At 63.9% G+C, this 53798-nt stretch carries 67 protein-coding genes, 1 tRNA gene and 1 other RNA gene (1 of these 69 running past the window's edge); 20 read left to right on the forward strand and 49 right to left on the reverse strand.

Translation table 11 applies throughout. The annotated features are described in order from the left end of the window. Positions 1–481: 481 nt before the first annotated feature. The 4 genes from QRN07_RS00015 (at position 482) to QRN07_RS00030 (ending at position 2489) form a co-directional block, all read left to right on the forward strand. Positions 482–901 (forward strand): DUF3052 domain-containing protein, encoded by a 420-nt coding sequence (locus tag QRN07_RS00015; protein WP_050684777.1) that lies wholly within the window; start codon positions 482–484, stop codon positions 899–901. After that, a complete protein-coding gene (locus QRN07_RS00020; protein WP_285240031.1) occupies positions 898–1389 on the forward strand; it encodes a peroxiredoxin in 492 nt (163 codons plus the stop codon). Before QRN07_RS00015 ends, QRN07_RS00020 begins: the two co-directional genes overlap by 4 nt. Before the next feature lies 1 nt (position 1390). Further along, positions 1391–2311, forward strand: coding sequence for an NAD-dependent protein deacetylase (locus tag QRN07_RS00025; protein WP_285240032.1), 921 nt, complete (start codon positions 1391–1393; stop codon positions 2309–2311). Between the two features lie 102 nt (positions 2312–2413). Beyond that, positions 2414–2489 (forward strand) — tRNA-Val (locus QRN07_RS00030). Positions 2490–2569: 80 nt separating this feature from the next. Here the strand turns inward: QRN07_RS00030 and QRN07_RS00035 are convergent. Further along, positions 2570–3919: an alginate O-acetyltransferase AlgX-related protein gene (locus QRN07_RS00035; protein ID WP_285240033.1), complete on the reverse strand. Its 1350-nt coding sequence runs from the start codon at positions 3917–3919 to the stop codon at positions 2570–2572. Positions 3920–4024: 105 nt separating this feature from the next. Between QRN07_RS00035 and QRN07_RS00040 the strand changes: the two genes are divergently transcribed. From QRN07_RS00040 to QRN07_RS00050, 3 genes are all read left to right on the forward strand, one after another. After that, entirely contained in the window at positions 4025–4315 is a 291-nt protein-coding gene (locus QRN07_RS00040; RefSeq protein WP_050684773.1) for a hypothetical protein, read from the forward strand. Positions 4316–4602: 287 nt separating this feature from the next. Next, complete coding sequence (locus QRN07_RS00045; protein ID WP_056597514.1) at positions 4603–5400, forward strand: IclR family transcriptional regulator; 798 nt, start codon at positions 4603–4605, stop codon at positions 5398–5400. A 133-nt stretch (positions 5401–5533) separates the two neighbouring features. Next, entirely contained in the window at positions 5534–6883 is a 1350-nt protein-coding gene (locus QRN07_RS00050) for an MFS transporter (protein WP_285240034.1), read from the forward strand. 70 nt (positions 6884–6953) lie between these two features. Here QRN07_RS00050 and QRN07_RS00055 read toward each other — a convergent pair whose 3' ends face one another. After that, the gene (locus QRN07_RS00055; protein ID WP_350224275.1) at positions 6954–8018 is read right to left on the reverse strand and encodes a D-2-hydroxyacid dehydrogenase; all 1065 of its coding nucleotides are present in this window, start codon (positions 8016–8018) and stop codon (positions 6954–6956) included. A gap of 67 nt (positions 8019–8085) precedes the next feature. Between QRN07_RS00055 and QRN07_RS00060 the strand changes: the two genes are divergently transcribed. From QRN07_RS00060 to QRN07_RS00070, 3 genes are read left to right on the forward strand one after another with little or no spacing between them, the layout of a single operon-like run. Next, positions 8086–9015 (forward strand): NAD(P)-dependent oxidoreductase, encoded by a 930-nt coding sequence (locus QRN07_RS00060; RefSeq protein ID WP_285240036.1) that lies wholly within the window; start codon positions 8086–8088, stop codon positions 9013–9015. Next, positions 9012–9782, forward strand: coding sequence for an SDR family oxidoreductase (locus QRN07_RS00065; RefSeq protein WP_285240037.1), 771 nt, complete (start codon positions 9012–9014; stop codon positions 9780–9782). The genes QRN07_RS00060 and QRN07_RS00065 overlap by 4 nt, the downstream gene beginning before the upstream one ends. After that, the gene (locus QRN07_RS00070; protein WP_285240038.1) at positions 9782–10834 is read left to right on the forward strand and encodes an L-idonate 5-dehydrogenase; all 1053 of its coding nucleotides are present in this window, start codon (positions 9782–9784) and stop codon (positions 10832–10834) included. The genes QRN07_RS00065 and QRN07_RS00070 overlap by 1 nt, the downstream gene beginning before the upstream one ends. Before the next feature lie 16 nt (positions 10835–10850). Here the strand turns inward: QRN07_RS00070 and QRN07_RS00075 are convergent, their stop codons facing one another. Then, complete coding sequence (locus tag QRN07_RS00075) at positions 10851–11576, reverse strand: FadR/GntR family transcriptional regulator (protein ID WP_050684766.1); 726 nt, start codon at positions 11574–11576, stop codon at positions 10851–10853. Positions 11577–11779: 203 nt separating this feature from the next. On the opposite strand from QRN07_RS00075, the gene gnd reads away from it, so the two are divergent. After that, positions 11780–13216 carry an NADP-dependent phosphogluconate dehydrogenase gene (gnd, locus tag QRN07_RS00080; RefSeq protein WP_050684765.1) on the forward strand — a complete coding sequence of 479 codons (1437 nt, stop codon included), beginning with the start codon at positions 11780–11782 and terminating at the stop codon, positions 13214–13216. Between the two features lie 84 nt (positions 13217–13300). Here the strand turns inward: gnd and epsC are convergent, their stop codons facing one another. The 3 genes from epsC to msrA all read right to left on the reverse strand — a co-directional run bounded on the left by epsC (position 13301) and on the right by msrA (position 15451). Next, positions 13301–13885, reverse strand: a complete 585-nt coding sequence (gene epsC / locus QRN07_RS00085; RefSeq protein ID WP_050684764.1) for a serine O-acetyltransferase EpsC — start codon at positions 13883–13885, stop codon at positions 13301–13303. A 40-nt stretch (positions 13886–13925) separates the two neighbouring features. Beyond that, positions 13926–14861, reverse strand: coding sequence for a cysteine synthase A (gene cysK / locus QRN07_RS00090; RefSeq protein WP_050684763.1), 936 nt, complete (start codon positions 14859–14861; stop codon positions 13926–13928). A gap of 65 nt (positions 14862–14926) precedes the next feature. Beyond that, the gene (msrA, locus tag QRN07_RS00095; RefSeq protein WP_050684762.1) at positions 14927–15451 is read right to left on the reverse strand and encodes a peptide-methionine (S)-S-oxide reductase MsrA; all 525 of its coding nucleotides are present in this window, start codon (positions 15449–15451) and stop codon (positions 14927–14929) included. Positions 15452–15552: 101 nt separating this feature from the next. Here msrA and QRN07_RS00100 point away from each other — a divergent pair, with 101 nt between their 5' ends. Then, the gene (locus QRN07_RS00100; protein WP_285240039.1) at positions 15553–16473 is read left to right on the forward strand and encodes a Nif3-like dinuclear metal center hexameric protein; all 921 of its coding nucleotides are present in this window, start codon (positions 15553–15555) and stop codon (positions 16471–16473) included. Between the two features lie 120 nt (positions 16474–16593). Further along, positions 16594–17349: a zinc ribbon domain-containing protein gene (locus QRN07_RS00105; protein ID WP_056597660.1), complete on the forward strand. Its 756-nt coding sequence runs from the start codon at positions 16594–16596 to the stop codon at positions 17347–17349. A gap of 58 nt (positions 17350–17407) precedes the next feature. Here the strand turns inward: QRN07_RS00105 and QRN07_RS00110 are convergent, their stop codons facing one another. Continuing rightward, positions 17408–18172 (reverse strand): YaaA family protein, encoded by a 765-nt coding sequence (locus tag QRN07_RS00110; RefSeq protein ID WP_285240040.1) that lies wholly within the window; start codon positions 18170–18172, stop codon positions 17408–17410. 74 nt (positions 18173–18246) lie between these two features. On the opposite strand from QRN07_RS00110, the gene rnpB reads away from it, so the two are divergent. Beyond that, positions 18247–18636: RNase P RNA component class A (gene rnpB, locus QRN07_RS00115), an RNA gene on the forward strand. A 159-nt stretch (positions 18637–18795) separates the two neighbouring features. Here the strand turns inward: rnpB and QRN07_RS00120 are convergent. Continuing rightward, the gene (locus QRN07_RS00120) at positions 18796–18951 is read right to left on the reverse strand and encodes a hypothetical protein (protein ID WP_285240041.1); all 156 of its coding nucleotides are present in this window, start codon (positions 18949–18951) and stop codon (positions 18796–18798) included. Between the two features lie 26 nt (positions 18952–18977). After that, entirely contained in the window at positions 18978–19289 is a 312-nt protein-coding gene (locus QRN07_RS00125) for a hypothetical protein (RefSeq protein WP_285240042.1), read from the reverse strand. Between the two features lie 101 nt (positions 19290–19390). On the opposite strand from QRN07_RS00125, the gene QRN07_RS00130 reads away from it, so the two are divergent. The 4 genes from QRN07_RS00130 to QRN07_RS00145 are packed head-to-tail and all read left to right on the forward strand — an operon-like array spanning position 19391 to position 21761. Beyond that, on the forward strand, positions 19391–19978 hold the full coding sequence (locus tag QRN07_RS00130) for a hypothetical protein (protein ID WP_285240043.1): 588 nt from the start codon (positions 19391–19393) through the stop codon (positions 19976–19978). Between the two features lie 57 nt (positions 19979–20035). Continuing rightward, on the forward strand, positions 20036–20419 hold the full coding sequence (locus QRN07_RS00135) for a thiol-disulfide oxidoreductase DCC family protein (RefSeq protein ID WP_285240044.1): 384 nt from the start codon (positions 20036–20038) through the stop codon (positions 20417–20419). After that, the gene (locus QRN07_RS00140) at positions 20401–20865 is read left to right on the forward strand and encodes a hypothetical protein (RefSeq protein ID WP_285240045.1); all 465 of its coding nucleotides are present in this window, start codon (positions 20401–20403) and stop codon (positions 20863–20865) included. The genes QRN07_RS00135 and QRN07_RS00140 overlap by 19 nt, the downstream gene beginning before the upstream one ends. Next, entirely contained in the window at positions 20862–21761 is a 900-nt protein-coding gene (locus QRN07_RS00145) for a hypothetical protein (protein WP_285240046.1), read from the forward strand. The genes QRN07_RS00140 and QRN07_RS00145 overlap by 4 nt, the downstream gene beginning before the upstream one ends. A 53-nt stretch (positions 21762–21814) precedes the next feature. Here the strand turns inward: QRN07_RS00145 and QRN07_RS00150 are convergent, their stop codons facing one another. The 8 genes from QRN07_RS00150 to QRN07_RS00185 all read right to left on the reverse strand — a co-directional run bounded on the left by QRN07_RS00150 (position 21815) and on the right by QRN07_RS00185 (position 29365). Continuing rightward, positions 21815–24823 (reverse strand): right-handed parallel beta-helix repeat-containing protein, encoded by a 3009-nt coding sequence (locus tag QRN07_RS00150; protein WP_285240047.1) that lies wholly within the window; start codon positions 24821–24823, stop codon positions 21815–21817. 103 nt (positions 24824–24926) lie between these two features. Next, complete coding sequence (locus QRN07_RS00155; RefSeq protein WP_285240048.1) at positions 24927–25184, reverse strand: hypothetical protein; 258 nt, start codon at positions 25182–25184, stop codon at positions 24927–24929. Next, positions 25177–26004: a CHAP domain-containing protein gene (locus QRN07_RS00160; protein ID WP_285240049.1), complete on the reverse strand. Its 828-nt coding sequence runs from the start codon at positions 26002–26004 to the stop codon at positions 25177–25179. Before QRN07_RS00160 ends, QRN07_RS00155 begins: the two co-directional genes overlap by 8 nt. Before the next feature lie 16 nt (positions 26005–26020). After that, positions 26021–26317, reverse strand: a complete 297-nt coding sequence (locus QRN07_RS00165) for a hypothetical protein (RefSeq protein WP_285240050.1) — start codon at positions 26315–26317, stop codon at positions 26021–26023. Continuing rightward, on the reverse strand, positions 26314–26742 hold the full coding sequence (locus QRN07_RS00170) for a hypothetical protein (protein WP_285240051.1): 429 nt from the start codon (positions 26740–26742) through the stop codon (positions 26314–26316). The genes QRN07_RS00165 and QRN07_RS00170 overlap by 4 nt, the downstream gene beginning before the upstream one ends. Further along, positions 26742–27344 (reverse strand): hypothetical protein, encoded by a 603-nt coding sequence (locus QRN07_RS00175; protein ID WP_285240052.1) that lies wholly within the window; start codon positions 27342–27344, stop codon positions 26742–26744. Before QRN07_RS00175 ends, QRN07_RS00170 begins: the two co-directional genes overlap by 1 nt. Positions 27345–27358: 14 nt before the next feature. After that, positions 27359–27559: a hypothetical protein gene (locus QRN07_RS00180; protein WP_285240053.1), complete on the reverse strand. Its 201-nt coding sequence runs from the start codon at positions 27557–27559 to the stop codon at positions 27359–27361. Between the two features lie 9 nt (positions 27560–27568). Then, positions 27569–29365 (reverse strand): sialate O-acetylesterase, encoded by a 1797-nt coding sequence (locus tag QRN07_RS00185; protein WP_285240054.1) that lies wholly within the window; start codon positions 29363–29365, stop codon positions 27569–27571. Positions 29366–29475: 110 nt separating this feature from the next. Between QRN07_RS00185 and QRN07_RS00190 the strand changes: the two genes are divergently transcribed. Next, positions 29476–29934 (forward strand): hypothetical protein, encoded by a 459-nt coding sequence (locus tag QRN07_RS00190; protein ID WP_285240055.1) that lies wholly within the window; start codon positions 29476–29478, stop codon positions 29932–29934. Here QRN07_RS00190 and QRN07_RS00195 read toward each other — a convergent pair. From QRN07_RS00195 to terL, 19 genes are all read right to left on the reverse strand, one after another. Further along, a complete protein-coding gene (locus tag QRN07_RS00195) occupies positions 29931–30746 on the reverse strand; it encodes a hypothetical protein (protein ID WP_285240056.1) in 816 nt (271 codons plus the stop codon). The genes QRN07_RS00190 and QRN07_RS00195 overlap by 4 nt on opposite strands. A 3-nt stretch (positions 30747–30749) precedes the next feature. Continuing rightward, on the reverse strand, positions 30750–31814 hold the full coding sequence (locus QRN07_RS00200) for a hypothetical protein (RefSeq protein ID WP_285240057.1): 1065 nt from the start codon (positions 31812–31814) through the stop codon (positions 30750–30752). Positions 31815–31845: 31 nt separating this feature from the next. Continuing rightward, on the reverse strand, positions 31846–32595 hold the full coding sequence (locus QRN07_RS00205) for a hypothetical protein (protein WP_285240058.1): 750 nt from the start codon (positions 32593–32595) through the stop codon (positions 31846–31848). After that, positions 32585–35863 (reverse strand): phage tail tape measure protein, encoded by a 3279-nt coding sequence (locus tag QRN07_RS00210; protein ID WP_285240059.1) that lies wholly within the window; start codon positions 35861–35863, stop codon positions 32585–32587. Before QRN07_RS00210 ends, QRN07_RS00205 begins: the two co-directional genes overlap by 11 nt. Before the next feature lie 24 nt (positions 35864–35887). Then, the gene (locus QRN07_RS00215; protein WP_285240060.1) at positions 35888–36091 is read right to left on the reverse strand and encodes a hypothetical protein; all 204 of its coding nucleotides are present in this window, start codon (positions 36089–36091) and stop codon (positions 35888–35890) included. Between the two features lie 155 nt (positions 36092–36246). Further along, complete coding sequence (locus tag QRN07_RS00220) at positions 36247–36837, reverse strand: hypothetical protein (RefSeq protein ID WP_285240061.1); 591 nt, start codon at positions 36835–36837, stop codon at positions 36247–36249. A 100-nt stretch (positions 36838–36937) separates the two neighbouring features. After that, positions 36938–37450: a phage tail tube protein gene (locus tag QRN07_RS00225; protein WP_285240062.1), complete on the reverse strand. Its 513-nt coding sequence runs from the start codon at positions 37448–37450 to the stop codon at positions 36938–36940. A 1-nt stretch (position 37451) separates the two neighbouring features. Continuing rightward, positions 37452–37652 carry a hypothetical protein gene (locus QRN07_RS00230; RefSeq protein WP_285240063.1) on the reverse strand — a complete coding sequence of 67 codons (201 nt, stop codon included), beginning with the start codon at positions 37650–37652 and terminating at the stop codon, positions 37452–37454. A 10-nt stretch (positions 37653–37662) separates the two neighbouring features. After that, positions 37663–38079, reverse strand: a complete 417-nt coding sequence (locus QRN07_RS00235) for a hypothetical protein (protein ID WP_285240064.1) — start codon at positions 38077–38079, stop codon at positions 37663–37665. After that, positions 38072–38437, reverse strand: a complete 366-nt coding sequence (locus QRN07_RS00240; RefSeq protein WP_285240065.1) for an HK97-gp10 family putative phage morphogenesis protein — start codon at positions 38435–38437, stop codon at positions 38072–38074. The genes QRN07_RS00235 and QRN07_RS00240 overlap by 8 nt, the downstream gene beginning before the upstream one ends. Before the next feature lie 9 nt (positions 38438–38446). Further along, positions 38447–38875 carry a DUF6093 family protein gene (locus QRN07_RS00245; protein ID WP_285240066.1) on the reverse strand — a complete coding sequence of 143 codons (429 nt, stop codon included), beginning with the start codon at positions 38873–38875 and terminating at the stop codon, positions 38447–38449. Further along, positions 38875–39279 (reverse strand): hypothetical protein, encoded by a 405-nt coding sequence (locus tag QRN07_RS00250; RefSeq protein WP_285240067.1) that lies wholly within the window; start codon positions 39277–39279, stop codon positions 38875–38877. The genes QRN07_RS00245 and QRN07_RS00250 overlap by 1 nt, the downstream gene beginning before the upstream one ends. A gap of 80 nt (positions 39280–39359) precedes the next feature. Next, the gene (locus QRN07_RS00255) at positions 39360–40427 is read right to left on the reverse strand and encodes a phage major capsid protein (protein WP_285240068.1); all 1068 of its coding nucleotides are present in this window, start codon (positions 40425–40427) and stop codon (positions 39360–39362) included. A gap of 11 nt (positions 40428–40438) precedes the next feature. Continuing rightward, complete coding sequence (locus QRN07_RS00260; RefSeq protein WP_285240069.1) at positions 40439–40789, reverse strand: DUF2190 family protein; 351 nt, start codon at positions 40787–40789, stop codon at positions 40439–40441. A gap of 2 nt (positions 40790–40791) precedes the next feature. After that, positions 40792–41985 carry a hypothetical protein gene (locus QRN07_RS00265; RefSeq protein ID WP_285240070.1) on the reverse strand — a complete coding sequence of 398 codons (1194 nt, stop codon included), beginning with the start codon at positions 41983–41985 and terminating at the stop codon, positions 40792–40794. Between the two features lie 8 nt (positions 41986–41993). Next, positions 41994–42233: a hypothetical protein gene (locus tag QRN07_RS00270; RefSeq protein WP_285240071.1), complete on the reverse strand. Its 240-nt coding sequence runs from the start codon at positions 42231–42233 to the stop codon at positions 41994–41996. Between the two features lie 152 nt (positions 42234–42385). Then, positions 42386–43444 carry a phage minor head protein gene (locus tag QRN07_RS00275; RefSeq protein WP_285240072.1) on the reverse strand — a complete coding sequence of 353 codons (1059 nt, stop codon included), beginning with the start codon at positions 43442–43444 and terminating at the stop codon, positions 42386–42388. 12 nt (positions 43445–43456) lie between these two features. Then, positions 43457–45010 carry a hypothetical protein gene (locus QRN07_RS00280; RefSeq protein ID WP_285240073.1) on the reverse strand — a complete coding sequence of 518 codons (1554 nt, stop codon included), beginning with the start codon at positions 45008–45010 and terminating at the stop codon, positions 43457–43459. Positions 45011–45023: 13 nt separating this feature from the next. Further along, on the reverse strand, positions 45024–46541 hold the full coding sequence (gene terL, locus QRN07_RS00285) for a phage terminase large subunit (protein WP_285240074.1): 1518 nt from the start codon (positions 46539–46541) through the stop codon (positions 45024–45026). Between the two features lie 104 nt (positions 46542–46645). On the opposite strand from terL, the gene QRN07_RS00290 reads away from it, so the two are divergent. Next, entirely contained in the window at positions 46646–46813 is a 168-nt protein-coding gene (locus tag QRN07_RS00290; RefSeq protein WP_285240075.1) for a hypothetical protein, read from the forward strand. A gap of 497 nt (positions 46814–47310) precedes the next feature. Here the strand turns inward: QRN07_RS00290 and QRN07_RS00295 are convergent, their stop codons facing one another. The 13 genes from QRN07_RS00295 to QRN07_RS00355 form a co-directional block, all read right to left on the reverse strand. Next, entirely contained in the window at positions 47311–48135 is an 825-nt protein-coding gene (locus tag QRN07_RS00295; protein WP_285240076.1) for a hypothetical protein, read from the reverse strand. A 51-nt stretch (positions 48136–48186) separates the two neighbouring features. Beyond that, the gene (locus QRN07_RS00300) at positions 48187–48837 is read right to left on the reverse strand and encodes a hypothetical protein (protein WP_285240077.1); all 651 of its coding nucleotides are present in this window, start codon (positions 48835–48837) and stop codon (positions 48187–48189) included. A 32-nt stretch (positions 48838–48869) separates the two neighbouring features. Beyond that, a complete protein-coding gene (locus QRN07_RS00305; RefSeq protein WP_285240078.1) occupies positions 48870–49394 on the reverse strand; it encodes a hypothetical protein in 525 nt (174 codons plus the stop codon). After that, a complete protein-coding gene (locus QRN07_RS00310; RefSeq protein ID WP_285240079.1) occupies positions 49394–50203 on the reverse strand; it encodes a DUF6414 family protein in 810 nt (269 codons plus the stop codon). The genes QRN07_RS00305 and QRN07_RS00310 overlap by 1 nt, the downstream gene beginning before the upstream one ends. 408 nt (positions 50204–50611) lie before the next feature. Then, complete coding sequence (locus QRN07_RS00315; RefSeq protein WP_285240080.1) at positions 50612–50953, reverse strand: hypothetical protein; 342 nt, start codon at positions 50951–50953, stop codon at positions 50612–50614. Further along, on the reverse strand, positions 50950–51477 hold the full coding sequence (locus QRN07_RS00320; protein ID WP_285240081.1) for a hypothetical protein: 528 nt from the start codon (positions 51475–51477) through the stop codon (positions 50950–50952). Before QRN07_RS00320 ends, QRN07_RS00315 begins: the two co-directional genes overlap by 4 nt. Further along, positions 51474–51716, reverse strand: a complete 243-nt coding sequence (locus QRN07_RS00325; protein ID WP_285240082.1) for a hypothetical protein — start codon at positions 51714–51716, stop codon at positions 51474–51476. Before QRN07_RS00325 ends, QRN07_RS00320 begins: the two co-directional genes overlap by 4 nt. Beyond that, positions 51713–51940: a hypothetical protein gene (locus tag QRN07_RS00330; protein ID WP_285240083.1), complete on the reverse strand. Its 228-nt coding sequence runs from the start codon at positions 51938–51940 to the stop codon at positions 51713–51715. Before QRN07_RS00330 ends, QRN07_RS00325 begins: the two co-directional genes overlap by 4 nt. Beyond that, positions 51937–52272, reverse strand: coding sequence for a hypothetical protein (locus tag QRN07_RS00335; protein WP_285240084.1), 336 nt, complete (start codon positions 52270–52272; stop codon positions 51937–51939). Before QRN07_RS00335 ends, QRN07_RS00330 begins: the two co-directional genes overlap by 4 nt. Further along, entirely contained in the window at positions 52269–52406 is a 138-nt protein-coding gene (locus QRN07_RS00340) for a hypothetical protein (protein ID WP_285240085.1), read from the reverse strand. The genes QRN07_RS00335 and QRN07_RS00340 overlap by 4 nt, the downstream gene beginning before the upstream one ends. Continuing rightward, positions 52403–52702, reverse strand: a complete 300-nt coding sequence (locus QRN07_RS00345) for a hypothetical protein (protein ID WP_285240086.1) — start codon at positions 52700–52702, stop codon at positions 52403–52405. Before QRN07_RS00345 ends, QRN07_RS00340 begins: the two co-directional genes overlap by 4 nt. 111 nt (positions 52703–52813) lie before the next feature. Then, positions 52814–53305, reverse strand: coding sequence for a hypothetical protein (locus tag QRN07_RS00350; protein ID WP_285240087.1), 492 nt, complete (start codon positions 53303–53305; stop codon positions 52814–52816). 356 nt (positions 53306–53661) lie between these two features. Next, positions 53662–53798, reverse strand: partial view of a hypothetical protein gene (locus QRN07_RS00355; RefSeq protein WP_285240088.1) — the 3' end only. Its footprint extends 274 nt past the window's final position; 137 of the gene's 411 nt are visible here — the last part of the coding sequence; its start codon lies beyond the right edge, outside the window; the stop codon is at positions 53662–53664.

Here is a 53798-nt window from a genome sequence, read left to right on the forward strand (position 1 = left end):
CAGCTGGTTAGTCAACCCGCTGAGGATATGGGAGGTATCTTCTCCTGCAGCCACGTCCAACCTCTCTTTGCGCGCATGAACGGCGCACTCAGGCCAGGCAGGGTGACTGCCCGGCGTACATACGCCGTGTGCGACGTATTCGGTTACAACAGCCCGGTCATGTGTGCCGGGCAGGGTCCTAGAGCTCCTATCCCTGCTGCGGAGTTACACGGTTGTTGTCCGGCAGGCATAGATGTCACCAGCCACTCTAGCCCTGACCGTAACCCGATGCGTAGCCGCGCCCTGGGCACCCCGGTTGTATTTCGCCGTCATACTGGTTGTGTGACTAAAAGCCGCTGCGAAGCGGGGTGAAGGTCCCCGATGTGACGCAGAATATGTGCCGCGACGGGGCCGGCAGCTTGAAGAGCAGGCACAAAGGGTGTTGGCTTGGAGTAATGGAAATCACTATGCAGACTGCATACATGAGGCATTGGAGGTACACGTGAGCGAGGCCGACGCCGCCACTTCGGTAAATGTGGCGGAAAAATTGGGTTTCAAGACTGGGGATCTGATTCAGGAGTTCGGTTACGACGACGACGTCGATTTCGACTTACGTGACGATATCGAGGACCTCACGGGGTCTGAGCTGCTGGATGAAGACGATCACGAAGTTGCTGACGCCGTCATCTTTTGGTGGCGTGCAGGCGATGGCGATCTTGTCGACAGCCTGATGGACTCGTTGACCACGCTGAGCGAAACCGGAGTTGTCTGGGTCCTGACGCCAAAGTCGGGCCGGGACGGGTACGCCTCACCGGCAGATATCCAGGAAGCCGCCCCCACTGCAGGTCTGCACGTCACCACGTCAGCCGGCGTTTCCAAGGACTGGAGCGCCACCCGGCTGGTGAGCAGGAAAAACAAGTGAGCATTGCGCTGGCCCCCACCGCTGAAGTTCCTGCGGTGGGCAGCACAGCGCCGCCCTTTGAGCTGGTCAACCAGTTCGGCGAGCCCGTCCTGTTGCAGGATTACCGGGGCCGGACTGTGGTGCTGGTGTTTTATCCTTTCGCGTTCTCGGGCATCTGCACCGGGGAGCTTGGTGACCTCCGGGACAATGCAGCCGCCTTCGAGGCGGCCGGGGCCGCCGTGCTGGCGGTCTCCGCGGACAGCAAGTTCAGCCTGCGCGCTTACGCCGAGCAGGAGGGTTTCGGCTTTGACCTGCTCTCGGATTTCTGGCCGCACGGCGCAGTCGCCAGCGCTTACGGCGTTTTCGACCCTGCCAGCGGCATGGCCCGCCGGGGAACGTTCATCATCGACCCCGGCGGAACCATCCGGTACTCGGTGCTGAATCCCAGGGGCGTGGCGCGGGACGTGGGCGCCTACCTCGCGGCCCTGGCCACGCTGGCCGGGTCCTGACATGGCAGAACCACGGCCCCGGATCGGACTGACCGGGTTTGCCAGCAGGCAGCCCGTCCCCAATGCCGGCCCGTCGGCGTCGGATCTTCCGGGCCTTGAGACTGCCTCCGGTTTACTGGCGGGACTGCGGCTTGCCGTTCTCACCGGCGCCGGCCTCAGCACTGACTCGGGCATCCCGGATTATCGGGGCCCGGACTCGGCACCACGCAAGCCCATGACGTACCAGGAATTCACCAGGGATGCGGCAAACCGCCGGCGCTACTGGGCCCGGAACCATATCGGCTGGTCACACCTGCGCCATGCCGACCCCAACGAGGGGCACTTCGCCCTGGCCAGGATGGAGCAGCGGGGACTCCTCACCGGCCTTATCACCCAGAACGTGGACCGGCTGCATGAAGATGCCGGCAGCACCAACGTCGTGGACCTGCATGGCCGGTACGACCGTGTGGTCTGCCTCGACTGCCACCGGAACTACTCCCGCCAGCTCCTGGCCGGGATGCTGACGGAGTTGAACCCGGACTTCCTGGCCCAGGCACTCGCCGCCGATGTGGTGGAAATCGCGCCTGACGCCGACGCAACAGTCGAGGACGACGCGCTCATCAGCACCTTTGTGGTGGCCGTATGCCCTGCTTGCGGGGGAGTGCTGAAACCCGACTTTGTGTACTTCGGCGAAAACGTGCCGAAAGACAGGGTGGAGCGTTCCTACGCCATGGTGGACGACGCCGAAGCCCTGGTGGTGGCGGGCTCGTCGTTAACTGTCATGAGCGGCCTGCGCTTCGTCCGGCACGCTGCTAAAGACGGCAAGCCCGTCGTCATCATCAACAGGGGCGCCACGCGCGGCGACGACAAAGCCACCCTCAAGCTCGAGTCGGGAGTCAGCGAATCGCTGACCTGGCTGGAGAGCGAACTTCCCACCCCCTGACCCCGCGGACCGCGGGACCCCTTCCGATTCGCGTTGCTGCCGGGGGTGGGGTAGAGTCGATGTTTGTTGGTCAGGGCGGCGCCGCCGCCCGGAGCATCGTTTGGGTCTTTAGCTCAGCTGGTAGAGCGCCACGTTTACACCGTGGATGTCATCGGTTCGATCCCGGTAGGACCCACCAAAGAAAACCCCGTAGTTGCAGCCTGATTGGCTGTAAATGCGGGGTTTTCCCGTTTTCCCGGTGTGCGGCCGGGGACGCCCCTAGGCTGTGTTCGCCGCCGGGGGACGTACCAGGAACCGTTCGATGGTCTGGAAGATGACGTAGTCGGGTCGTACGTCGCGGATGTAGTCAAGGTCCAGCGCGTTCTCCCACTTCATGTGGTATTCCCTGAACAGCCGCGAGAACCACCAGCCCAGGCGGGTGGGGCTTTCCACTCCGCCGAAGAAGGAATTGCCAAAAACGACCACTTTCTTATCCGATACCGGGGCACTGTTCTGCCAGATGTTATGGGACCCCACAAAGTGGCCCGGTGAATACGAATAGACGTTGGTGATCTCCTGCTCGCCCAAAGCGTCGGGCGCAGGACGGTATTGCTTGTCCCACAGCGGGACGTCGAAGAACTTGGCTGACAGGTCCCCGTCCCGGTACGTGGTTTCGGTCAGGCCGACCCCGTCAAGCCAGCGGGGGTCGCAGCCCGGGAGCCGCTCCAGCATTGCCCGTGTCATGGCCAGGAAACCGGCGGGGGAGCAATGCGTATCGTTCCGCTGCCAGGCCCCTATTTCGTTGTCCCAACCATCAAACATGCCGAGGAAATTCAGGTAGCCCGGCTTTCCTGCCATGAGTTCATCCACCCGGTTGTACAGCGGCGTGGGCCCGCTGATGGGGAGGGGCGCCAGGTGGCGGAGGGCGGTCAGTTTCTCGGGAATCATGACCTGCAGGAAAGGGATTCCCAGTTCCGCCAGGGCTTTTGCGTTGGAGTCAAGGGCCGCTTCCCACCGCTGGGCCTTCTCCTCCATGGCTGCCTTCGCCGCATCGGTGGCGGGTTCGCGGTACTGGTCGCGGAGGGCGTTGCTTCCGCCCGTCAGGAAGAGGTGCCCGTCGCGGCCCAGCTGGGCTGTGTCGTTGCCGGAGCGCATGCCCACCGGGAAGCCCAGGTAGGACAGGTCGCCGGACTTGCCCGCAGCGGCGCTTTCCCGGGCATACTTGGCCAGGCCGGACTCCTTGACCTGCAAGGCGTCCAGGATCACTTCACGGGTCCCGCTGGAATTGGCCGAAGCGGTGGTGACGAAGTCGGCCATCATCTGATGGTAAGCGCGACCACCCAGCTGGACCGGGCTGCGGACGCCGTCAACGACGGCCGCCACATGGTGCGACTTCGCCAGCAGGTGATGGCTTTCGGCCGGCTCATCCAGGCTCAGCGTGAACACCCGGTTCGGCACACCCAGGGAGGCCACAACATCGGCTCTTTCGTGGCCAAACACTGCGGCGCCGGAGACCTCTCCGTTGCGGTCAAAATGCAGGGCGGGTGGTTGCCCGCTGGGGTCCACCTGGATCCACCCGGTCAGCGTGAGCTTATCCGGGGAGATGGAATCGAAGTAGCCTTGGAGCATTTTCCCTCTTTACTTTCCCTGCAGCGGACCGGTCGATTCTTCCACACCGGCCGTGCCCGGCGCCTGCCGGGCCATGATGTCGGTGCCCTGCCCTAAGTTGCAGGAATGGAACACGTGATAGTGCACACGGGCAAGGATGGACGGCCCACGGCGGTGCTCAGCGGCGGCAGGGAATGGACGGTGGGTGCCGAACCTGTCAGATGGTTTGAGCGGGTGAACTGGTGGGAGCTCAACCGCAGGATGCCCAAGGGCGGCAGCCGGATCGATGTGGAGGTCCTGCAGGTCCAGGTCAGGCTGGGCCGCAATGCAGGTTCGGCGTTGACCACCATGCTGCTGCAGCGGGACGGACTCGGCGGTGGGTGGCGGCTGCGGGAGTCGGTGGCGGACGCCGCCTGAGCGGCTGAAAGCGGTCCTGGTGACGGGCCGCACCCGGGTCCGGGCATTGGAAAACCCTCCACCGCGACTATTGGGGGATGCCGCGGTGGAGGGCCTGTGATGAATATACCGTGAACTTCAGGAAACACGAAGTTGACACGGTGTCCGACACGCAGGTGTCCCGTGGAAGCGTCTGGTCAGCCGGCAACCCACGGCCACGGCAAACCGTCCAGCCATTATGATGGTTACTGTTCAGCGGAATGAACAGTAGGACACGGTAGCTTCCGACGCCCCATCAAAGGAGAATCATGGCCGATTCCCGCACCGCCCGCCCGTCAGACGGACTTGGGAGCTCTTCCCCGGCGCCGGCAGTAACCCGGGCGGCGGCCGTCCTGGATGCCCTGGCCGCCTCAGCCACGGGGCGGTTGACCCTGAGTGACCTGGCCCGCGAGCTCGGGATCCCCAAGTCGTCCACGTCCAACCTGTTGCTGGCGCTTGAGGAGGCCCGGTTGATCAGCAGGCAGGGGGCGGAGTTCACTTTGGGGCGCAAGCTGGTGGAACTCGGCGCCGCTTACCTGAGCCGGCTGGATGAAGTCCAGGAGTTCTACCGCTATTGCGAGCAGGCCGCCACGCTGTCAGGTGAGACCGTGCGGATCGCCATGCTGGACGGTACAAACGTGATCTACCTGGCCCGTTATGAAGGCCACCCTGCCGTGCGGCTGACGTCTAACATCGGCGACCGGATGCCGGTGTCGCTGTGCGCCGTGGGGAAGGCCCTGATTGCCCGGCTCCACGACCATGACATCGATGACCTCTTCGCCGACGATGCGGACCTTCCCGTCCTCACGCCGAAATCCCTCCGGACCGGCGCCGAGCTGAAGGCCCAGTTGCTGGAAATCCGGGAACAGGGCTACGCCTTTGAAGATGAGGAATCCACCACGGGCGTGGTGTGCCTGGCCGTCGCCGTTCCCACGCGCGGCGCCCACGGGCCGAGCCTTGGCCTGTCTGTGACTGCTCTTAAGGCCACCTATACACCCGAGCAGGGCGCCCGGATGGTGAAGGAGCTCCGCGAGCTGGCCCACTCGCTGGGCAATCCCATGGGATAGAGGTGTATTTCCCATACACACCTTGCTCATTGTTCAGCTTGATGTACTCTGTTCAATATAGTGATCAGCACAACAGGTGTGATCACTGACCCACCAGGCCAACGGAGGCCTGGAGTGTTGTGAGGGAGTTCTTGTGACAACTCGTACTAATGCACCACAGGCCGGCAGGGACGACGCCGTCGTTGACCCTGACCAGCTGCGCCGGGCAACATTGGCCAGCTCCGTGGGCTCCGCCCTGGAGTACTACGACTTCTACATCTACGGGCTGGCGTCGGCGCTGATCTTCGGCCCGTTGTTCTTCTCCCCGCTGGGGGAGAGCGGAGCCGTCATCGCCTCCTTCGCGACGTACGGTGTGGGCTTCGCGGCCCGGCCCTTCGGCGGCGTGGTCTTCGGCCATATCGGAGACAGGTTCGGCAGGAAGATGGTCCTGATTCTGACCATCGGCCTGATGGGTATGGCCAGCTTCGCCATCGGCCTGCTGCCGACGTTCGAACAGGCAGGGATGCTGGGCGCGGTCCTCCTTGTGGTGCTGCGTATCGTCCAGGGCCTTGGCGCCGGCGCCGAGCAGGCTGGCGCCACCACCTTGATCTCCGAAGTCGCGCCGCGCCGCCGTCGTGGATTCTTCGCTTCCCTGCCCTTCGTGGGTATCCAGATGGGCACGCTGCTGGGCGCCGGCACCTTTGCGCTGATGGCCCTTGCCGACAAGGAAGTGCTGCAGGGGTGGCTGTGGCGGGTGCCGTTCCTGGCCAGTTTCCTCCTCATTGTTGTGGCTGTTTTCATCCGGCTCCGGCTGAAGGAAACCCCGGTGTTCCAGGAACTGGAGAAGCACAAAGCCGTGGTGAAAAACCCGGTGGGGCAGATCTGGAAGCATTCCAAAAAGAACGTCCTGGTGGGCATCGGGCTGCGCATGGGCGAGAACGGCAACTCCTCCATCTATTCGGCGCTTTTGGTCTCTTTCATCAGCATGCCGGCCGGCGTTTTCGCCGGCGACAAGTTCATCGGCCCTACCGGCCTGCTGATCGCCGCAGGCTTTGCGGCCGTTATGGTGGTGGTCTTCGGCGGTTTGTCGGACAAGTACGGCCGGGTCCCGGTCTACCGTTATGGCGCACTGTTCCAGGCCGTCATCGCACTGCCTGCCTTCTACCTCGTCACCCTGGGCAGTGTCACCCTGGTCTGGGTGGTTATGGTGGTGGGCATCGCCCTGGGTGTGCAGTCCATGCTGGGCCCGCAATGCGCCCTGCTGCCCGAACTGTTCGGCTCCCAGCATCGCTTCACCGGCGTGGCCTTGAGCCGCGAACTCTCCGCTGTCCTGGCCGGCGGCTTCGCTCCAATGATCGGTGTGGCACTGCTTGCGGCCACCAACCACTCCTGGCTGGTGCCCGCCATCTACTCCCTGGTGCTGGCATCGATCTCCTTCGCCACCACGTTTTTCACACCGGAAACCAATGGCCGCGACCTCGTCCTGGTGGAAGACGCACACTAGGACTGCAACGAAGAACGCCCGGCCCGCATCACTGCGGGCCGGGCGTTTTGTATATCGGGGGGAGTGCCGGTCAGTAGAAATGCACGGGATCAACCAGGTGCGGCAGCTCGCCGCCGGCCAGGAAGATGCCGAGGTTGGCGGAGAAGCGCTCCGCGATCAGCCGGTTTTCGGCGGCACTCAGCGCGGAAGTATGCGGGGAGACCATCACCCGGGGATGGTCCCACAGCGGGCTTTCCTGCGGCAGGGGCTCCACAGCGAAGACGTCCAGGCAGGCGTAGGAGACCTGGCCGCTGTCCAGGGCCTCGAGCAGGGCATCCTCATCCACCACCGTGCCGCGGCCCACGTTGATGAAGACGGTTCCCGGCTTCATCGCAGCGAAAATCTCCCGGCTGAAGAGGCGCTCCGTGTACGGCGTGCCCGGCAGGGTGTTGACCACGGCGTCCGCGGTGGCGAGAAGTCCGGCCAGCCCGTCGTTGCCTGCTACCTCGTCGATTCCTTCCAGCGGCTCAACGGTCCTCTTGGTCCCGCTGACCTTCATCCCCAGGGCGCGGGCCACACGTGCGGTTTCCAGGCCGATTTCGCCGAGCCCGGTGATTACCAGCCGCGAGCCGCTGACCAGCCTGGTGGGTGTCCGCAGTTCCGGCCATATCCGGTTTGACTGGTCCACGGCCAGCTCTGCGGAGCGCTTGAAACCGTTCAGGATGCCCAGAGCGGCGAACTCCGCCAGTGGCAGGGCGTGGACGCCCGCAGAGGTGGTTACCTTAAACTTCTGCAGGCTTTCCAGGTCAAGGCCGGATGCCCTGACCGCTCCGCCGGCCCCTGCGGCCATGGCCTGGACCCATTGCAGGTGCGGGTTCTGCCGGGCCACCTGGGCCAGCCCGGCAGGGCTTTCGTTCGGCAGGCCGTAAAGGACCTGCGCCTGGTTGATCATGGCCCAGTAGCGCTCTTCCTGTTCGGGAGTACGCCGGAAGTCCGGGTCGCCTGCGTGATCGGCCGGGAAGCGTTCCGGCGGCAGGAGGTCCGGCTGGTACAGGACGGTGACGGATGGGTGGGCGGCGCGGATGCTTTCAACCAGCTCAGCCTCGAGCGGTACGGCAATGGCCACGGTAGGCGAAGTTGTCATGCTGTTCATCATACTGAATGGAGGCTAGGATATTGAACAGTTTCGCCCGATTTTGGCACAACGATGTGGGGTCACCAGCATGCAGGACAACAACGTAGGCTTCGTGGGGCTGGGCCTGATGCGCCTGCCCATGGCGTCAAACCTGGTACGCGGGGGCTGGCAGGTGACGGGTTGGAACAGATCCCCGGGCCCGGTAGCGGAACTCTGCAACCTGGGCGCCGCCGGGGCCGGGTCGGTCGCCGGCCTCCGGGATCTGCCGGTGATCATTTTTATGCTTCCGGACCTTTCCCACATCGAAGACGCCGCGGCCGGCCTGCTGGCCGCCTGGCAGGCAAAGCCGCCGGAACCAGGCACCGTGCTGGTGGTCATGAGCAGCGTTTCGCCACAGCGGGTCCGGGACTTCGGCCGCCGGGTGGAAACGGCCAGCGCCGGCAACGCCGCGGTAGTGGACGCGCCGGTCAGCGGCGGCACGGCCGGCGCCACGGACGGGACCCTGGCCATCATGGCCGGCGGCACTGTTGACGACGTCGCCCGCATCACGCCCGTCCTCGCCGGCATGGGTACCACCGTCCGGCACCTCGGCGGACTCGGCTCGGGATCCTTGGCCAAGGCCTGCAACCAACTCATCGTGGGAACCACGACGGCGGCACTCGCCGAAGCTGCCGAACTCGCCGAGCGCTCCGGCATCGACGCCGGCGCACTTTTTGAGGTCCTCGCCGGTGGCCTGGCCGGAAGCCGGGTCCTGGACATCATGGGACCACGCCTGGTGGCCAAGGACTACCGGGTCACCGGACCCGCGAAGTTCATGCACAAGGACCTCACCTTTGTAGTGGAGTCTGCCCGGGTGGCCGGTGCGGCGGTCCCCCTGGCGGCGGCCGCCGTCGACCTCTACGCGGAACTCAAAACCCAGGGACTGGGTGACCAGGACCTGACGGTGGTCCGGCAGGCCATCTCACACCTCAGCGATCAGGCAGCCGCGCACGCGGCAGAAGGAAGCGTCACGGCATGAACGGACTTTTTGACCTCACAGGCCGGGTGGCGCTCGTCACCGGCTCCAGCCGCGGGATAGGAAACGCCCTGGCCCGCGCCCTGGCCGGCGCCGGGGCCACGGTTGTCCTCAACGGGCTGGACCCGGACCGGCTTAAATCAGCCGAGACTGCCATGGCCGAGGATTTCGCCCATGGCCGGATCCACAGTGTGGCCTTTGACGTCACCAGCGACACCGCTGCCGCGGCAGGCGTCGCCTGGATCGAGGACAACGTGGGCCCGCTGGACATCCTGGTGAACAACGCCGGCATCCAGCACCGCGTCCCCATGCTGAAGCTCGACGTCGCCGACTGGGAAAGGGTCATCGCCACCGACCTCACCAGCGCGTTCCTTGTAGGCAGGGAGGCCGCCCGGCACATGATCCCGCGCGGCCGGGGGAAGATCATCAACATCTGCTCCGTCCAGACGGACCTGGCCCGCCCCACAATCGCCCCCTATATCGCGGCCAAAGGCGGCCTGCGCAACCTGACCCGTGCCATGACCGCCGAGTGGGCAGCCTCCGGGCTCCAGATCAATGGGATTGCACCCGGCTACATCCATACCGAGATGACCCAGAACCTGGTGGATGATCCGGCGTTCAACTCCTGGATCCTCGGCAGGACGCCCGCGCACCGCTGGGGCACCGTCCAGGACCTGGCCGGACCGGCCGTATGGCTTGCCTCCGCCGGCTCGGACTTTGTGAACGGGCAAACCATTTTCATCGACGGCGGAATGACGGTGGTGGTCTGATGGAAACGCTGAACCTGCCCACTTCGGGACCGGCCGTGGTGGCCTACGCCGCCGGGGACCTGCGCATCGAGGACGTGCCGCTGGTCCCGCCGGCAGCGGACCAGGCGGTGGTACAGATCCGGTACGGCGGTATCTGCGGCTCCGACCTGCACTACTGGCAGCACGGCGCGGCGGGGGAGTCGATCCTTAAAGCTCCGATGGTCCTGGGCCACGAGATCGTTGGGGTGGTGGCCCAGGCGGCCGTCGACGGTTCGGGTCCCGGCGTTGGGACGCCGGTGGCTGTCCATCCCGCCACCCCGGGCCCGGGCGCCGCCCGCTACCCGGCGGACCGGCCCAACCTGTCACCGGGATGCACCTACCTTGGCAGCGCTGCACAGTACCCGCACACAGACGGCGCCTTCAGGCGCTACGCCACGCTTCCCTCCCGGATGCTCCGGGAGCTGCCGGCCGGCCTGGACCTGCGGACAGCGGCGCTGATCGAACCGGCCAGCGTGGCCTGGCATGCGGTGGCACGTGCCGGGGAGGTAGTGGGGAAGACCGCGCTGGTGATCGGCTGCGGCCCCATCGGTGCGCTCGCCGTTGCCGTCCTCCGCCGGGCCGGGGCCGCGACAATCGTTGCCGTTGACGTGCATCCCAGGCCTTTGGAGATTGCCGCCGCCGTCGGTGCGGACCGGGTCCTGCAGGCAGGGGACGCCGAAGCCATCACCGCTCTGGAAGCTGACGTGGTGATCGAATCCTCCGGCAGCCACCATGGGCTGGCTTCGGCCATCAAGGGTGCGGCCCGCGGCGGACGGGTGGTGATGGTGGGCCTGCTGCCCTCCGGTCCGCAGCCGGTGCACATCTCGCTGGCCATCACGCGGGAACTGGAACTGGTGGGTTCCTTCCGGTTCAACGACGAGATCACCGACGTCATCGGAGCCCTCGCCGATGGCAGCTTGCGGATAGGCGCGGTAATTACCCACGAATTCCCGCTGGAGCAGGGGCTCGAGGCCTTTGAGGTGGCCCGGAACTCCGCAGTGTCAGGGAAGGTCCTGCTGGACTTCGGACCGTAGCGGTCCCGGCGGGCCGTCAGCGATTGACGGGAATGAAGACCCTGGGCTGCTCGGTCCAGGTGTCCGCCATCCGGGTCATGGTCCGGCGCATGATCCGCTCCGAGCCCTCCCGGGCCGCCGCGCCATCGCCCCTCGCGATCGCCTCCGCGACATCCACATGCCACTGCAGCGCCGCCTCGTGCGGGTGGTCCGGCATCAGTCCGTGGACGGTCCTGCCGGTCAGCGTCTCGGCCACCTGGCCCATAAGGTTGGCGAACATCTCGTTGCCGGACCCGGAGAGCAGCAGCGAATGGAACGCAATGTCCAGCTCCAGGAATCGGGGCACGTCGCCGTTGTGGCCGGCGTCGCGCATGGCACGTGCCACCTGCACCAGTTCCAGCCGAAGCGGTGCCGGCGCGTTCGCGGCTGCCAGTTCGGCCGCGGCAGGCTCCACGGCCGACCGCAGTTCCGCCAAGGACCTCAATTGGGCGCCGCGGGCGTCGCTGGCCAGGCGCCAGCGGATCACCTGGGCATCAAAAGGGTTCCAGCGGCCCGCGGGAAGCACCCGGATGCCCACCCGCTTGGTGGTTTCCACCAGGCCGAGCGACTGCAGTACCCGGACCGCCTCCCGGATCACGGACCGGGAAACCTTGAGCTCCACCTCGAGCTGCTCAGCGAGCATCACGTGTCCGGCAGGCAGCTCACCGGAGATGATGCGGGTGCCAAGATTCTCGATGGCACGGTGGTGCAGGCTGCTGGTCATGGCCTCCAGCCTAGTGCGGTCTGCTCCGGCGGCAGGCTCCGGCCGGGACCGCCTGCGACACAATGGGTTCCATAACGTGGGCGTTACTTCCCTGTTACCGGATGAATATATATGCTTTATTACGACCCTTGGATCTGCGAACGCACTTCTGCATCCGGAAACCGGCCTTCGCATCCGTCGCACAGTACAAATTGGAGTTTTAGATGTCTGCACACATCGGTGTCACCGGCCTCGCGGTGATGGGCGCCAACCTGGCCCGCAACCTGGCCCGCAACGGCTTCACGGTGGCCCTGCACAACAGGTCCGTCGAAAAGACGGACGCGCTGCTGGCCAAGCACGGCACGGACGGCGAGTTCATCCGGACCGAAACCCTGCAGGAACTCGTCGATTCGCTGGAGAAGCCCCGCCGGGTCCTGATCATGGTGAAGGCCGGCAAGCCGGTTGACTCCGTCATCGAGCAGCTCGAACCGCTCCTGGAAGCTGGCGACATCATCATCGACGCCGGCAACTCGCACTACGAGGACACCCGCCGCCGCGAGGCTGCACTGGCCAAGAAGGACCTGCACTTTGTGGGCGTTGGCGTCTCCGGCGGCGAAGAAGGCGCCCTCAACGGCCCCTCCATCATGCCCGGCGGTTCCAAGGAGTCCTACAAGGCCCTGGGCCCGCTGCTGGAAAAGATCTCCGCCAAGGTCGACGGCGAGCCCTGCTGCGCCTGGATCGGCACCGACGGCGCCGGCCACTTCGTCAAGATGGTCCACAACGGCATCGAGTACGCCGACATGCAGGTCATCGGCGAAGCGTTCGACCTGCTCCGCTCCGGTGCGGGCATCGAACCTGCAGAGCAGGCCAAAATCTTCACCGAATGGAACAAGGGCGAACTGTCCTCTTTCCTGATCGAGATCTCCGCCGAAGTCCTGGGCCACGTGGACGCCAAGACCGGCAAGCCGTTCGTTGACGTTGTGGTGGACGCCGCAGGCCAGAAGGGCACCGGCCGTTGGACCGTCATCTCGGCCCTGGAACTCGGCTCCCCGGTCTCCGGCATCGCCGAGTCCGTGTTCGCCCGCGCGCTGTCCTCGCAGGCCGGCCAGCGCAAGCTGGGCCAGGAACTGCTGGCAGGCCACGAGGCCAACGTCGAAATCCCGGACACCTTTGTGGAGGATGTCCGCCAGGCGCTTTACGCCTCCAAGCTGGTTTCCTACGCCCAGGGCCTGGACATGCTGACTTCCGCTGCGAAGGAGTACAGCTGGGACCTCAAGCTGGACGAGATCGCTTCCCTGTGGCGGGCCGGCTGCATCATCCGCGCCGAGCTGCTCAAGGACATCACCAAGGCCTACGCCGCCGAGGACAAGCCCGCCAACCTGCTGTTCGCCCCCGCGTTCACCGAAGCGATCGCCGGTGCCCTGCCGGCATGGCGCCGCGTGGTGGCCACCGCAGTGCAGCTGGGCATTCCGGTCCCCGTGTTCTCCTCCTCGCTGGCCTACTACGACGGCCTGCGCCGCAAGCGTGTCGCAGCAGCCCTCATCCAGGGCCAGCGTGACCTCTTCGGCGCCCACACCTACGGCCGCGTCGACTCCGAAGGCACGTTCCACACCCTCTGGGGCGAGGACAAGTCCGAAATCGAAGCTGTGGACACACACTGACGTCCCCGCGCTGAAACACCAAGGGCCGGCAGTTCCGAAACGGAACTGCCGGCCCTTGGCCGTTAAAGTCCTGACCGGGTTGGGTCAGATCCTGTATTCGATGTCGTACTCGGCCGGGTCAACGGCAGGCTTGGTTTCAAGCTGCGCATCGCGGTGCCGCCACCGGCCGGGGATACCGGTCACAATGGACTCAGGCGGAGCGTCCTTGACCACCACGGCATTGGCACCCACGGCACTGTCCCGGCCGATGGTGATGGGGCCCAGGATCTTGGCGCCGGCGCCGATGGTGACGCGGTCCCCAATGGTGGGGTGCCGCTTGATGCGTGCCAGCGAACGGCCGCCCAGCGTCACGCCATGGTAAATCATCACGTCCTCGCCGATCTCGGCGGTTTCCCCGATGACCACGCCCATGCCGTGGTCAATGAAGAACCTGCGGCCCACGGTGGCACCCGGATGGATTTCAATGCCGGTCCAGGACCGTCCCAGCTGGGACAGCAGCCGCGCGGGGAACCGCAGGGAAGGGTTCTGCCACATGCGGTGGGTCAGCCGGTGGATCCAGATGGCATGCAGGCCGGAATAAGCGAAAAAGTTCTCGAAAGAACCCCGGGCCGCCGGGTCGTGGGACCGGGCGGCCTCGAGGTCTTCCTTCAGTCTTGCAAAAAAGCGCACAAAGTACTTTCTACAGGAAACGCTGTGGTGTTCGGCCTGATCAGCCGCGGATGTCGTCATAGAGGACGGTGGAGATGTAACGCTCGCCGAAATCGCACACGATCGCGACAATCAGCTTGCCGGCATTCTCCGGGCGTTTTGCCAGTTCCAGGGCACCCCACACAATGGCGCCGGAGGAGATGCCGCCCAGGATGCCCTCCTTGATGCCCAGCTCGCGGGCAACGCGGACGGAGTCTTCCAGCGTGGCGTCCAGTACCTCGTCATAGACGTTGGTGTCCAGGATTTCGGGGACGAAGTTGGCGCCGAGGCCCTGGATCTTGTGCGGGCCCGGGGCGCCGCCGTTGAGGATCGCGGAGTCCTTCGGCTCGACGGCCACGATCTGGATGCCGGGCTTGCGTTCCTTGAGGACCTGGCCTACGCCGGTTACGGTTCCACCGGTTCCCACGCCGGCAACAAAGATGTCCACCTTGCCGTCGGTGTCGGACCAGATTTCCTCGGCCGTGGTGGTGCGGTGGACTTCGGGGTTGGCCTCATTGGCGAACTGCTGGGCCCAGATGGAGTTCGGCGTGTTGGCAACGATCTCCTGGGCCTTCTCGACGGCGCCGCGCATGCCTTCGGAGCCCGGGGTCAGGACGATTTCCGCACCGTAGGCGCGCAGCATCACGCGGCGCTCTGTGGACATGGTTTCCGGCATGGTGAGGATGACCTTGTAGCCGCGGGCAGCGCCCACCATGGCCAGGGCAATGCCGGTGTTGCCTGACGTGCCTTCAACGATGGTGCCGCCGGGCTTCAGGGCACCCGAGTTTTCGGCGGCGTTGACAATTGCCACACCGATGCGGTCCTTGACGCTGTTGGCAGGGTTGTAGAACTCCAGCTTGACGGCGACGGTGGCGTCGAGGCCCTCGCTGAGCCGGTTCAGCCTTACCAGCGGGGTTCCGCCAACCAGCTGCGTTACATCGTCATAGATCCGTGCCATGTGCAGATACGCCTATCTCTGAGTGTGAATACTGAGGTCAGCCTAACGATGCCGCGTAATGCTGGCTAAGCGTTAAGCCATGCAGAGTAATATTTCCTGGCCTTCGCGAGCTTGGGGTTGATGATCACCTGGCAGTACCCCTGCTCGGGGTGTTTGCCGTAGTAGTCCTGGTGGTAATCCTCGGCCACGTGGAACCGGGGGAGCCGGCTGACCTCCGTGACGATCGGATGGGACCATAGGGCCTGGTTACGGTCAATGGCTTCTTCGAAGAGGATCTTTTCCTCCGTGGTCTCGTAGAACATTGACGAGCGGTACTGGGTGCCCACGTCGTAGCCCTGGCGGTTCAGGGTGGTGGGGTCGTGCAGCGCGAAGAACATGTCCAGGATGACTTCCGCCGGGATGATGTCCTCGTCGAAGGTCACCGCCACCACCTCCGCGTGCCCCGTGGTGCCGTTGCACACGGAGTAGTAGTCCGGCCGGGGATCATGCCCGCCGGTATAGCCGGACACCACCGAGCTCACGCCCTTGGTTTTCTGGTAAACGGCGTCGAGGCACCAGAAACAGCCTCCGCCCAGAACAAAAGTTTTCATGTCCTCTTCAATGGTTGAGCGTGCCGGATGATTCCCGGCACAGCAAGGCGCGGCTGCCCGGGCACGCTCCCCGGGACCCGCGATGGGGTAAAACTAAGACTATGGAACCTGTGGACACCGACGTTACCGGCCCCGATAATCACGACGGCGGCACACCGCCCGGAGCCTCGGGTCCAGGGCCAGGGGCCGTCACCACACTGGCAGACCTGCTGCTTGCTGTCGAAGAGCTCTGGCCGGAGTCCCTCGCAGAGAACTGGGACGAGGTGGGCCTGGTGGCGGGGCGTCCGGGCGCACCTGTGTCCAAGGTCATGTTTGCCGTGGACCCCACCCTTGAGGTCATCGAGGAAGCCGTTTCCTGGGGCGCGGAACTCCTCATCACCCATCACCCGCTGCTGCTCAAGGGCGTCACGTCCGTGGCTGCCACCTCTGCCAAAGGCAGGGCCGTGCACCGCCTGATCGAATCAGGCACTGCACTGCTGACCGTGCACACCAACGGGGATTCCGCCGTCGGCGGTGTTTCCGATGTACTGGCCGATGCGCTGGGGCTTCAGGATGCGGTCCCGCTGACGGCAGCCGCCCACGGACTGCCGGAAGAAGGCATCGGCCGGGTAGGGGACCTTGCGGAGGCCGTCAGCCTGGGCGACTTCGCTGCCCGGGTGTTCGGTATCCTTCCGGCGGTGGCCGGCGGCGTCCGGGTGTCCGGCGACAAGGACGGCCTGGTACTCCGGGTCGCTGTCTGCGGCGGCGCGGGGGATTCGCTGTTTGACGAGGTCCGGGCCAGCCATGCGGACGTCTACGTCACCGCGGACCTGCGGCACCATCCTGCCTCGGAGGCCCGCGAGGCGGCTGTGAACGGCAGGCCTTACCTGGTGGACGTCTCGCATTTTGCCAGTGAATGGCTGTGGCTTCCGGCTGCTGCCACCGCGCTGGGCAACGTCCTCTCGGACCAGGGCCACGAGGTGCAGCTCAGGGTCAGTGGCACCAACAGTGACCCCTGGGACTTCATCCTGACTCCCGGCTAGGCCGGGCCCGCACACAACCCAGCACGCGCAGCGAGGCAGGGAAGCAGGGCAGGCGCTAGAGTCGTGGGAGCGCCAAATCGGTGCCCGGCCATGGGCCGGAAGGTTTTAGCGGAGGTAAAAGTGGCGAAGGCAGCACCGGCGGAACAGTTGAAGTTGCTTGAGCTGCAGGGTTTTGACGCCAAACTGACGTCGCTGGCCAACCGCCGCCGGACGCTTGAGACCGATCCCCGCATCAAGGACCTCGAAGCTGCACTGGCCGTTGCAAACGGCACCCTGGGCTCGGCGAAGGTTGCCGTCCACGATGCTGAAGCCGAGCTGAAGCGGGCTGAGGCCGACGTCGAACAGGTTGCCGGCCGCATCCAGCGGGACGAAGCGAAACTGAACAGCGGCACCGGCCTGTCCAAGGACCTGGTGGCCCTGCAGAAGGACATCGTCTCGCTCAACAAGCGGCGCTCGGACCTCGAGGACGTGGAACTGGAGGTCCTGGAACGGCTGGATACCCTGCGGGCAACGCAGGCCGGGCAGCAGGTTATCGTTGACGACATCCAGGGCTCCTTCGGCGGCATCCGCGCCGAGCTCGACGCGGCGCTGGCCGAAGTGGCTGCCGAAGCCACGGAGGTAAAAGCCAAGCGGGACGACTTCGCTGCGCTGCTGGAACCCGCACTCCTGGCGGTGTATGAAAAGACGCTGGCGAAGCGGGGCGTGGGCGCAGCCCGGCTGTTCCACGGCACCTCGGAGGCGTCCGGCATGAAGCTCAGCCCGGGCGACCTGGCCGAGATCAAGGCCGCCGCTGCCGATGACATTGTGTTCTGCCCGGACTCCGGGGCCATCCTGGTCCGCTCCGACGAGTGGAATACCGCGGCCCCCGCCAGCTGACCCCAACTAATTAGCAGTAGTTGTCGTTTTGGGGCGTCAAAACGACATCTACTGCGACCTAGTTGGGGAGGATGATGTTCAGCGCGTGCGGCTTGCGCACCGTGCCGGGAACCAACTCCGCGTCCCACCTTTCGCGGGCCGCTTTCAGCAGGGCCGCCGGCGTGGCGGGGGCGTTGCCGCGCCGCGCCAGCAGGTGCTGTGCCAGTTCCCCACGTGTGTGCTTGGCAAAATGGCTCACCACCTTGCGGACGCCGGCCACCTCGGTGAACACGTTGACGGCAACAGTACGGTCCGACGGCGGCGCCCACGCCGCTGCGTAGGTGCTGGACCGGCAGTCCACCAGCAGGTGGTCCGCCAGCTCCGGTGCGAGGGCGGCGCTCAGCTGCGGTTTCCAGAACGAGGCCAGCCGGCCGACGTCGGGCAGTGCAGTTCCCATGGACAAGCGGTAGGCGGGGACGCTGTCACCGAACCGGATCGCCCCCCACAACGCCGAAATCACCAACACCGACTGGTCCGCCTTGCGCCGCTGCGCCGGGGTCAGGCTGCGGTAGCCGAGCGCGTCGTACAGAACCCCGGAATAAATCTGGTGGGCAGGGGCCGCCGGTTCCGCGTGCAACCGGGTGTTCCGGTCGACGTCGTCCTGCAGGGACGCCCCCACGCCGAGCAGGGCCAGGGCATCCTGGTGGGCGCTGACCGTTCCCAATGCCTCCAGGACGGTGGCCCGGTGGGTGTTCAGGGCCGGAAAACTGAGTGTGGACCAGTCGACTGCGGGGCCGCGGACGGCGGGGGTCTTGCCTTCGGAGGGGGGAAGCAGAATCAGCACCGTCCGATCCTACCGGCGCTCCAACGCGCGGCGGCGCCAGGTTCCGGCACCCGCACCGTTAGACTTGATGCGGATGGGACAGCCAGGCGGCCGCGCGTCACGCAAGTGGCTCGAGGAACGTCCGGGCTCCGCAGGGCAGGGTGGTGGGTAACGCCCACTCGGGGTAACCCGCAGGCCAGTGCCACAGAGAAAAGACCGCCTGCCTCAGCCGTCCTTGGACGGGGGAGTGCAGGTAAGGGTGAAACGGTGGTGTAAGAGACCACCAGCTTCCCGGGTGACCGGGAAGGCTAGGTAAACCCCACCCGGAGCAAGGCCAGACAGGACACGTTTGAGGGCTGCCCGCCCGAGTGTCCGGGTAGGCTGCTGGAGGGCGTCGGCAACGGCGTCCGTAGATGGATGGCCGTCGCTCCCTTACCGGTAACGGTTCGGGGGAACAGAACCCGGCGTATCGGCTGTCCCATCCACTTATTTGGCTTCCGGCCCCGTAGTTGCGGGGCTGGATCGCTGTTTGTGGGCGGATTATGCAACTTGCACTTGTCTTGATTTATCAGTGTTCGATCGGCTTATGTCGGGTGGTTTTGCCCATATTTTGCCCATGGGCTGGGGCCGCTTAGGCCTGCTCCTCAGCCAGCGTAAGGGTTGGTGCGAATACTCAGTGCTTTGGCGCCGTCGGGTACTTGACCTGCGGCTGCTGCTTTGGCGGTGTCGTAGTCGGGCCCGGTTCCGGTAAATGCTTCTTGGGTACCGTCCGGGTTCGCGATGGTTAGGGTAACTTCCATGCGATCGAGCCTAGCCCTCGCCAGGATCAGTGCAGGTAGCGCCCTCGCCATTCACCCTCGGCGGGCCGGCGAACATCACCGGCCGGCACCCAGCAGCCTTGGTGGACGATGCCGTCATCATGCCAGGCGATACTGACCCACTCGCGGTTGTAGTGCTCGGCGTAGGCGTGGACTTCGACGGTGCTACCGCCCTTCACCGGGACCTTGGCGATCACCTTGGGCTCCTTGCCGTAGACGAACCGCCGGACGCTCCCAGGGGTCAGCTCAGGCTTGTGGCGGGCGTGCACATAGACCTGCCCATCCTGGACAAACGACTCTGGCGGATCGAAGGAAACCACCCCACCACTTAACCACCAAAAGCGCCCCACCTCCGAAGAGATGAGGCACCGGGTGGGGTGGGGAGCTTAACCGGATGTATCTGACCCCTATGATCGAGGGCATGATGCGGATCAAGTACGGCGTGGATGTCCGGCTAACCGAGGCGCACCTTCGTGAAATTCACTTCCAAGGGACCCTTGTAGAGATGGCATTCGAGGACATAAACCGGTGCTTCGCAGCTGGGGACTACAACGGGCCTCGCTTATGGTACTCATTATCGGGCGCGCTCAACTCAATGGCATCCATCTCGAATATTCTGTGGCCAACCCGGAATCGGGCGGACGTGAAAATGCGATCCGCTGCGATTCGAAAGACGCTTGGAGTGGATGATTCAGGACTCACAGCTTTACGAGATGTCCGGAACAAACTGGTTCATTTCGATGAGTACATGGACAAGTGGAATGCCACATCCAGACGCGGGATGCTCGTGGATCGGTTCGTCGGCCCTGCGGACACTTTCCCGTCAATTAGCCCTGAGGACTTCGCTAGGCGTTACGACGTCTACGCCCAGGAGCTATCCGTGTTCGGCAGTGCAATCGGACTTGTGAGCGCACTGAATGAAGTTCAGAACTTGATGGCAGATATCGAAGCCTGTCGGAATTACTTCGGGGACTCATTGGTGCCGGAATCCGAGAAGTCAGGCGCCTGACGGTCGGCCCATGACGTGCAGCGCGAACGTTAGTTTTCCTACAGGTAGAATCACCGCATGACTATGGGGGACGTAGCGCTCGAGCGCACGCTTATTTATGACGCAGACTGTGGGTTCTGCACCCGCTCTGCAAAATGGCTTGCCCGTGGCGGCCAAGTAAACATCAAGCCGTGGCAGGGTATTCGCGACCTCGACGCTCTTGGGCTCACCGAGGAAATGGTAGAAACTGCCGCCTACTGGGCTGACAGTGGAAGCATTCGGGCTGGAGCCGAGGCGGCTATCGCCCAGGCCCTCATCGCTAAGGGTTCTGGCTGGCCGCTGCTGGGCAAAGTCATCCTGCTCCCGGGGGTGCGGTTCATCGCCTCCCGCGTGTACAAGGTCATTGCGAAGAATCGTCACGCCATGCCGGGCGGAACTGACGCATGCCGGCTACCAAACTAGCCAAGCGCAGGCTCTCCGCTCTGGCCGTCTTTGGTGCTCTGCTGCTGGGCCAGGGCGTCTATTCGTTCGCCGTTGAGCCGGAGCCTTACCCCACTGTTCGAATGCCTTCGTTCGGTGCCGCGCCCACCCGGGCCGGCCTCTTTGCCAGCCGCATGGCCTACGTCAAAGTCACCTACGCGGATGGCTCCACCGTGAATCCCCGCGTCTCGGAGATTATGGACGGGGTCCGATTCTCCGCTGCCCGGCCTACGCTGAATTACGTTTTCAAGCCAGGGAAGCCTGTTGATGACGACACTCGGCTTTGGCTGGCAGCGAGAGCTAAGGCTGTCGGCGGCGGCAGTGAGCCTACTTCTGTCGAGGTTTGCTGGCAGGACGCGGCGGTAGACGTACATGATGCGAGGGTGGTCAACGCGAAGCCTTGCGAGACTACGGTGGTGACATTTTGAGTAAAGCAGTCGATTTTGCTGCCTCATGGGTGGACCGGATCTCGGAGTCATACCGCGTACAGCCGACCTACCTCGGGATAGTCCGCATCCTGTTCGCACTCCATGTGCTGGTCTTCCCAGTGGACTACCTCTGGACGGCGGAAGTTCCAGCGTCATTCTTCCAAGCCCGGCCAGGGTTGTTCGCCTGGATGACAGCGGCGCCGGATCCTTGGGTCATGATCACCCTTGAAGTGGCCCGGGCCCTTCTGGCTGTGCTGGTTCTGGTGGGGTACCGGACTTTCCAATCGTCGATCGCCCTCACGCTGGTGATGGTTGTCGGCGCTGGAGTCACCCACTCCTTCGGGAAACTGGACCACTTCATCCTCTACGAGCTGTTCCCGGCGTTTATGGCTTTCGCGGGTTGGGGCGCCGCGCTTTCGCTGGACGCCCGCATGGGGCGCGGCAGGAATTCTCGGGGCTTCCCCATGCTGCTCTGGGCCGTGACTGTGGCTTACGCGCTATTTACCGCGGCGCTCCCCAAAGCGGTCGCGGGCTGGCTAGACCCAGCCAAAGAAGCAAGCCGCGGGTTCATTGCACGGGATCTAGCCGAAAACGAGAAGCTCGGCCCCCTTGTGGATGTCATCTTCGCGTTTGATAATCACATCTTCTGGAAGTTCATGGACTACGCGACGGTCTTTGCGGAGGGGTGGCTGATCGTGGCTGTCCTCTTCCCGGTGCTGTTTCGTATCGGGATCGTCGCGCTGCTCGGATTCCACGTTGGCGTGTACATGAGCCTTGGGATCGATTTCGCCAGCTATTTCTTCCTGTACGCGGTGTTCTTTTCACCTGCCTATGTCTGGCTTAGACGCAGAGTTGCGGGCAAGCAAGCACAACACAACCAACCGGCCATAACGTAAGAATTGCCCCGCACAAGCAGTGCGGGGCATTTCTTACGTTAGAGGCCGCCGCGCTAGGCGACGCCGAACTCCGTGGCCAAGAGGTCCATGACGGCTGCCCGCATCGTTGCATCATGCACCCCAGCGTAAACAACCGAGTACGATACGCCGTTGTCGTTGACAAGCCTTGTTGCCGTGGCTGGGTCATATGAGGCTACTGCGGTCGTTACGGGGCTAAGTCCTCGAACGTGAGCGGTGATTCCTGCTGCGTCACGGACGGCGGCAATGATCCCCGGTGCTGATGCGGCGGTGACTTGGGCGTTGAAAGATGCCGCCGCTGAATCGGTGCCGATGGCAACCCATGCACTGTTTCCGCTGTTCCGGCCAGTGGCGAATCGGTCCGCGCTGGTGCTTGTGCGCAGTGATGCGCGCTGAGATGCCGCGGGGGTAGTGTGCACCGCATACAGGGTCATGGACTGGTTGAGCGGGATAGAAAGGCCTGTCCCAATTGTCGCCCCAGTTTGGGACGCCAGGGGTGACTGACCGGTTTGCGTAAGCAGCTTGTCCGCTAGGGTTGGCGCGCCGGACGTTCCGACCGTCCAAACAGATGACGAGCTCCCGGCGGTTCCAGTCCACGCGCAGTTCGGCTGCGTGCCGTCAATGTAGGGCCAGAGCGCCGTCCCCGCGGTCAGGTTGACGCCATCGATGTCCACAGTCTGCCCGGATACGGCCCCATCGATAGCCATATTGATGTCAACCCGGCTGCCGTTGCTGGGCAGTGTGATCCCCAGGGAGACGCGCTGCCAGTCTCCGGTGGCACGGATGCCGCCCTTGTTGTAGGTGCGCTGCTTTCCATTGGATTCCCAGTAGCCGATTGCGAATGGCCGGATAACCGCGCCCTTCGTCGTGCGGACCCAATATGACATGACCCGCGGCCCCGCCACAGCGCCGCTCACCCGGCCAACGCGGGCGGTAGGTGAACCGTCCTGGTTGACCGTGAAGCGCGCATAGCTGGTGCCATACTTCCCGCCATCTGTCATCTGCACTGGGGCGTCAAACCGGCTAAGGGCCGCCGCAAGGCTCACATTCAGCTCGTAGCTGGGGGTGGTGAACTCGTTGGTGATTGTGTTGAAGGCGGCCTGCTCCCGATTCCCGGAAATTCCCGTTACGTCGTCAGTGGCTTTCTCGTTGACGAGCCACCCGCGAGAGTTCTCCGTAACCGTATTGCCGCGGATCGCAGGGGTGGTGCAGAACTGGCCAGACCCGGCAAAGTTGATGCCGGCGCCAATGTGGCCCTGGATAACGTTGTCGATGATGCGCGGGTCGAACGTATCTCCGGCAATCCGGATACCGTCGCCGGTTCCGTTCTCGCGGATGACGTTGCCTCGAATCTCAGGGCGTGCCACGAGAACGGACCCTAGGTCGATGCCTCCGGTACCGTTGCGTTCGATGCGGTTGTTCAGCCACCGCCACCCTGCCCCGAGCTGTCCGCCGGCCGCGGCGGTTACGCCGGCGGCCGTGTTCGCGGTGATTTCGTTGTTATCGAAGGTGTAGGCCCCTGTTGAGGCGTTGCCCACAAGGACGCCCGTTGCGTTGCCGCGTATGACACTGGCGTTGATGATGCCATTCCGGCCACCGTGTCGCCCGGATAGCGGGTAGCCCTCAATGTGGATACCGGCGTTGGATGCGTTGAGGAAGTGGCAGCCGTTGACAACGAGGCCGTCCGCGCCCGCGTCTCTGAGTCCGTTATAGCCGCCCAAGGAGGTGCAGCCTGTCATGGAGAATCCGCGTGAGTCGGACGGGGTTCGCGGAATTTCGAGGATGCGCTCTACGAAGAACCCTGCGGACCAGCTGTCTTCGGCGTAACAGTTCACGAAGGATACGGATTCGATGTCGTAGTTACCGACGCCGATGCCGAAGCCGGCGCCGAAGCTGTCGTGCCCGCCGGTAACCCCGCGGCCTGAGCGGATGGCGGAGCATTCGGTGAACCGGACGTCCTGGAGAAAGTCGCAGCCGAAGGAAGTAGCCCAGGAGTTGATGACGCGGACGCGCTCGAAACGTCCGTTCCGCATATAGCGCAGAGCGATTCCCTTTGCACCCACATTGTTGGGCGTGCTCACCTGATTGGTGCAGTCGATGGTCATGTCAGCGAAGACCTGATCGTCAAGGTATCCGTTCGGGTCGAATCCCGGGTCCATCAGCCCGAAGACCGCATTACCGTGCGGAAGGATGCGGGTGTTGGAGCGGCCGGCACCGACAAAGCCGACGTGGTAGTTATTGAACCAGCGAAGCGATGAGTAGATCCGGTACTTGCCGGATGGGATGCGAATCGTGACTGGCCCGAGTGAGGGCACGAGTGCTGCGGCGGCATCCAGTGCCCGTTGAAACAGGGGCCGGGCATCGGTGGCGTCGTCGCTTGGCAGCGTTTCTCCAGGCAGCAGGAACGTCTCCAGGTCCACGGTTCGGAGTCCAACATACGTGGCAGATAGCGCCGCGTCCCCCAACCGTGCGGGCAGGTTAGTATCCGGCACCTTAGCGGAAGTATCCAGCGGGGCGACGCCTGATGCGGCACCCTTTGCGGCGTTGGGTACGCGCCCGGACACGGCTTCCTGCACTTCCTCAGGGGTGACGCCGCCGGGAAGGTACTCTTCCAGCTCACTGGCAAGCTCGGCCGCGCCCACGGCCAGCGTCAGACCAGCGACGGACGTAACCGGGACGACGGGCGCGGACACGGGCAGGCCGATCACTCCACCGGGCAGGTTGTCGAAGTCCACCACGTCCTGCCCGATGAGGGGCTGCCAGTTCTTCGTGACCGTCTTCTGCGTATTGCCGAAGACAGACTTCCGCGTGATCCGGTAAGCCCACATCGTGAACGCGTTCCCCGCCTGATCGGTGAAACCAGGCTGGTCAACAAACGGTAGAGTGACGGAACCTGGCTGACCAACCCCCGGCGCCTCCACCTCAGGGAAGTCATCAATCGGCTGACCAGTAGCTGACCACACAACACCAGCCGTGGACTGGACACTAATCTCCGTGCGAGTCGCCTCGTTGCCAAGGAAAGTGAACGGGTTAGAGAACGTCAAGGTTGAAACCTGGACGCCCGGGGGATACGTCGGCACAGTGCCTCCTAAGGCGGGGTGGGCATGAAAAAAGCGCCCCAGGAGGCGCCGGCAAAAGGTTGGGTGGTTACTTGGTGGGAGGGAGCAGGCCTTCATCGATGGCTTGCTGGCCGGTGTCCCTGAGCGGGTCACGCTTCAGGTAGCCGGTGATGTACTGGCCGGCCGCGAGTAGGCCCAGGGCGACGGGAACGGCGAACGGTCCCAGCCCTGCCAGCATGTCCGGCGTGACGGCCGCCAGTGCCGCAGCGAGGGCCGTCAACACAAGACCGACGAGGAGCGGCCACAGGACCTTCGGGGACGTGGACTCTGTGCGGTGATCAGCCATTGGTCTTGCCGATCCGTTCCGCGAGTTCGTCAAGGACCTTCTGCGCGATGCCGTCCGGGATCAGCGCCACGATTTCCGCGGGGCTGTACTGCTTGATCCGGTCGTGGAGGTACTGGCGGGTCACGTCCTCCTGCGCCTGCGTGCCATCAAGGACGGTTGTGCCGAGGTCGTTGATGCGGTCCCGGACGTAGGCCCGAGTCGCTTCCTCGTGGTCCCGCTGACGTTCATCAGCTTTGGCCAGTTGATTCTTGAGGCGGCTATCGACGCCGACAAGGATTTCGTTCACTTCTGCTGCTGACAATTCGTCCTCCTGTGGGGTGGGTGTTGCGCTCTGGTAGTTGATGTCCGAGCCGATGAGTTCGGGCCGGGGACGTAAGACGCCGGCTAGTGCGCCGTAGCCGCGCCCTGCGTAGGCGAGGCGGGCACGGTGAGCGGGCTTGCTGGAGTACCAGTTGCCGTCAACGAACTGGTGCGGGGCGGCGAAACCGTCCTGCTGGATGACGTTGATGCCGATACCGTCCGCGGACTCCACGACGGCAGTATGTCCCCACTCATTGGACGAGTCGCCGCCGTACACCAGCACATCGCCCCGTTGCGGCACGAAGCCATGGAAGTAGTCGATGCGGATCCAGTACTTGTCCGGCGCTACCCCCAGCAGGTCCTTCGCTCCGCGGACACCGCCGACCGACTGGGACCATGGGACCCCGAAGATGAACTCTCCGTAGTGGTCCACAGCATCGACGCATTGCAGTCCGTAGTGGCCGTCAGGGTCCAGCCTCTTGCCCACCGAAGTGGACAGCCAAGATTCAAGCTTGCTCATGTGCGCCCCTTCCGGGCTACATCGATTCCTTGAGGTATTCCTCGAGGATGTTGGGTAGTGGGGGTGCGGGCGGGCCGAGGCCCTGCTCGATGTGGAGGTTGAGTCGGAGGATGTGCGGGAGGTAGACCCGGTCCCGTTTCTCAAAGTTCCCCAGCCGGGCCTCAAGGTTGTTCACCTGTTCCTGCAACTGGTCGATGAGCTTGTTCTCCCGGGTGCCCTTCTGGACCCTGGACGAACCCCACCCGACTGTTGCCGCGATGAGTGCTACGACTATCGGCACCACCCAGTTTGGGTCGATAGTGACAGTGGTCAATCGTCTTCCCCTTTGCGTTTCAGGGAGCCGACTTTCATGAGCAGCCCGAAGATGATTCCCGCGGGGCCGGCGTAGGTCATGAACGTGAACCACTCACGGCTGCCCCAGCCCATGGCGATGACTGTCCCGATGTAGCTGATGGCGTACGTGACGCCCCAGAGGACGAGCATTGCCACAAGGGACGAGATGCCCAGCCGCGAGGTTGGGATGAACAGGTCGCGGATGCAAAGGGCGACGACGGCGCCCCATGCGACCACCCAAACCCAGATGCCCGTCCCGCCTGCCAGCAGGTTGATGGCGGGCGTCAGTTCACTGTTTGATGTGGACGGTAGGTAGTACAGCGCCCGGGACAGTGCGAACAGTGCGGCCGAGGCGAGCATCACCCGCCGCCCGGTTCTGTAGCGCTGGTCTGCTTTCGTGGTCATTAGGCCGCCGCCACGAAGCTTGCGTCGTCCCAGACCATGGAGAGCGCCTGGGAGGACCCATACAGCCCGTGCCATGTTTCTCCGGTGAATGCGTTGTCGGTGGCGGTGATGATGGTGGTGCCGTTGACTTTGACGGTGATGGTGTCGTTGTTCAGGACGACTTGGTACACGTCGCCGTCAGAGGGCGTGTAGGTGCTGGTGGCGAGGACGGTTGCCGTGTTCCCGTTGATGCGTTTGTGGAGGTTCAGGGTGGACGTGTTCGCGGCCTGGTAGATGGCGTAGTGGTTGTCAATGTCCCGGTATCGGAACGCGAGCCCACCACGCCGGGACGTGCCGAGTGCTTTGGCGGTGACGGTCAGGGTGCCGTTGGTCGCCAGCCCGTCAGCCACAGCGACGTTGAGCCCCGACGTAGCCGCAGTGAGCGCAACACCACCGGTTGAGGTGATGGACCAGATCGGGTTGCCAATGGTCCCGGCAACCTTCCACGGACGTTTCTCCGCGGACGTGACACCGATGGCGTCACCCGCGGCCCGGTTGAAGTTGTCCGCCCATCCCGGCAAAGGGACCCGGGGCAGGCGCGGGTTGTTGAAGCGCGTATTCATGACGAAATCCACGGTTAGCCCTCCTGCTCTTCTGCTGCGGACGCGAGGCCCTTGGCTACGGCCTCAATGACGTCGAGGACTTCCCTGTACTTGACGCCCGAGTAACTGTCGGCGGAGAACCCTAGATAGGACACCTCGTCCAAGTCGTGGGCCTGGAATAGATCACTTAGCGCGGCTTCTGCTGCGTCGATTTGCTTCTGGGTTAGTTCTGGCATTGGGGCTCCTTAGGTGACGGTCGCAATAGCAGGCGCGGAAGGTGTTGCGGATTCGTTCAGGGCCACCACACGGACCTGCGCGGCACCAGTCGGGAAGCCGGTGACCGTTTCGACGGTGTACATGCCCCACGCCCGGGTAACAGGCGTCCACGCGCCGGCGCCGACCTTGTATTCGAGGGTGTAGCTGGTGATGCGTGACGGCGGGATGACCCATGCTGTGCCGGCGCCGTCGTCCATGGAGTAGGTGGGGGTGCCGGTCAGGTCGCGGGGTGGCGCATCCCATGACACTTCGAGGGTGGTTCCGGTACGTTTCGCCACAAGGTTCTGCGGCTGCAGCGCGGGGGAGCCGGGGATGTTCGCCAGTGCTTGCCAGTACGCGGCGTGGTACGTCTTGCCCAGGTGTTCGATGCCGACGCGGGAGAAGTGGACGGTTTCGCCCACGTTCACACCGCCCGGTGCTGACTTCGCGAACCCGGTGTACGGGACACGGCCGGGGGTAGCTGCGTGCGCCTTGTCCACATTCAGCTTTGACGGGGTGACGGCGAAACCTTCAGGCGTCATCTGCCCCACCACGAACGGCAGGTTAGGGGTGCCGAGCCCGGCCAGAAGGTAGGTACGAAGTCCGTCCTGAGCTGCCGCGTACCCTGCGGTAGACAGTGAGGCGTTGTTTTCGCCCTGGTGCCACAGGATGAGCTTCACAACCACCTTGTAGCCTGCCGCCTTGGCTGCGGCGATGGCCTCCAAGGTCTGCGCGATGGCAAGGGCGGGCAGGTCATACTCCGCGGACGACGCGGCGTTCGGCGTCCACGTGAGAGTATTCGCCGCACCCGTGAACCCTGTGCCGCCATGCGCGGCAGGGACGAGCAGGACGCCGACGTTGGACGGCTGGGTTTGCAGGTAGTTCCGTGCGAACGTCGTCGCCGGACTGATCCCGGTAGCGGTGTCATGCATGTCCAGCGGGACGGACGCCAACCGCAATGTCCGATTCTTCGCCCCGTACTCCATGATGCGGGGGTCTTCCGGGTCCATGCCGTCGCCATAGGGCAGACCGCGGCCGGAAGCATTGGACTGACCAACCACCAAGCAAACGTGCAGCGTATTCACCGGGACGTTACTGCCGCTGCCGATGCCCGTTACGGGGCCGGGGAAGACCGCGTCATAGATGTAGGTGCGGCCATCCTCCTTGACCTCCATGGAGATGTTGCCGTCGGCGTCAATGATCCGCCACCCGACAGTGGGGGTTACCAACACGTCACCGATGCGGACGTTACCTTCAGGGGTCGCCTCGAAGGACACAGCACCAACACTGTCCACGGCGCGCACCGTCCGGGAATCGCCCGTCTTCGGTGAACGGGACTCGCTGCCAACCAGGATGTCAGCCTCAGCAAGGGCATTCTCAGCCGCCTGCGCACCAGCAGCCTGCACTAGTGGGCTGTCGGCAAGGTTGCTCGGCAGGACGCGAGACAGGGCCTCATCAACCTGCTCCGGAGTCAGCGGCACACTGTTCTGATACGTCGCGTTGCCGATGTCCTTCGTCAGGTTGTCCACGACGTTGCCCGCACTGAACGGAACCTTCAGATACAGGCCATGATCGGCGGAAATGTTATCCGTGTGCGAAATGTTCCCCGACGCGTCCAACCACTCGATCCGGAACGCGTACGGGTAGTTCGGCTTGTTCCCGTCCGTCGCCCGCAGGAACAGGCTGTACGCGCCGCCAGCCCCAGCCGTAGCCCGAACCTCCTGCGTCGGCATGAACGTCGAACCGTAAGTCGTCGGCACCTGAGGCCAGAAGATCACTTCGGCCATCAATCCAGCCATGCTAGCGCCAGTAATATCCTGGACATTTCCCGACATGATGGGCAAAGGAGCCTCCTAGGGGTGTATTAATTCGGGGCCCCAGCCGATAAGATTCGGGCATGGGGAAACTTGGGGGACTACTTGCCATCGCTACCGCCGCGCTCGTACTGAGCGGATGCGCGGGAGCGGGCGAGGCGCAGCCTGAATCGATCCCCACGACCGCGGGGGCGCAAGTCCTCGACAGCAAAGAGCTGGAACAGAAGCGCATGGCGCCGTTCGTCGCAACGGCCCCGAGCATGACCGCCACCCCAGACCCAGCCGCCGACGCGAGCATCACCGAAGCGGAACAGGATGAATTCCTGGCAGGCGTAAAGCGCAACTGGCGTGGGGATCAACCCGACGATTCAGCCCTGGTAGCAATGGGAAACCTCGCGTGCCAGCGCTATGACGAGGGAAAAGCTCACACGGAGGTTGACGTGGTCCCCGGTGGCAGCCAGGAAGCAATCGACAACAGTGACGTGGTCGCCATATTTGCCGGGCGGCAGCTCTGCAAGGAACACAACCCGGACAACCTTTAGGTGATAATTTTCCTGAGCTGGCCGTTGCCGTCGAAGTAAACGTTGGGCTCCACCCCAGATATCGAACCTGGCGCGGTGACTTTCAGGGAGCCTTGAACTTCCGTGGCACCAACGAGCTCAACTTCCGTCGCCTGGATACCAGCGCGGCCGCTGCGGGTGTATACGAACGCGTTGCCCGAAGGGCCAGTCAATTGCGGTCCTGACGCGGTTCCGGACAGATACCCGCCCGCGTCGAACTGGACGCTTCCGCCGAATAGCGCGGGGTCAATCGTCATGCCGCCGGCCTTGATCTTGCCGCCGGTCTTTACTGTCAGGTCAGCGTTGATTTCGACGTTGCCGGTCGTGTCAATCTTGAAGCTGCCGAACTTTACGGAACCGTCCGGATTGATTTCTGCGGTGCCGCTCGTGATTTTGCCTGTCGGGTCAATCGTCATCGTTCCAAACTTGGCTGACCCGTCTGGCCGCAACTCGATGTCACCCGCCTTGAACAGGCCGCCCGACGCGATTTCCAAGTCATTGAGGACGGTCATCACGCCGGAGACATCCACGCTGCCACTGACATCCAGCGGCCCGGAGATGATCACCTCACCCACGAAATTCACCAGCCCGGACGCGAAGAGCCGGCCGATGATTTCCGCGGAGCCGGTGACGCGCAGCCCGCCGTTCTCGATGGTGATCATGCCGCCGTCGTGGACAGTGAGACCGCCGCGGCCGATGGCCATGTTGTTCTGGTTCGTGGCATTTTCCAGGGCGCGCAGTCGCCGCTCCCAGTTGTCCAAGGTGCCTTGCGCGATGTTGTTGATCTGGCCCATGGGCTAGCCTCCCTGTGGCTGCATCTGCAGGGTCACTGTGTCGCGGTCGAAGGTGTACTGGATCAGCCGCCACGTGGACCAACCATCGGGCAGGTTTTTGACGCCCTTGGTCTTCACTCGGCACTCACCGCCCAGGATCAGGTCCGACACTTCCACCGGGCCGTCGCATGGGATCTTGAAGCTGAGCTGGCTCGTGGGCCGGTCAGAGACCGCGAGGTCCGCTCGTGTGCGGGCTTCCAGCGGACCGGGCTCTTTGATGCCCTGGTATGAGGTGACTCGCTCAATTGCGGGGTACCGGGTGCCGGCCATCGAGTCGGCGGACTTGACCAACAAGCTCCGCCCCGAGCCCTCGCCCGTGCCGATTACTTTGTTGCTGACACCCGAACCGGCATAGGTGAAAGTGATTCCGAAGACCTCGGACCCGGAAGCGGTGGTGTCCCATTCCCGCGGGTTGTAGCCAAGCCCGGGCGCTGCCCGGAACTCCCATTCAAGGTTCCCTTCCGGCGATTTTTCCGGGCTCAGGTCAATGTCCGGTCCGCCGTCGGTCTTCATAAGTTCGTCCAAAGCGTCAGCGACGCTCATGAACTTGAAGCCCTCATAGGTGCGGGCATCGTCACCGGGCACATCAGGCGGGAAAGCAATCGGGAGCGCATACCGTTCCTGCGGCTCCGCGTTGGCGCCCTCAAGGATGACGCCCTTGGCTATCGTTGCGAGTGACTTGCCTGCGTAGGCTATTGGCTCTGCCAGTTGGGAGCCTTCACCGTGCACCCGCAGGACGTGTCGGCTGTTGAATATCCACCAGAGTTCCCGAAGGTCGGCGGTCACCGTGCCCCTGTCCACGTCGTGCACAGGGTCAAGGATGTACCCGGCGTATTTCACGATGTCATCCCATGCGGCTACGAGGACCCTGGCCAAGGGCTCGATGGTGTAGTCCGTGACCACTTCATCGACCTTGGGGTCCGCGACATTGAACGTCACCACGCCGGGCACTCCGGTGTTCAGCGCCCGGCCGCCGGTGCATTGGTCCGCCGGCAATTCGATCCAGTCCTTCCACGTCAGGCTGCTCACCGAGTAATAACGCCAAGCCACAGGGCCTCCCTCAGATGTAGGTGTCGTAGACGGCGAAGGACGCCGTTCCTGTGCCTGTTGTGGTGGCGGTCAAGGAGACGACAGTCGGCGTGCCCGGCTTGATCCCCGGGGTGAAGGACTCGGTGATGTTGCCGTGCACCACCAGCCCGTTGATCCGCAGCCGGCCGTCGTTATAGTCGATGACGTGGGGGACGCTTGGCAGGAGCGGCCTGGTGATCACGAACGCCAGGCCACCCACGCCGAGCCGGTACCCGCCCGGCATCGAACCCGACACCGTGACGACCGTCTTGGCGTCGTAGTTGCCGCGGTGGAATGCGGTCGCGTCGCCGCCGGGGGTGGCCACGAACTTCCGCAGTTCCCCGAATTTGCGCGGGTCCACGAACTTCAACGGCACCTGCCAAGTTGCTAGGGTCGCGGTGATTGGGCGGAACCGGATCCGGCCGTTCTTCTTCCCGTCCGCCCACTGCGTTGCACCGTGACCAGCTACCTGCGCCCGGCCCTGCATCGCAGCCGTAAGGAAGATGCCCGCGTCATGCAGCACTTCGTGGCTCTTCGCGTGGAGGAGCCCGTCGAACGTCACCAGCCGGGACTGGTTGTAGATCGGCAGGTCGTGCTCACCGTCAGCGTTCGGACGGTCAGCCTGCTCACCCTTGGACTCTGGCGAATCAAACCACCCATCAGGGACATCGCAGGACCAGTGGCCGAACCGGTCAGCCCCGGAGAGAGTGCGGCCCGCCCATTTGATCTGATCAGCCGCCAAGCCGCACCCCCTGCTCTTTGAGTAAGTACTTGACGTCGTCGACCACGTTTCGGCGCAGCTGGGCGACGTCGAGTGATGTGTAGGTGGCGCCGCTGAAGTCCAGCGTCACCCCGCCGCTACCGGCTGGCTGCCCGGCCATGGTGAGTGCCATGATCTGCGCGGACGCCGCCTGGGACCCGACCGTGCCGCCGCCCGCCAGCTTCTGGAACTGGCCGGCACGGACCTGGGCGCGGAACCGGTAGACAGCCTCCTGGCCGCCCATCAAGTCCACCTCCCGATCGGTGAAGACGTGCTCACCCTTCGCGCCCATGAACAGCTGCGAGTCCACACCCTTGGGGCCCGGGGCAATATCCAAGTCGCCACCGGACGCCCGGCCCGGCGCCAAGACACCCAAGCCCTTGCCGTAAGTCCCGTCAGCCTCCGGGGCGAGCCCGATGACCTTCTGGAAATAGGTCTGGTGGGTGTTGACGAACACATCAACCTGTTTGCCGTTGAGATTGTCGGTCTGCCCGATGATCCCCGCGAGCTTCTCCGAAGCGTTGTCGTTGACCCACGTGTCGATAGGGACCTCTTTCGGGATCCCCAACGCCTTGCGGGCCATCGTGTCCGCCGCATCACCGGTGATCCCAAGCTGGCCGGCCGCCGTGACAAGGTCGTCATAGCTGGTCCGCAGTGAGGACTGCAGCTGCGCCTGCGCGGCGGCGGACCCCTCAGTCGCGAGGGTTTCCGTGGCGGTCGCCGTAGCGGCGTCCATCGCAGCTTTCGCAAGGGAGTTGTACGAGGACTGGTTCGCCCGCCCCTGTTCGGTGTTCAGGTCCAGGGTTGTGCCGTTCTTCGTCACCGACTCAGTCATGCTGTCGATGGCGTCCTGATACCGGATCGCCGAATCCGAAGCGGACAGGGACAGCAGGCCCGCATTGAACAAGGCGTCCGTGAACGCCTCAATGTCCGACACGGAACCGTCTGCGGCTAGCCCAACCTTCTCCAGCTGCTCGACGACTTCTTCCGTGAGTGCGGCACTCGACTGCGCTGCGGCGCCCTGCTTCACGAGTGCCTCGGCGGCCTTGTCCCCGCCGGCAGCCGCGGCCTCCATCGCAGGAGGCGTCTTGCCCAGGGCCCAGTTCAGCAGGTCCTGTTCCGAGAGGCTGACCTTCGACTGGCTCGCCATAGCCCGCAGCGAATCAAGGTAGCGGGGGAACCGCTTGGCGACTTCCTCAACCTTGATGCCCTGCTCAGCTGCGCTGTCAGCGACGGACTTGAAGCCCTTCGCCGCGAGATCCATGTTGCCGTTGGTTGCGGCGGCCGCGACTGCCTGGTCCGTCTTCTCGAATGCGTCACCGAGTTTAGCCATGCCGTTGTTGACGCCCAGAGCCGTGGCGCCCCACGACTCTACCGCCGAGTTGAAGTCCTGGTTGATGAGCTTGTTCAAGGCCTGGCCGGCGGAACCGATCTGACCCTCGAACTCTGCAACACCGATGTCCCGGAACCTGTTGTCCAGGCCGTCCTTCTCTTTCGAGAGGCCGACGAGGGATTGGGTAAATTCCTCTGTCGATGCGGAGGCTTCCTGCATGGAGTTGTGCAGGCCCTTGACGACTTCGAACCCGACGAACGCAGCGGATGCAATGGTCGCGGCTTTTGCTGCCTTGTTCAGGCCGCGGCTGCTGCCGTCCGCCCGGGAGTCCAGGTCCTTGAAGGCTTGGACTCCGTCCCGGACTTTGGGAAGCAGGAGCATCAGCCCGCCGCCAACCAGAGCAGTCACGCCCACCACGGCGCCAAGCCCCGTCACAAGCCCTTGCACCGGCGCGGGGAGATCACCGAACGCCTGGCTGAGACTGACGACAGACTCCGCGGCGCTGGCAATGATCGGTAGGAGGACCGCGCCCGCGTCGATCGCGGCATCCTTGATGTTGTTCCACGCCACCGTAGCTTTGGACTCGGTCGTTTCGTAACGCTTAGCAGCCTCGGCCACCAAGGCGGTGTTCTCTTCCCAAGCCTTGGAACCGAGAGCCAGGGATTCAGAGAGCAGGTCCCCGGCGCCGGCCAGAGCCAGCATGACCTGCATTTCCTCGGTGCCCTTCATGCCCATGTCCTTGAGGACCTGGACGACGTTGCCGCCTTCGTCTTTGGTCCGGGCCATGCCTTTGGTGACCATCTCAAGAGCAGCGACCGGGGAGGTGCGGAAGGCTGCGGCGAAGTCTTCGGCTGAGGTGCCAGCCGCTGAAGCGAAAGCGTCCAGCTTTTCGCCGCCGCCCTGCACTGCCGCGTACATCTTCAGCAGGGCGCGGGTGGCCACGCCGCCGCCGAGCTCGGCCTTGACGCCCATGGAGGCCAGGGTGTTGGACAGGGCCAGGACGTCCGCCTCTGATGCGCCCACCAGCTTGCCGGCGCCAGCGATGCGCTGGGCCATGGACAGGATGTCCTTCTCGGTGGAAGCACCGTCGTTGCCGAGGGCCACCAGGGCGGCACCAAAGTTGTCGATTTCTTCCCCGGTGGTGCCCATGACGTTGGCGATCTGGGCGATGTCCGTTGCCGCTTCCTCAGCGGTCAGGTTGGTGGTCTCGCCGAGGTCGATCATGGTCTTCGTGAATTTGAGGATGTCCTCACGCTTCACGCCAAGCTGACCGGCCGCCTCCGCCACTGCGGCGATCTCAGTATGAGTCGAGGGGAGGGTCTTCGCGAGGTTCCGGAGGCCCTGCTCGATTTCGGCCATCTGCTCCGGGGAGCCATCCACGGTCTTGGTGACCCCGGCCCACGCCGATTCCCAGTCCATGGCAGCTTTGGCGGAGGCGCCCAGTGCGGCGACTGTGGCGGTGCCGAACGCGACCATCGCGGTCCCGGACTTTTCGACCGCTGCAGCCTGCTTACCGGCCGCGGCTTCGGCCTTCTCCGCTGCGATGCGCTGCTTCTCAGCGGTCCGCTCGGCGTCTTCTCCAAGCTCGTACACGGCGCCGCTGAAAGCGTCCAGGCCCTTGGTAGCTGCCTGTGAGCTGGTCAGGACCTTGCCGTTGCTGTCGATCAGCTGCCCGGCCCGGTTGTACTGCAGCCCCGCGGCGGTGGCCGCGTCGTGGTGGGACTTCGCGAGCTTCTTCAGCTCGTCCGAATACTGCTTCGTTGACTCGCTGGACCGCTGAGCTGACTCGTCAGCTTTCTTCCCGGCCTTGGCCGATTCGTCCCCAACGTCCTTGATCGCCTTGGAGCCCTTGGCGGCGTTGCTGATGAATTTGTCGATCATCAGTTCGAGGACGACGCGTGCGGACCTTGTCGACAAAGGGGCCTCCTCGGCTGTGTTCAGTTATCGGCGGGAAGCCTGCCGGCGCAGTTGGGCTGCGGCTTTGTCGGCGGCGTTGAGGGTGGTGTAGACCTTCTCGCCTGGCGCGGGCTTGTACGGGGTTTTCCCATCGCCCTGGGTGGCGCTCTCACGGGCCGCGCAGGACCCGCACTGGAGCGTGTGCGCCTCGTACCAGCCGCTGTTGGACTCGTCGTGGGCGATGACCATCGGCTGCCCGCAGGAGCACAGCCCGCCCTCGTACTTGGTGAGGGCGAGCTGCAGCAGGTAGTCCTTGTCCGTCCACTCCTCAGCGCGCCGGGCGCGGGGAACGAACCAGTGATGAGCTGGTTTGTTCGTATCCCGTGCGGTGCGGAGTACCTGGACTACCCCTGGCCAGTCACCTCGCCAGAGGGCTTGTGCAAAAAATCAGCGTCCACTTCGGGCAGTTTGTTCTGCGCCACAGAGTAGGCATTGAGGATGTGTTCCATCTGGGCCGGGCCGATCTTCGACTCAAGGGCCTTGACCTGAGCGATGGACCAGTTCACGGCGGTCCGGGGCTTCTCGAACGGCTCCACGGCGATGATACTCGCGGCCAGGAGTGCGAAGCCGTGGTGCTTGTTCTGCTCCAGCTGGGTTTTGTCCTTGGTCCGCTCATCGGAGTCGCGACGGAGGACGAACTTCTCATCGGAGCTGAGGGCCCGCACGTACACGGTGATCTGCGAGGACGCGAAGGCCTGGACGAGCTTCTCGTACTCCGCCTCCAGCGGCCCGAGGGTGCTCGCCTGGGCAGAGGTCTTCTCAGACCCTGCCGATGCTGCGCGTTCCAGTTCGATCTGCCGGCGCAGGCGGGAGAGCTTCCCGACGACGTTGGCGCGCTTGTAGACCTCGGCGGACTCTTCGGGCATGGCGGCGTCCTGCAGCCAGTCTTCCAACTCGAAGTCAGCAGCGGGGTGGGTCGCGGTGGGTTCAGTCATGAGAGTTTCAGGCTCCTAAGTTGGGTGGGTTTGTAGGCTCTGGTGATGCGGTGTGAGGGTGGCTGGGCGGAGCCTGAATCACGCCCAGCCACCCGGTCTTTTAGGCGCCGCCGACGGGAACTTCGACGAGCATGTCCTGCGCGGCGAACGGGATCCGGCGTTTGATGTCGCCTTCGTTGTTCACTCGCATGGGGTTGTCCGAGCGGACCTTGCCGCCGAGGTCGATGATGTCGCCGGCCTCCCAGTCCTCAGTGGAGAACTTGTCGGACTCGCGCATGTAGATCCACGCTTCGGAGCCCTTGACGCGGACCGCCTCGTAGGCCTTGTCGCCTGCGACCTTGTCCGGGCCGCCGGCTTCGAGGAACTCCCGGACGAACGTGAGGGCCGTGTCGAAGTTCGAGGCGCCGAACGCCGCCGAGTTGCCGACCTGGCAGGAGACCTTCTCGTTGACCGTGTCCGACGCCGTGGGCGACCAGGCAATGTCCGATTCGAGGACAACGCAGGAGAAGTCAATCCCGGCGTTCAGCTCGGTAGCGGTGGGGATCCCGGATGCTGCTGCGGGCTTCTCGGTGAGGAGCGCCCATTTCTTCTTGCCGTCTGCTGACACCTTCATGTCAGACCTCCTTGGTTTTCTCCGGCCGCGCCGGTTCGGTGATTCGTGCGGTGGCCGGGGTGGCCTGTGCTGGTTCCTCCACCCGCTGGGACGGGGGAAGCCTGTAGTTGAACGGTTCGTCCAGGTAGTGGATGGGGACCCGGCGTTTCTCGCCGCCGTTCGGGGGTACTGCAGTGACGAAGCCGTCGGATGGTGCAGCCACGAGGGGCCTCCTAGTTGGTGATGAGCCGCCATTGCTGGGGGAGCATGAAGCGGGCCGGGGTGGTTTGGGTGTCGAGGATGGGTGCTTGCTGGTTGAACCCGTCGGGGTTGGTGCGGATGATCCCTCGGCCGACCCGTTTATTGAGGAGCGCCCCGCGGTCCGCTACAGCAACAGCGCGGCAGGTCTCCGCCGTGGGCCCTACCGCCGTGGTTTGGAAGTCGTAGACGAGGGTCGAGGCGTCCTGGATCCCGTCAGACGTCAGCTCGTCAGGGTCAGCTCCCACGCCCGCCCACAGGACCGTGTACGGGTCCACGTAGGATCCGGTCTGCGGGAGCTTCTCCGGCACGAACCCGTCATGGGCGACCCTGTCCGGCACCGACCTCAGCAAGGCCAGGATCTGGGCGCTCGTGGCCAAGGGGTCAGCCATTCAACGCGTCCAATCCCAGCTGCGCGACTGCCTGCTCAAACGGTCCAGAGAACCGGTCCAGGCTGGGTCCCATGTAGGCCTGCGGCGCTTGCCGGCTGGTGCCGAGTTCGACGTACTGGCCGTAGTTCACAGTCGGCCCGATCTCAACGGAAAGGTTCGTCGCCGACAGGGTCCGCAAATCGGAGTGTCCGATGCTTTCCTTCAGGTTGCCGAAGTCGACAGGTGCGATGGCTTTCGCGTTTGCCTCAATATCCAGGGCGGTTTTCTTCAGCACCAGCTTGGCCCGCTCAACCGTCCGGGGACCGGCGGCCGCGAGATCCTTGTAGACGCCCTCAACAGAAGTGATGTTCGCTCCCATAACGGCCTCCTATTCCGGGTTTTGCTGTGTCTGGTTGTCCACGCAGACAAGTTCGCGGGAGAACTCCAGGGAACCGAACATCATGTTCGTGACCGCGTACCGGCGGCCCAGGACGCGGACGACGTCGCCGCGCTCACCCGAACGCAGTTCCGGGAGGGGGACGCCCTCAGCAGAGACGTGGGGGACGGTGACGAGGTACTCGCGGAGCGTGGTGGGCTGCTCGCCAGGGTTCGCCCCGCCCTCGCGCTTGAGTTCCTGCAGCCGGCACATCGTGTCGTGGATGACGCGCTCACCAGTCCAGCCCGGCGGCTTCGGGTACGGGGGAGGGCCTTCACTGATGCGGACCAGCTGGCACGGGACTGTCATCGTCCCAGTGACCGCGGGCCGGTGCCGCTCCGCCCAACCCTGCGGGATAACGCTCGTTTTGTGGAACGGCATCACAACCACCCACTGTCCGGGTAACGAAGCTCTTCGCCTTCAATGTGGTCGCTTAGCGCGAGGGGGTGGACGGAGAAGAACGAGCCGTTATCTTCGGCGGACTCGTCAGCTGCTGCCTGGTCGTCGTAGGTCTTGGCGAGGGCCCGCAGCTCCGTGGCGAGCTTCGCCCCGTCGACCTGCACGTCCTGGGCTTTGATGACCTTGGACCGGAGAGCCTCGCTGATCGCGATGGCACGGAGCGCTGCGGCTGCGGCCCGGTAGACGCTGTCCTTGCGGAGCGTCAGGAAGCCGCGGATCTGATCATCGGTTAGGACCTGCTCAGACTCGACCTCAGCCTCAGCGAGGAGGAGGCGGACTTGCCCGACTGGCGTTTCGTAAACGCTCGTTGGTGCGTCGGATTCCATGCGCGCCTCCTGTGATGTTGCGGGTGGTGCCGGGGTGGGGTTGATTTGCCCTATTTGTCACCCCGGCACCGGTGGTGGTGCTAGGCGCCCTTGGATGCCCAGACGCCGGTCGTGAAGCCGGGGTCGATGCCGTAGACGTCTCGGCCGCGGAACCAGATGGTGTCGTCGTTGAACGAGCCAGCATCCGTGGGAACATCGCCGCCGCCGGGGCGGACGCCCTGGTCCTTCTTCACGCGGATGTCCACGGTTTCCTCGCCGGACAGCAGGGTCCGGATGATCGAGGGAAGGTCAGAGGTCTTGCCCTGAACGAGAGCCCATGCGGTTCCCTGATCGGTGCCGAGCCGCTTGCCGACGGCGCGGGACTCCATGGGAGTGACCACGTTGGTGAACGGGTTCTGGATCCGGGTCTTGGTGACCTTCGAACCGTCCGTGACCTGCATTTCGATCTCGGTTGCCTTGAGAACACGGTTGACCTGGCCGCGGAGAGCTGGGCCGTGGATCAGGACGAGATCCGAGGTGTCCACGAGTTCGTCGCGGTGGTTCTCACGCAGGGCAAGTTCCTTCAACGCGGCGTCCAGGTTGTCCGGCGTGAACGGCACGGTAGCGACGGTGCCGAAGAACTCCGGGTTCCATGCGCTGTTCTTGACCAGCAGGTCAGCGACAGCGTTGTTCTGGCCCTTGATTGAGCCGTTGCCGAGGGCCTTGGGGAAGTTCGCGAGGGCCGAGAAATCCCGGTCGCGTCGGAGTTCCCACGTCAGCCCGTAGGACTTACCGTTCTTGCCGGCGCCGTGGGTCAGTTCGGTCTCCTCCAGGATCCCGCCTTTGTACTCCTCGCCCTGGGCGACAGGCTCGAAAGCGTCACCTGTCCACAGGTCAACGAGCTTGCGACGCTTGAAGCTGTCAACCGTGACGTCGACGAGAAGCGGCTCGAACTCCTTGACGGCATCCTTCTGGGCCTTGATCGCAGACTTCGCGAACGCGTCACCCAGCAGGACCGGGAAGTCGTCCGTGCCGAATGCTTCGAGCAGGGTGGCCTGCGCGAAGTGGTCGGCACCGGACTTGCCCTTGCCGAACAGGACAGCGGCCTCGTGGACGCGTTCCTCGTGGGTAGGCGCGGCTCGGAAGCCCTCTTTTGCGAGAGTGTGCATTGTCATTCTCCTTACGCGCCGACGGCGGTCTGAGTGGTGTAGCCGATCGGGGCTACTTCGACGGGGCCGGCGGCTGCGGCCTTGGTGCCCAGCGCGATGCCGAACAAGTAGTTGCCAGTTGCCGTGGTATTCAGCGCGCCGGCCGTGGTGATGTAGACCGGGAGGCCCACGGTAGCGAGTGCGCCGGTGACCTGCAGGGTCCAGGATCCGTCAAGCCAGAGGGTGACTTTCTCCCCGGACTTCGCATCGATCTGGGCCACGCCGCAGATGGAGCCGACCCGGACAGCGTCGCCGGACTTCACATCACGCGGGGCGGGCACCGCGATGTGCAGGGCGTTGGTGTAGCGCTGGTTTTTCGCCATGGTTACTTACCCCCTTCGAGGGCGTTGATGGTGTCCTCATCGCTGTGGGTGCGCGATTCGGTGATGGGCTGGGCGCCGTTCCCTGCCGGCCGGCCAGCGCCTGCCTGGGACTGGAACTTGGCCGCGGCCTCGGTCACGGAATCCGTGAGCTTCTTCGGGTCGAAGTTCTCCGCCGCTGCCATGAGCTGCGCGGATTCGGTGATGAACGCGGGCGCGTCCTCGCCGAACGCTTCACGCACGATCGATGCGGCCTGGCCCTTACGTGACTGGGCGGATTCGAGGGCGCGTTCCTCGCGTTCCTTCTTCAGTTCAGCCTCGGCCGTGGTGGCCCGGCTGGCGGACTCGCGCAGTGCAGCGAGTTCCTTGTCATCAATGGTTGCCATGGTGGCGTCTCCTTGATTTTCGGTTACCGCTGCCGGGTTCGGAGCGGAATCAGTGGGCGCGGCTTCTTCAGCGGCGGTGGGTGTGGGGTCTTCCCAGAGGTCCCGCTGGAACAGCTGCGGGGCGTTCGCTTCGACATTGGCCGTGAACGAGGTGAGAGCGTCGCCAAGGGCAGAAGAGAGCGTGATGCGCTCCTCCCGAGTCAGACGCCCATCACCGAACATTTCGTCGGAAATGTTGGTGAACATGGAGTGCATGCGGGCTTCCAGCCACATCCCGACGTTGCGGGCCTCCTTGACCTTTGCGGCCTCGAGGACTTCGGAGATCCGGCCGCCGCGTCCTGCGTGGGTGACGTAGTCGACCCGGTTGGTCACGGCAGGGATAAGGCGTTCGATGATCTGGCCTTTTCGGCCGTTTGCCTCGCCGTAGCTGATTTCAGCGGCCGCGGCGATGGAAGTCCCGATGACGTCCTTGATCTCGGCGAGCATTTCGCGTTTGTGGCTGAACACGCGGTTTTCTGCGACCAGCCGGCCAGGTTCCTCGCCCGGGTTATCTGGGTCAACCCAGTCAGGCTCCCAGCGGGCATCCTCAGCGAGGGCAGCGGCCAGGGTAGCAACGCTGCCCACTCCGCCGTCGCCGTCGTGGTCGATGTGCTGCTGGGTCTTCGCGGGGAATACGCGGTCCTTGGCGGCCTGTTCCAGCATTTCGCGGGAGTAGTAGCCTGATGAACCCCAGCCGGGCGTGATGAGTGTGATCTCGGTGCGGGATCCGTTCAGCGTTACAGCCGACCGGGCTTCCTTGATGATGGTTGGCACGATTCCTCCTAGGCGCGGGGTGGCCAGGACCAGTGGCCGGGCGTTGGGACTTCGGCATAGGGCACGTACTGGCTGAAGAACATCCCGGTGGGGTTCAAGATCGCCAGCCCAACGGGGTCAACCTCTGTAGTGATTGGTTCGCACAGCTGCGTGATGATGGCGGCGCGTGCCTCGGGCAGATACTCACCGCCCGGGGTTCCGTACGAGTGGTAATGCACGGTCCTGCCAATGCTTGGCGACTGGCCCATTGCGGCCTCCTTGTATGCTGAGCGGGTGGGTAAGGATGACAAAAACGAGGGCGGCCAGGGTGAATGCCCCGGGCACGAGTGGGTGATGGGGCACGTCGACTTGAACAGTCATGGCGGCTACATCTACTCGACGTGCCGCTGGTGTGGGACTGTCAGCGTCGAGCAGCCAAGTTTCTGAGGTCCGCCACAGGCGTGACGTGCATGGAGTCGCGCCACCCTGCTGTGCTGCGCTTCGCACTGAGGTCATCCCAGCCGACCTGACCGGACTGCAGCAGCGCGAGCCTGTCGGGGCCCATGATGGTCCGTTGCGTATCCGGGGTCAGGTTCTCGAACCATTCCCTAGCGTTCGGGAAGACGTCCGCCGGCTCCTCAATATCGAAGCCGAGCTCTTTCCACGTCTTGGTCTTGTCGATCCGTCCGCACCGGCCTTGGTGGTGGTCGATGGGGCCGGGCTCGTCGGTAGCGTGTTCGGTGCCGTGGTTCGCCAGGCATGAGGGACAGGTCCGTGCGTCCAGTGACGCTGACCAGATCCAGTTGGTGAGGACCTCGGTGTTTTGCTTCGCTGCGGCCAGGGAACCTGCGCGATGTGCGTCGAGCGTTTCCGTCCGGGCGATCACGAGCGCCCTGGTGAGGCCGCCATTGAAGCCGCCCTCAGCCTGCTTGACCATCCGCCGGGCGGTGGTCCGTGGGTTGTCGCCTACCGCGACGCCCCGGATGAGGTTCGCCCGCATGGAACGAACGGCGTCAGGAGCCAAGGGTCGCATGCTGGAGGTGATCTGCTCCGTGGAGCGCTGCACAATCGCCGCCAGAGCGTTCTGGTCCACCCGATCCCACGCCGTGACCAGTCCGGTCCCGTTAGCCGGCAGCTGCGAGCTGATAACCGCCGTGGTCCCAGCGCCGCCCAAAGCGATCGCCTCAGGCAGAGAAGCACTGATCGTGATGTTCGCCTGATCAGCGAGGCCCTGCAGCTCCTCCAGCGTGATTTCCAGAGTTTGGCGGAGCCGTGCGTTAGCCCTCACCTTCGCCTGAGACACGTAACCGTTCTCAGCGGCGGCGAGGACATCCCCGATTGATTGCGTGTATTCGGGTTCCAGCGACTGCCACGTGTTCACCCAGGCGCCGACCAAGTCCCGGACCTGCTGGTCCGAGAGTGACTTGGCCGCGTTCCTGGTGTCGGCGGCGAGGGCCAGCGTTTCGGGGGTGATTGCCACGCTGGCCCCTTCCTACACGAGTGTTGCCGGGTCTTCGCCGCGGTTGAGGGCGTCGGCGGCTGCTTGCCCTGCGTTCGCTGCCGGGTCCTTGAAGTTCCCTTGCTCGTCCGTGACCGAGTCGAGGATCTGTTCGATGTCCCTGATGCGGAGGGCGTGCAGGATGAGCTTCAGGATCTCCAACGGCGGGACCTTGTTCGTCCCGTCAGCGAGGACAATCGCCTCGAGGAGAGTCTTGATGTCGATCTCTTCAAGGTCCGGGTAGATGACTTCGATGGTTCCGTCTTCTTCGCCGGCAAGCTGCACGAGGAGCCGGTCACCGTCACGGTTCACGGTGCCCTTGAGGGGCCCGCGGGGCGCCATTACGGCCTGCTCGATCGCGTAGCCTGCGGAGGCCCGGTAGAACTCGGCGTGGACTTCCTGCCTGCCCATCTGCTCAAGCCTTGTGGGAAGGTCCAGGGTTTCAGCGGTCGCCCTAGCGCCCGTCACGCCGGGGTCGGCGAGGAGGATCGTCACCGGCACGCCCACGGCGGCCGCGACCATCGCAGCCAGCGGACGGCCGGACTCCGAATCTAGGGTGGCCCCCGACTTGGATGGGAACTCCACCTCGCCCGTACCGGAAGCGGCGAGTTGCCCAGCCGGGCCGGCTTGGATCTGGTTTGCCGCGGCACGGAGGCCCTGCGCTTTGGAGTTCTTGTCCTTGATGACCCCGGCGATGCGCGAGAGGGCCTTCATCAGCAGGGACCAGTCCTCGAGGAACTCCTTGTAGGCGCGGGACCAGGGGAGGGCGGCGTACCCGTCGCCCACACCCCACATCCGGTCCCGCCCGACTGGGTTGACCTTGATGTGGTAGACCGCTGCGCCGCCGACGCTGCCCGGCCACATGACCGGATGCTCACCGTACGTCTTCAGCTTCGTGAGCGGCTGGTACTTCAACGCCGGGTAGTAGGCGGTCCGTTCGCGGGACAGCGAACCGAACGTGGAGGTGGGCGTCACTTCCGTCCAAACCCGCTTGTAGAACCAAGGGGTGAACCGGTCGCCCGGGTCCGTGACGATCTCCTTGACCTCATCGAATGCGAACGGCCGGACCTGCACCCGACCGTCGAGCGGGTCCACGAAGTGCGCTACGAACACGTTGCCGTCATCGAACAGGTCATGCTCAATGGCGTTGCGTGCCTGGGCGCCGAATACGGCATCCCGGTTTCCTTCATCTGTCAGGTAGCCCTGCACGAGGGAGTCGACGTCTTGGCCGCCCTCGGTGCCGCGGGCGTTGACCTGCACACCTTGCCCGAACACGTACGAGGAGCGGATCTGCTTCGCCCGCTTCATCAACGGGTTCATGATCGACGTGATGCGGACCAGGTCAGCGTTCCGGGCAAGGACCTCGCGGGTGAAGATCGTCCCGTCCCGCCCTGTCAGGGAGTCCCAGCCGATGTTCTCCCGGCGCAGCTCCAGCAGCGACTCCTGCAGCCGCTCCACCTCGTACTCGAGGCTCAGGAGTGCCCCGTCGTCCTCGGGTTTGGCCTCTTCGACTGGTTTGCGGAAGCCCATAGCTTCGAGAACGCCCATCAGCTCCGCCTTCCTAGTGTTCCGCGATCACGTACCCGCGGTCGTCGTATTCGTCGTAGATGTCCGGCTCGACCACGCGGCCCTCGTTGAGGATCGGCATGAGGAGGAGCCGGTTGATGGCTTGTGACATGGCGTCGATGGTGTCGTCGTGGGCGCCGTTGGGGAACGCTTTGCCTTCTTCGACGAGTTCTTCGACGTTGGCCAGCAGCTCCGCGGTGGGGAGGATGACGTTTTGGGCGTGCGCCATCGGTGAGATGGCCGATGCCCTCGCGTATTTGCTGCCCTCAGGTTCGATGGGGATGAGCCCGAGAAGCTGGGACTGCAGCGAGTTGATGGCTGCGGGCCCGTTGGCTTTGTCTTCCAGGAACTTCGCAACAGCCTGTGGCCACTTCGCCGAGAGGGCTTTGATGGCTTGCAGGGACTCGTTGAAGTTCATGCGCCGGCGGACCTGATCGAGAAGGTATGCGGTGTTTCCTACCCTCAGCCAGACTTGGCCGACGACGAAGTCTGACGTTGGTTTGTCCTTGAACGTGAGGTCCCAGGATTGCACCAGTTCGTGGTCGTCGCGGCCGATGCCGGGGACCATCATTACGCCGTTGCCTTGGTCGATCCAGAGGGGCTGGTCGTAGCGTGCCCATTCCTTGGGGAACACGTTGCCCGTTTCGGGGTTCGGTGAGCCTTGGTAGAGGGCGGAGAAGTCCCGGGGCCCGGCCTGGACGCGGATCTGCTCCCACTCTTCGGGGCTGCGGGACTTGCCGGTCTTCTCGTTGGTTCGGGCTGATCGCATCCACTCACCGGGTTCACGCCCGAGCGGGTCCGTTTCGCCGTCATCCGGGTTGTGGTTCGCCTGGGCGGGGATGTTGATGACCCGCCACCGGGCCTTGTCCGGCTGGGAGAGGAGGAAACCGGCCATGTCGTCGACGTGCCAGCGGGTGAGGATGAGGATCACGGGCGCGCCGGGTGCGAGGCGGGTGGAGCCGACGGAGCGCCAGAAGTTCTTGGCGCGTTCCCGGAAGGTTGGGGACTCGGCCTGCTCACGGTTCGATACCGGGTCATCAATGAAGAGGATGTCCGCGGGCTTGCCGGTAAGTCCGCCGGTGAGGCCCACGGCTTTGACGCCGCCCTTGTGCCCGTCGAGCTGCCACTCGGATGCGGCGCCGTTGTCGGGGCTGATGCGGAGTCCAAGGTCGAGGGTGCCCTCTTGGCCTTGGTTGTCGGTGATGAATTTGCGGATGTCCCGCCCGAACGTGAGCGCGAGGCCGGCGGAGTAGGACACGACGGCGATGCGGCGCTCAGGGTTGCGGGTGAGGAACCAGAGCGGCCCCACCTTGGTGACCCGCGTGGATTTGCCCTCCTGCGGGGGCATGCTGATGATCAGCCGGTCACAGGTCCCGTTCTCCACATCCATGAGCGCCTGGTCAATGTGGTCCAGGGCCGGTGTCTGGAGGGTGGAAGGGTCCACGGCTTTCGCGAGCTGCCCGGGCGACTCCCACCGGGCGATCTTCCTCGGCGGCGGTGCCGGCTCGAACATGCGGGCCGCGTGCTCCCACATATCCAAGCATGCCTCCAGTGTTGTCGGACCTTGCGACTAGCGTGTCATCAGTGCAACAACGCACTCACCTAGAGGGGAACCCAATGGCTAAATTCACAATCAACCCGAACGCGATGGGCGAGAAAGTGCTCGAGGCCGAGACGTTTAGTTCCGTCAACGGGTACTGGTACTTTTTCGATGCAGCGGGCATAACGGTCTACGTAGCTAGCGAGAAGGTTGTCCACGCGATCGAGCGTCACGCCCAGTCGTAGGTTGCTGGTGCTAGGCCCGGGAGGTTCTGCAGTCCTCCCGGGTCCGGCGTTTCGGCGGTCTTGCCCAGCCGCCGTGCTGGGTGGAGGGGTGGTTTACTTGCTCGCCCGCTGTTCCTGGGTGGGTCGGGGGCTTTCAACCAGTGGGCTGACAGGGAATCGAACCCTGATGTGGCAGGCATGCTCGTCCTGCATAAACCGTTCAGCCCTCCCCGCCGGCCGTGGCCTTCAGCGGGGCTATTCAGTTGTGGGTGCTGGCGCCTCTCGGCGAGCAGCTGCGTGGCGGTGGTGGGCAGGTCCGTCCTTGGCAGGGCGAGAAAGGTGTAAGCGCCCCGGCCGGCCTTCACTGGGAGTTACCAGAACCATGTGTTGACCCGTGCCACGCAGAAGGCCCGCCACTGTGGGGGAGTGGGCGGGCCTTCACCTGCTGGACGCATCTTGAAGGACACGTATCGCAGTATGGTTTGACCATACGTGACAAGTCTGCGATTAGCAAGCGCTTATGCAGCGAGCAGCAGTTGTTTCTTGTGGGTCGGGTTTCCGAAGGGTGATGTCTTCATCCGGGCCCACAGGTTCCGGACCTTCCGCACCTGGTAGACCGGGGCGCCTTTGCCGTTGACGCCGATTGGGGTGAGCTTCCGCCGGCGGACCCACTGGCGGATGCGTTCCTGGGGGAGTGCTTCGCCGGTGACCGGGTCGGAGATCATGCGTGAGAGTTCCGCGGGGGTGCCCTGGTGGAGTCCGGCGGCGAACATGGCCCTTACCCGCCATTCGGTGACGTCCCAGACGGACTTGCACCGGGGGCAGCGGGCCTCTGGGTGGCCGGGCATGGTGTAGACAGCGGCCCCGCACTCAGCCTCTTCTATTTCGGTGGGGCACATGCCTGCGAAGACGCGTTCGGCGGACCTGTCCATGGTCCTGCGGGCTTTGTTGAGGGCTTCGCGGAGTTCTTGGAGGAGTTCGCCAGCCCACCCGGCCCGGCGGATCCACTTGACCTGATTGAGTAGGCGCTCCGCGATCTGCCGGGGGGTGAAGTAAGGGTTCACGACACTGATGTGTGAGGCCCACCCGCGGAGGACCGCCTCTAGCTGGTCGCCGTCATCGATGGCGTCGAAGTTGCAGGGCAGGGCCGGCGTTGAGTGCCCGCTGGTCCCGTTGGAACCGGCCCCGACGTCGAGACGCGCCGCGCTTACGAGGAGGTTCTCCCACACGTCGGCGACGTCCCTGAGGCAGTTCTCGAGGCGGGTGGTGCAGTGGTGGCAGAGGGTGATGCCTTGCGCGTTGGTGGGGTGGTTCCCGCCCGTGCATGCCTGCTGTTCCGCCACTGATCCCCCACCCTCAAAAGCAACAATTACCACTCTCCAGTATAGCGAATGCTAGTCGTTTCCCGCGGCAAGAAGACGCAACTGTTGGGGCACAATCTGCGGCACCAGGGCCTGCTGCTCCGGGCTCAGGTTGAGTGCCCCCAGGATGGCGCGAATAGCCTCCGCAACCAAGGCACCCTGAGATTCGGCGAGCTTGACCTTTCGCTCCTCAATACCGGCGCGGAGGGCGAGGGCGCAGACCTTGGCGAGGTGTTCGCGTTCCTTCATGTACAGCTCGTACCAGACCGACGGGCCGGCCTTCTCCGTCGTCACATCCACGGCGCCCTGTGGCCCGACGCCGTCCTCATGCTGCGTCTTCCCCCACACCAACTGTTCGTTCTCCAGCTCCTGAACCTTCTCCCGCAGCCAGGCGACGTGACCGGCGGTCCAGTGGATCTCATCGAGGAGGGCTTTGCCAGGGTCGATGTCCTTGGGGAGGCCGAGGGTTTTGACGGCGTTGGTCATAATGCGTTGGGCTTCCTGCTCGGCGAGACGTTCGGCGGCTTTCTTCTGCACCTGGGGGGCTTTGCCGCCGTGCCGGCCGCAACGGGTCGCCCCGGGGACGGGGCCCAGCCCGCACGGCTCAGCCTTCTTGTTCTTCGCACCACAGATCGTCTTACCGTTAACGACCTGACCAAGTGCGAATCTGGGGTCTGTTGCCATGTCTACCGCCTAAGTACGGGTGTTGGGGACGATTATGCAGACGGAAATGAAACTCGAAGCCACGCTTTACGGCCTAGCCAGCAGTGATATGCGCGAGTTGCCGGGAGGTTGACGGGGTCCAAAGCTCCAATACAGTGCCTTAGGAGTACAAGAAGCGGGTCAATATATTCCGGAGTCCATGAGTCGCGAATGGATAGAATTTCTGCAGCGTACTGGGTTGTCGACGCCAAGTTCACATAGGCAGGTTTGAGTGCTGCATCATTTAGATCGTAGGCCGCGTCGAACTTGTCACAAATCTTCTGGAACTCCTCGACATGTCGTTGGGCTTCAGCGACTGACACTTGCATGATTTCCTGCTTCATTCGAAGCGTTTGTAGCTGCAGGTACATCTTTCGCACGGTGCTTACAGCCGCGGCGGTCACGTCTGAGCGGGCCAGGAGCCGTTGTTTTCTCGCCTCCAGCGTTGGTGCAAAGAGATACTGTGCAACGACCGTCGTGAAGAAGGCCACAAAAATTGCTGTCCCGGTGGCCCAGGCAATTTGTTCTGGTGCCGTCACTAGTAGATCGCAATCGGCCGAAGTTCGATTGCAGGCCCCTTGATTCGCTGCGCCTCTTCAGTGTCGACAGACAACATGCCTTCCAGTCCACCAAGCATCGTACTCAGGCCTTGCTTCTTGAACATCCGGCGAAGGGCACGGTCCATGTCAGGCAAGATCCATCGCTCCGTGGACACTTCCGCGCCCAAGAGGACTACGCGTTCCACCGAACCGAAGATGGTCACGTCCCGCTCAAGATCTTCGAAGGTGCTGTTTCGGAAGAAGTGGCCAGGGTCGACAGTGACGAACACGGCAACCCCCAGGTCCAGCTCCAACTCCAAGGAAAAGAGCTGCCTGGAAACGACCGGAGACGATCCCACCATATCCGCGATCAATTTTGTTTTTACGTCGTCTTGGAGATCACCTCCACCATTTGCGGCAAAGGCTGGCAACAGGCGACCCATCAAGTTTCCGACCTGACTCGCTGCGCTCAGTTCCATGGCGCCGTCGAGTTCAACGAGGTTTCCTTTGCGGAGTCCTGCCATGTCGGCTTCAACTGCCGATAGATAGCCCTCGATCTGAGCCTCATCAATAACGTCGTTCATGATTCGGAGCGGATTGGCTGGTAATGAGTAGCTGGTCTCGAGCTCTGTGCCCTTTGATCCCCCTCCCTTTGCTCCAAGGCCCCTGAAGCCGACCGAGCCCTCACCCGTTAGGGAAGTGCTTCCTTTTTCCTTTATCTGAGTCTCCACGCCGTACGCGATTCCGTGGTAGTCGGCCACGTTTAGCAGTAGGTCTTGGTCTAGGTACAGCGGGTTGCGAATCGGCACGGAAAGCCTTTCAAGAGTTCATGGATGCGTCGACAGCAATCCTATTTGTTTCCCTAGTGTCCCAGCGTTGCCCCCGCATTTGGCGGCGCCGTCGGTTATGGGGTGGCGTGTTGTGGCGGTGCAGCGCTCGTTATGGTGGTGGCCACCGCGGCGTAGTGCGGCCAACGTCTTCGGTTCTTTGCCGGCCGATTTCGAACAGTGCCCGCCGGTTCCGCTCATCCGCCTCACACACGGGGTTGGTAGGGGGCCTTTTCGCGGTGGGCTTCTTGAGGCTCGCGGACTCTGCTCGTGCTATCCACTGGCGGAGGAATCGGATGGTGACCGTTGTGTGCTGTTCCGATTCCCAAGAGTCGAGGTTCTTCTTCAGCGTCTTCAGTTCGCCGCGGACAGCCCTCGACCCCTCCCCGCTCATCCGTCCACCCCGTCCGTCGCAGCAGCAAGAACAGCGCCGATGTTGTCCGCAAAGTGTCGGAGGTGGTCTGATGCCGTGTTTTCTCCAAACAGGCTCTCCCCCTGCTTGGCAGCCGCGTACATCAGGTTGACCTGCTCCTGGACAGCTTCCATGGCGTCCACCCGTACCCGTCGTATGCCGTTCGCCAGGTCGTCCGCATCAGAAGCAGCGAGGGCGGCGGTGGCTTCGAGCCTTCCCACTTCGGCCCGCCAGTCATCCCCGGTCCAGGTCACATCCCAGTCGCCCGCCTCATGGGCCGCTCGTGCCGCCGCTTCTACGCGGCTTGTCTCGCTGCTCATGCTTCGGATCCTTCCGGGGCGAGTGCGGCGATAGTCGGGCAGGGCCAGAGTGATTCGCGGTAGCCGAGTTCCTTGGTGCATTCCCCATCGCAAGGCCCATCCTCCACGGTCTTGCAGTAAGCGCATACCTCGAAGTACGGCATGTTTGAGGGATCGGTGGTAAAGGTATGACCGAGGTCTTTGGAGGCTTCTTCGGCCGTGTCGTAGGAGCGGTCCGCATCCCGGTACGGCAGCCAGCGTTTCTCTGCCTGGTGCAGCTCCCGTACTTTGGCGATCTGCCCGACCTGCGCTTCCACCACGGACAGGAGATGCGCGACGTCGGCCTTAGCTGCCGCCGCTGCGATACCGTCTTCCTTGCGTTCCTTGACCTTGAAGATGTCCGTGTCCAACTGGTCAAAGCGGTGCAGGTCGAACTCTGGCCGGGCGTAAACCATGGACAGGCTCTCGTGGTAAATCCAGTCGCCAGGAGTTACGCCCGCCCACCTGTCCTTGATCGCGTCCAGGCGCGGGTCCGGGGCCGTCACAGGGAGGCCTCGGCGCACTTGGAGTGGGTGAAGTCCGGCTCCCACAACTCTGCTTTGAGCCTCGCCTGCAGCATCACGCTCATAAAGTCCAGCGGGTTGCCGTCCGCGTCCTTGTTGAATGGGTTCTGGGTGCTTTCAAAGACGCGGGTCCGATTGACGGTCTTGCCGCATACAGGGCATGGCCCTTTGCGCCGGGCTTGATGCTTCGCTACGGGGAAGCGGACTGTTCGGATGCTCATTCTGTTCCTGTCTGTGTGTCGTTGCCTTGCCCGCGTATCGTGGCGAGCTGTTCGGGGTTCATTTGCCGGAGTTTGGCGATGAGGTGGGTGTTGCAAGCGGGTTGGCCGTACGTGTCGGCTTGTGCGGTGAGGCCGATGAGTTTCGCCTGCGCGGTGAGTCCCCGGTAGTGGAGGGTTTCCTGCTCGGCACGGTACTGCTCGGCGGCCAGATCGGTGGGGGTCATGGGGTGGGCTCGTGGATGACCGTAGCGGGGAGAATAATGTACTTGCTCCCGTACGAGCTTTCCGGGTCCATGAGTGAGCGCCAGTTGCCCATGGAGGTCTTCAGTAGGGCATCGGGTTCACCGTCAAGGATGATCGAGCCCTCGGGCAGCGCGTCGAGTTCTTCCACGGTGCTGATCGTGCGGGGCTTCGAGTAGCCGGCAGCCAGGACGGCATCAGTAGCGTGGCTGGCAACAATCCCTGTGAGGCTTGGCGGCGCGTCTGCGCTGTTGTAGATGGCGCTCTCCACAGCATCCTCGATCAACGATTGAAGTTCGTCTCGTGCGTCGCTCATTGTCCGGCCTTTCCGATGAGGTAGGCGCCGCGGATCCGGGCTACCTCGTTGATCGCGTTCGGGTGGGTGATGGTGCCGGCGTAGAGCGCCTCGAGGACGTTCCCGATCCTGTCCATCGCCTCCTCTGCGGTCATGCGCGGGCCTCGTCGTAGTGAGGGAGCTTGGCGAAACGCTCCAGGATGCCGGCGCGGCGGCCGAACTCGTGGTTCCAGTGCACCCAGTGGTCTACGCCTGGGTGTTCCGGGTCGCCCATGCCGAGGCGTAGGCCCCGAACCTCGCACTCCGCCTCGTGGAACACCGCTCCTTGCACCTCGGCAGCGAGTTCGGCGTCCGTGAGGCGCTTGTCGTCTTCGATGACGAAGCATCGCGTGTCTCCGCACTCAGCGCACCTGTACACGGTGAGGTCGAGAGCCTTAGTCTCAGTTGCCATTTCGGGTTTCCTTTTCGTGGTTCGGCTGGGATTGCAGTCCGCTGGGCCGGGGTGGTTGGTCTCACCCCAGCCTAGCAACTATCAGTTGTTTTAGCAACGATTGCTAGTCGTTTATAGAGGCGCGGAAATGCGCGTGTCTGCTGTTTGGACGGCGAGGGCGTAGGCCTGCCAGATGTCAGCGGAGAAGCCGTAGAACCAGCCGGGCGCGGCCTTCGTGCCCTTGCCCCGGTTCGGCTCCCCGTACGCGAAACGGTCGATGAGCGCCTGGGTGATGTTGGCGTCCTTGGCCTTCGAGCTGTGGCAGTGGTGGAGCTTCACCTCGCGCCGGTAGACCAGGCTGCAGGTCGCAAATTCCGCGACCCGATCCGTGTGGCGCTGCTTGAAGCGTCCAATCCACACGCACGTGTCGAAGACTTCCTTGCCCACAGCCATGCCGTAGGACGCGATCATCTCAATGCTGAGGTGGCCATAGCTGGTGTTCCTGATCAGTTCCAAAACTTCATCGTTCGGGATCTTGCCGACGGCGATGGGCCGGCACGTGTCGGGGTCGATCATCGCGTAGCCGGAGAAGGTGTTGCCCGGGTCAATGGCGAGGATGGTCACGAGATTACTCCTGGATGGTAGCCGGGTGGATATTCCTAGTCGCAGCATAAGCGACCTGTAATCGTTTCTGACGGCCTAACAAGACCCCAAACGACCAGACACCCCACCCCGACCCCCACGAAGCCCCACAGCCCGCACAGACGACCTCCCAAGCGCCTCACGATAATCAGCCCGCGCCACCAAAACCCAAGCCTCCGCATCAGCCACACCCAACTCCGCCACCTTCCGATCCGTCCCACCCGACAAACGAGCCCGAACACGCCACGCATCCAACACCACCAAAGCCTCCTCGTAACGCGCCTTCAAGGTCGCCTCAGTGTGGTGCGTGGTCGCCCCTACGGGGAGGGTCTGGATGGTCATGGTGTTGGCTCCGTTTCGGTGTGGTGTTTGCCGAGCAGTTGTTCTGGTCGGGTGCCGGCTTTGATGTCTGCCCAGCAGCAGCGGCAGTTGTGGGCTTCTTGGCCGATGTGGTCTTCGCATGGTGGTCCTGGTG

The organism is Pseudarthrobacter sp. MEB009 (genome assembly GCF_030208875.1).
GTDB lineage: Bacteria > Actinomycetota > Actinomycetes > Actinomycetales > Micrococcaceae > Arthrobacter.

Coding starts and splice junctions, on each gene's coding strand:
- QRN07_RS00025 (WP_285240032.1), top strand. CDS start 1,391: ATGGCAGAACCACGGCCCCGGATCGGACTGACCGGGTTTGCCAGCAGG.
- QRN07_RS00035 (WP_285240033.1), bottom strand. CDS start 3,919: ATGCTCCAAGGCTACTTCGATTCCATCTCCCCGGATAAGCTCACGCTG.
- QRN07_RS00040 (WP_050684773.1), top strand. CDS start 4,025: ATGGAACACGTGATAGTGCACACGGGCAAGGATGGACGGCCCACGGCG.
- QRN07_RS00045 (WP_056597514.1), top strand. CDS start 4,603: ATGGCCGATTCCCGCACCGCCCGCCCGTCAGACGGACTTGGGAGCTCT.
- QRN07_RS00055 (WP_350224275.1), bottom strand. CDS start 8,018: ATGATGAACAGCATGACAACTTCGCCTACCGTGGCCATTGCCGTACCG.
- QRN07_RS00060 (WP_285240036.1), top strand. CDS start 8,086: ATGCAGGACAACAACGTAGGCTTCGTGGGGCTGGGCCTGATGCGCCTG.
- QRN07_RS00065 (WP_285240037.1), top strand. CDS start 9,012: ATGAACGGACTTTTTGACCTCACAGGCCGGGTGGCGCTCGTCACCGGC.
- QRN07_RS00070 (WP_285240038.1), top strand. CDS start 9,782: ATGGAAACGCTGAACCTGCCCACTTCGGGACCGGCCGTGGTGGCCTAC.
- QRN07_RS00075 (WP_050684766.1), bottom strand. CDS start 11,576: ATGACCAGCAGCCTGCACCACCGTGCCATCGAGAATCTTGGCACCCGC.
- gnd (WP_050684765.1), top strand. CDS start 11,780: ATGTCTGCACACATCGGTGTCACCGGCCTCGCGGTGATGGGCGCCAAC.
- cysK (WP_050684763.1), bottom strand. CDS start 14,861: ATGGCACGGATCTATGACGATGTAACGCAGCTGGTTGGCGGAACCCCG.
- msrA (WP_050684762.1), bottom strand. CDS start 15,451: ATGAAAACTTTTGTTCTGGGCGGAGGCTGTTTCTGGTGCCTCGACGCC.
- QRN07_RS00100 (WP_285240039.1), top strand. CDS start 15,553: ATGGAACCTGTGGACACCGACGTTACCGGCCCCGATAATCACGACGGC.
- QRN07_RS00120 (WP_285240041.1), bottom strand. CDS start 18,951: ATGGAAGTTACCCTAACCATCGCGAACCCGGACGGTACCCAAGAAGCA.
- QRN07_RS00130 (WP_285240043.1), top strand. CDS start 19,391: ATGATGCGGATCAAGTACGGCGTGGATGTCCGGCTAACCGAGGCGCAC.
- QRN07_RS00135 (WP_285240044.1), top strand. CDS start 20,036: ATGACTATGGGGGACGTAGCGCTCGAGCGCACGCTTATTTATGACGCA.
- QRN07_RS00140 (WP_285240045.1), top strand. CDS start 20,401: ATGCCGGCTACCAAACTAGCCAAGCGCAGGCTCTCCGCTCTGGCCGTC.
- QRN07_RS00155 (WP_285240048.1), bottom strand. CDS start 25,184: ATGGCTGATCACCGCACAGAGTCCACGTCCCCGAAGGTCCTGTGGCCG.
- QRN07_RS00160 (WP_285240049.1), bottom strand. CDS start 26,004: ATGAGCAAGCTTGAATCTTGGCTGTCCACTTCGGTGGGCAAGAGGCTG.
- QRN07_RS00170 (WP_285240051.1), bottom strand. CDS start 26,742: ATGACCACGAAAGCAGACCAGCGCTACAGAACCGGGCGGCGGGTGATG.
- QRN07_RS00175 (WP_285240052.1), bottom strand. CDS start 27,344: ATGAATACGCGCTTCAACAACCCGCGCCTGCCCCGGGTCCCTTTGCCG.
- QRN07_RS00180 (WP_285240053.1), bottom strand. CDS start 27,559: ATGCCAGAACTAACCCAGAAGCAAATCGACGCAGCAGAAGCCGCGCTA.
- QRN07_RS00185 (WP_285240054.1), bottom strand. CDS start 29,365: ATGGCCGAAGTGATCTTCTGGCCTCAGGTGCCGACGACTTACGGTTCG.
- QRN07_RS00190 (WP_285240055.1), top strand. CDS start 29,476: ATGGGGAAACTTGGGGGACTACTTGCCATCGCTACCGCCGCGCTCGTA.
- QRN07_RS00195 (WP_285240056.1), bottom strand. CDS start 30,746: ATGGGCCAGATCAACAACATCGCGCAAGGCACCTTGGACAACTGGGAG.
- QRN07_RS00215 (WP_285240060.1), bottom strand. CDS start 36,091: ATGGTCATCGCCCACGACGAGTCCAACAGCGGCTGGTACGAGGCGCAC.
- QRN07_RS00220 (WP_285240061.1), bottom strand. CDS start 36,837: ATGACTGAACCCACCGCGACCCACCCCGCTGCTGACTTCGAGTTGGAA.
- QRN07_RS00225 (WP_285240062.1), bottom strand. CDS start 37,450: ATGAAGGTGTCAGCAGACGGCAAGAAGAAATGGGCGCTCCTCACCGAG.
- QRN07_RS00235 (WP_285240064.1), bottom strand. CDS start 38,079: ATGGCTGACCCCTTGGCCACGAGCGCCCAGATCCTGGCCTTGCTGAGG.
- QRN07_RS00240 (WP_285240065.1), bottom strand. CDS start 38,437: ATGGGAGCGAACATCACTTCTGTTGAGGGCGTCTACAAGGATCTCGCG.
- QRN07_RS00245 (WP_285240066.1), bottom strand. CDS start 38,875: ATGCCGTTCCACAAAACGAGCGTTATCCCGCAGGGTTGGGCGGAGCGG.
- QRN07_RS00250 (WP_285240067.1), bottom strand. CDS start 39,279: ATGGAATCCGACGCACCAACGAGCGTTTACGAAACGCCAGTCGGGCAA.
- QRN07_RS00255 (WP_285240068.1), bottom strand. CDS start 40,427: ATGCACACTCTCGCAAAAGAGGGCTTCCGAGCCGCGCCTACCCACGAG.
- QRN07_RS00260 (WP_285240069.1), bottom strand. CDS start 40,789: ATGGCGAAAAACCAGCGCTACACCAACGCCCTGCACATCGCGGTGCCC.
- QRN07_RS00270 (WP_285240071.1), bottom strand. CDS start 42,233: ATGGGCCAGTCGCCAAGCATTGGCAGGACCGTGCATTACCACTCGTAC.
- QRN07_RS00280 (WP_285240073.1), bottom strand. CDS start 45,010: ATGGGCGTTCTCGAAGCTATGGGCTTCCGCAAACCAGTCGAAGAGGCC.
- terL (WP_285240074.1), bottom strand. CDS start 46,541: ATGTTCGAGCCGGCACCGCCGCCGAGGAAGATCGCCCGGTGGGAGTCG.
- QRN07_RS00290 (WP_285240075.1), top strand. CDS start 46,646: ATGGCTAAATTCACAATCAACCCGAACGCGATGGGCGAGAAAGTGCTC.
- QRN07_RS00300 (WP_285240077.1), bottom strand. CDS start 48,837: ATGGCAACAGACCCCAGATTCGCACTTGGTCAGGTCGTTAACGGTAAG.
- QRN07_RS00315 (WP_285240080.1), bottom strand. CDS start 50,953: ATGAGCAGCGAGACAAGCCGCGTAGAAGCGGCGGCACGAGCGGCCCAT.
- QRN07_RS00325 (WP_285240082.1), bottom strand. CDS start 51,716: ATGAGCATCCGAACAGTCCGCTTCCCCGTAGCGAAGCATCAAGCCCGG.
- QRN07_RS00330 (WP_285240083.1), bottom strand. CDS start 51,940: ATGACCCCCACCGATCTGGCCGCCGAGCAGTACCGTGCCGAGCAGGAA.
- QRN07_RS00335 (WP_285240084.1), bottom strand. CDS start 52,272: ATGAGCGACGCACGAGACGAACTTCAATCGTTGATCGAGGATGCTGTG.
- QRN07_RS00340 (WP_285240085.1), bottom strand. CDS start 52,406: ATGACCGCAGAGGAGGCGATGGACAGGATCGGGAACGTCCTCGAGGCG.
- QRN07_RS00345 (WP_285240086.1), bottom strand. CDS start 52,702: ATGGCAACTGAGACTAAGGCTCTCGACCTCACCGTGTACAGGTGCGCT.